Annotated in this window: 53 protein-coding genes and 1 pseudogene (2 of these 54 cut by a window edge); 30 read left to right on the plus strand and 24 right to left on the minus strand. The window is 70.2% G+C overall.

The window, feature by feature from the left end:
• From Q8A52_RS03415 to mce, 5 genes are all read right to left on the minus strand, one after another.
• Positions 1 to 720, minus strand: partial view of an ABC transporter permease gene (locus Q8A52_RS03415; protein ID WP_316748597.1) — the 5' portion only. Its footprint begins 51 nt before the window's first position; the window shows 720 of its 771 coding nt (coding positions 1-720); its start codon is at positions 718 to 720; the stop codon falls past the left edge of the window.
• Positions 721 to 723: 3 nt separating this feature from the next.
• Positions 724 to 1677, minus strand: a complete 954-nt coding sequence (locus Q8A52_RS03420; protein ID WP_316748599.1) for an ABC transporter ATP-binding protein — start codon at positions 1675 to 1677, stop codon at positions 724 to 726.
• Between the two features lie 83 nt (positions 1678 to 1760).
• A complete protein-coding gene (locus Q8A52_RS03425) occupies positions 1761 to 2696 on the minus strand; it encodes a coiled-coil domain-containing protein (RefSeq protein ID WP_316748601.1) in 936 nt (311 codons plus the stop codon).
• A 183-nt stretch (positions 2697 to 2879) separates the two neighbouring features.
• Positions 2880 to 6728 (minus strand): polarized growth protein Scy, encoded by a 3849-nt coding sequence (scy, locus tag Q8A52_RS03430; RefSeq protein ID WP_316748603.1) that lies wholly within the window; start codon positions 6726 to 6728, stop codon positions 2880 to 2882.
• A 211-nt stretch (positions 6729 to 6939) separates the two neighbouring features.
• Entirely contained in the window at positions 6940 to 7380 is a 441-nt protein-coding gene (mce, locus tag Q8A52_RS03435) for a methylmalonyl-CoA epimerase (RefSeq protein WP_316748605.1), read from the minus strand.
• Positions 7381 to 7529: 149 nt separating this feature from the next.
• Between mce and Q8A52_RS03440 the strand changes: the two genes are divergently transcribed.
• The 3 genes from Q8A52_RS03440 (at position 7530) to Q8A52_RS03450 (ending at position 11139) form a co-directional block, all read left to right on the plus strand.
• Positions 7530 to 8732, plus strand: coding sequence for an acetyl-CoA C-acetyltransferase (locus Q8A52_RS03440; RefSeq protein ID WP_316748607.1), 1203 nt, complete (start codon positions 7530 to 7532; stop codon positions 8730 to 8732).
• Positions 8733 to 8782: 50 nt separating this feature from the next.
• On the plus strand, positions 8783 to 9739 hold the full coding sequence (meaB, locus tag Q8A52_RS03445) for a methylmalonyl Co-A mutase-associated GTPase MeaB (RefSeq protein WP_316748609.1): 957 nt from the start codon (positions 8783 to 8785) through the stop codon (positions 9737 to 9739).
• A gap of 143 nt (positions 9740 to 9882) precedes the next feature.
• Complete coding sequence (locus Q8A52_RS03450; RefSeq protein ID WP_316748611.1) at positions 9883 to 11139, plus strand: MFS transporter; 1257 nt, start codon at positions 9883 to 9885, stop codon at positions 11137 to 11139.
• Positions 11140 to 11182: 43 nt separating this feature from the next.
• On the opposite strand, the gene Q8A52_RS03455 is transcribed toward Q8A52_RS03450, so the two are convergent.
• From Q8A52_RS03455 to Q8A52_RS03470, 4 genes are all read right to left on the minus strand, one after another.
• Positions 11183 to 11659, minus strand: a complete 477-nt coding sequence (locus Q8A52_RS03455; protein WP_316748613.1) for a MarR family winged helix-turn-helix transcriptional regulator — start codon at positions 11657 to 11659, stop codon at positions 11183 to 11185.
• Positions 11660 to 11751: 92 nt separating this feature from the next.
• Positions 11752 to 12507, minus strand: a complete 756-nt coding sequence (locus tag Q8A52_RS03460; RefSeq protein ID WP_316748766.1) for an AIM24 family protein — start codon at positions 12505 to 12507, stop codon at positions 11752 to 11754.
• 47 nt (positions 12508 to 12554) lie between these two features.
• Positions 12555 to 13205, minus strand: coding sequence for an AIM24 family protein (locus Q8A52_RS03465; protein WP_316748615.1), 651 nt, complete (start codon positions 13203 to 13205; stop codon positions 12555 to 12557).
• A 1-nt stretch (position 13206) separates the two neighbouring features.
• Positions 13207 to 13839 carry an AIM24 family protein gene (locus Q8A52_RS03470; protein WP_316748768.1) on the minus strand — a complete coding sequence of 211 codons (633 nt, stop codon included), beginning with the start codon at positions 13837 to 13839 and terminating at the stop codon, positions 13207 to 13209.
• A 156-nt stretch (positions 13840 to 13995) separates the two neighbouring features.
• Here Q8A52_RS03470 and Q8A52_RS03475 point away from each other — a divergent pair, with 156 nt between their 5' ends.
• The 5 genes from Q8A52_RS03475 (at position 13996) to Q8A52_RS03495 (ending at position 16871) form a co-directional block, all read left to right on the plus strand.
• Positions 13996 to 14346, plus strand: a complete 351-nt coding sequence (locus tag Q8A52_RS03475; RefSeq protein ID WP_316748616.1) for a DUF3817 domain-containing protein — start codon at positions 13996 to 13998, stop codon at positions 14344 to 14346.
• Positions 14343 to 14636 (plus strand): MTH1187 family thiamine-binding protein, encoded by a 294-nt coding sequence (locus Q8A52_RS03480; RefSeq protein ID WP_316748618.1) that lies wholly within the window; start codon positions 14343 to 14345, stop codon positions 14634 to 14636. Before Q8A52_RS03475 ends, Q8A52_RS03480 begins: the two co-directional genes overlap by 4 nt.
• Before the next feature lie 149 nt (positions 14637 to 14785).
• Positions 14786 to 15547 carry a hypothetical protein gene (locus Q8A52_RS03485; RefSeq protein WP_316748621.1) on the plus strand — a complete coding sequence of 254 codons (762 nt, stop codon included), beginning with the start codon at positions 14786 to 14788 and terminating at the stop codon, positions 15545 to 15547.
• Complete coding sequence (locus Q8A52_RS03490) at positions 15544 to 16224, plus strand: DUF4166 domain-containing protein (RefSeq protein ID WP_316748623.1); 681 nt, start codon at positions 15544 to 15546, stop codon at positions 16222 to 16224. Before Q8A52_RS03485 ends, Q8A52_RS03490 begins: the two co-directional genes overlap by 4 nt.
• Positions 16221 to 16871 (plus strand): TetR/AcrR family transcriptional regulator, encoded by a 651-nt coding sequence (locus tag Q8A52_RS03495; protein ID WP_316748625.1) that lies wholly within the window; start codon positions 16221 to 16223, stop codon positions 16869 to 16871. The genes Q8A52_RS03490 and Q8A52_RS03495 overlap by 4 nt, the downstream gene beginning before the upstream one ends.
• A gap of 19 nt (positions 16872 to 16890) precedes the next feature.
• Here Q8A52_RS03495 and Q8A52_RS03500 read toward each other — a convergent pair whose 3' ends face one another.
• On the minus strand, positions 16891 to 17871 hold the full coding sequence (locus Q8A52_RS03500; RefSeq protein WP_316748627.1) for an ArsR/SmtB family transcription factor: 981 nt from the start codon (positions 17869 to 17871) through the stop codon (positions 16891 to 16893).
• A 24-nt stretch (positions 17872 to 17895) separates the two neighbouring features.
• On the opposite strand from Q8A52_RS03500, the gene Q8A52_RS03505 reads away from it, so the two are divergent.
• The 6 genes from Q8A52_RS03505 to Q8A52_RS03530 all read left to right on the plus strand — a co-directional run bounded on the left by Q8A52_RS03505 (position 17896) and on the right by Q8A52_RS03530 (position 22824).
• A complete protein-coding gene (locus Q8A52_RS03505; protein ID WP_316748629.1) occupies positions 17896 to 18318 on the plus strand; it encodes a hypothetical protein in 423 nt (140 codons plus the stop codon).
• Positions 18319 to 18385: 67 nt separating this feature from the next.
• A complete protein-coding gene (locus tag Q8A52_RS03510; RefSeq protein WP_316748631.1) occupies positions 18386 to 19618 on the plus strand; it encodes an MFS transporter in 1233 nt (410 codons plus the stop codon).
• Positions 19619 to 19650: 32 nt separating this feature from the next.
• A complete protein-coding gene (locus tag Q8A52_RS03515; RefSeq protein ID WP_316748634.1) occupies positions 19651 to 20160 on the plus strand; it encodes a MarR family winged helix-turn-helix transcriptional regulator in 510 nt (169 codons plus the stop codon).
• A gap of 43 nt (positions 20161 to 20203) precedes the next feature.
• The gene (locus tag Q8A52_RS03520) at positions 20204 to 20542 is read left to right on the plus strand and encodes a DUF3817 domain-containing protein (protein WP_316748637.1); all 339 of its coding nucleotides are present in this window, start codon (positions 20204 to 20206) and stop codon (positions 20540 to 20542) included.
• Between the two features lie 75 nt (positions 20543 to 20617).
• Entirely contained in the window at positions 20618 to 22318 is a 1701-nt protein-coding gene (locus Q8A52_RS03525) for an acyl-CoA mutase large subunit family protein (RefSeq protein WP_316748639.1), read from the plus strand.
• 125 nt (positions 22319 to 22443) lie between these two features.
• Entirely contained in the window at positions 22444 to 22824 is a 381-nt protein-coding gene (locus Q8A52_RS03530) for a DUF6086 family protein (RefSeq protein WP_316748641.1), read from the plus strand.
• Positions 22825 to 22886: 62 nt separating this feature from the next.
• Here the strand turns inward: Q8A52_RS03530 and Q8A52_RS03535 are convergent, their stop codons facing one another.
• On the minus strand, positions 22887 to 23513 hold the full coding sequence (locus Q8A52_RS03535; protein ID WP_316748643.1) for a TetR/AcrR family transcriptional regulator: 627 nt from the start codon (positions 23511 to 23513) through the stop codon (positions 22887 to 22889).
• A 221-nt stretch (positions 23514 to 23734) separates the two neighbouring features.
• Here Q8A52_RS03535 and Q8A52_RS03540 point away from each other — a divergent pair, with 221 nt between their 5' ends.
• The 4 genes from Q8A52_RS03540 (at position 23735) to Q8A52_RS03555 (ending at position 28056) form a co-directional block, all read left to right on the plus strand.
• On the plus strand, positions 23735 to 24706 hold the full coding sequence (locus tag Q8A52_RS03540; protein WP_316748645.1) for a tetratricopeptide repeat protein: 972 nt from the start codon (positions 23735 to 23737) through the stop codon (positions 24704 to 24706).
• Between the two features lie 657 nt (positions 24707 to 25363).
• Positions 25364 to 26017 carry a DUF6230 family protein gene (locus tag Q8A52_RS03545; RefSeq protein WP_316748647.1) on the plus strand — a complete coding sequence of 218 codons (654 nt, stop codon included), beginning with the start codon at positions 25364 to 25366 and terminating at the stop codon, positions 26015 to 26017.
• A 118-nt stretch (positions 26018 to 26135) separates the two neighbouring features.
• Positions 26136 to 26711, plus strand: a complete 576-nt coding sequence (locus Q8A52_RS03550) for a DUF6114 domain-containing protein (protein WP_316748649.1) — start codon at positions 26136 to 26138, stop codon at positions 26709 to 26711.
• Positions 26701 to 28056, plus strand: a complete 1356-nt coding sequence (locus Q8A52_RS03555; RefSeq protein WP_316748651.1) for a hypothetical protein — start codon at positions 26701 to 26703, stop codon at positions 28054 to 28056. Before Q8A52_RS03550 ends, Q8A52_RS03555 begins: the two co-directional genes overlap by 11 nt.
• A 97-nt stretch (positions 28057 to 28153) precedes the next feature.
• Here Q8A52_RS03555 and pyk read toward each other — a convergent pair whose 3' ends face one another.
• The 3 genes from pyk to pta all read right to left on the minus strand — a co-directional run bounded on the left by pyk (position 28154) and on the right by pta (position 33012).
• Positions 28154 to 29584, minus strand: a complete 1431-nt coding sequence (gene pyk / locus Q8A52_RS03560) for a pyruvate kinase (RefSeq protein WP_316748652.1) — start codon at positions 29582 to 29584, stop codon at positions 28154 to 28156.
• Positions 29585 to 29716: 132 nt separating this feature from the next.
• Positions 29717 to 30925, minus strand: coding sequence for an acetate kinase (locus Q8A52_RS03565; RefSeq protein WP_316748654.1), 1209 nt, complete (start codon positions 30923 to 30925; stop codon positions 29717 to 29719).
• Positions 30922 to 33012, minus strand: a complete 2091-nt coding sequence (pta, locus tag Q8A52_RS03570; RefSeq protein WP_316748657.1) for a phosphate acetyltransferase — start codon at positions 33010 to 33012, stop codon at positions 30922 to 30924. The genes Q8A52_RS03565 and pta overlap by 4 nt, the downstream gene beginning before the upstream one ends.
• 182 nt (positions 33013 to 33194) lie before the next feature.
• Here pta and Q8A52_RS03575 point away from each other — a divergent pair, with 182 nt between their 5' ends.
• The gene (locus Q8A52_RS03575; protein ID WP_316748658.1) at positions 33195 to 34220 is read left to right on the plus strand and encodes an ATP-dependent 6-phosphofructokinase; all 1026 of its coding nucleotides are present in this window, start codon (positions 33195 to 33197) and stop codon (positions 34218 to 34220) included.
• A gap of 57 nt (positions 34221 to 34277) precedes the next feature.
• Here the strand turns inward: Q8A52_RS03575 and Q8A52_RS03580 are convergent, their stop codons facing one another.
• The 4 genes from Q8A52_RS03580 to Q8A52_RS03595 all read right to left on the minus strand — a co-directional run bounded on the left by Q8A52_RS03580 (position 34278) and on the right by Q8A52_RS03595 (position 38189).
• Positions 34278 to 35000, minus strand: coding sequence for a helix-turn-helix domain-containing protein (locus Q8A52_RS03580; protein ID WP_408649164.1), 723 nt, complete (start codon positions 34998 to 35000; stop codon positions 34278 to 34280).
• Between the two features lie 108 nt (positions 35001 to 35108).
• Positions 35109 to 35936, minus strand: coding sequence for a carbohydrate ABC transporter permease (locus Q8A52_RS03585; RefSeq protein ID WP_316748662.1), 828 nt, complete (start codon positions 35934 to 35936; stop codon positions 35109 to 35111).
• Between the two features lies 1 nt (position 35937).
• Positions 35938 to 36810, minus strand: coding sequence for a carbohydrate ABC transporter permease (locus Q8A52_RS03590; protein WP_316748664.1), 873 nt, complete (start codon positions 36808 to 36810; stop codon positions 35938 to 35940).
• Positions 36807 to 38189, minus strand: a complete 1383-nt coding sequence (locus Q8A52_RS03595; RefSeq protein ID WP_316748666.1) for an extracellular solute-binding protein — start codon at positions 38187 to 38189, stop codon at positions 36807 to 36809. Before Q8A52_RS03595 ends, Q8A52_RS03590 begins: the two co-directional genes overlap by 4 nt.
• Positions 38190 to 38513: 324 nt before the next feature.
• On the opposite strand from Q8A52_RS03595, the gene Q8A52_RS03600 reads away from it, so the two are divergent.
• Positions 38514 to 39062 carry a hypothetical protein gene (locus tag Q8A52_RS03600; RefSeq protein WP_316748668.1) on the plus strand — a complete coding sequence of 183 codons (549 nt, stop codon included), beginning with the start codon at positions 38514 to 38516 and terminating at the stop codon, positions 39060 to 39062.
• 7 nt (positions 39063 to 39069) lie between these two features.
• Here Q8A52_RS03600 and Q8A52_RS03605 read toward each other — a convergent pair whose 3' ends face one another.
• Together Q8A52_RS03605 and Q8A52_RS03610 are read right to left on the minus strand one after the other, a co-directional pair.
• The gene (locus Q8A52_RS03605; RefSeq protein ID WP_316748670.1) at positions 39070 to 39756 is read right to left on the minus strand and encodes a response regulator; all 687 of its coding nucleotides are present in this window, start codon (positions 39754 to 39756) and stop codon (positions 39070 to 39072) included.
• Positions 39753 to 41417: a sensor histidine kinase gene (locus Q8A52_RS03610; RefSeq protein ID WP_316748672.1), complete on the minus strand. Its 1665-nt coding sequence runs from the start codon at positions 41415 to 41417 to the stop codon at positions 39753 to 39755. Before Q8A52_RS03610 ends, Q8A52_RS03605 begins: the two co-directional genes overlap by 4 nt.
• Before the next feature lie 153 nt (positions 41418 to 41570).
• Between Q8A52_RS03610 and Q8A52_RS03615 the strand changes: the two genes are divergently transcribed.
• A complete protein-coding gene (locus tag Q8A52_RS03615) occupies positions 41571 to 42953 on the plus strand; it encodes a cation:dicarboxylate symporter family transporter (protein ID WP_316748674.1) in 1383 nt (460 codons plus the stop codon).
• A gap of 132 nt (positions 42954 to 43085) precedes the next feature.
• On the opposite strand, the gene Q8A52_RS03620 is transcribed toward Q8A52_RS03615, so the two are convergent.
• Positions 43086 to 43715: a TetR/AcrR family transcriptional regulator gene (locus tag Q8A52_RS03620; RefSeq protein ID WP_316748677.1), complete on the minus strand. Its 630-nt coding sequence runs from the start codon at positions 43713 to 43715 to the stop codon at positions 43086 to 43088.
• Positions 43716 to 43877: 162 nt separating this feature from the next.
• On the opposite strand from Q8A52_RS03620, the gene Q8A52_RS03625 reads away from it, so the two are divergent.
• The 3 genes and pseudogenes from Q8A52_RS03625 to Q8A52_RS03635 all read left to right on the plus strand — a co-directional run bounded on the left by Q8A52_RS03625 (position 43878) and on the right by Q8A52_RS03635 (position 47171).
• Complete coding sequence (locus Q8A52_RS03625) at positions 43878 to 45551, plus strand: MFS transporter (protein ID WP_316748679.1); 1674 nt, start codon at positions 43878 to 43880, stop codon at positions 45549 to 45551.
• A gap of 18 nt (positions 45552 to 45569) precedes the next feature.
• A pseudogene (locus Q8A52_RS03630) lies at positions 45570 to 46288 on the plus strand (RNA-guided endonuclease InsQ/TnpB family protein); the annotation flags it as partial.
• Positions 46289 to 46406: 118 nt separating this feature from the next.
• Complete coding sequence (locus tag Q8A52_RS03635; protein ID WP_316748681.1) at positions 46407 to 47171, plus strand: DUF2127 domain-containing protein; 765 nt, start codon at positions 46407 to 46409, stop codon at positions 47169 to 47171.
• Here Q8A52_RS03635 and Q8A52_RS03640 read toward each other — a convergent pair.
• Entirely contained in the window at positions 47168 to 47608 is a 441-nt protein-coding gene (locus Q8A52_RS03640; protein WP_316748683.1) for a MarR family winged helix-turn-helix transcriptional regulator, read from the minus strand. The two genes, Q8A52_RS03635 and Q8A52_RS03640, sit on opposite strands and share 4 nt — an antisense overlap.
• Before the next feature lie 92 nt (positions 47609 to 47700).
• On the opposite strand from Q8A52_RS03640, the gene Q8A52_RS03645 reads away from it, so the two are divergent.
• Positions 47701 to 48330 carry a maleylpyruvate isomerase family mycothiol-dependent enzyme gene (locus Q8A52_RS03645; RefSeq protein ID WP_316748685.1) on the plus strand — a complete coding sequence of 210 codons (630 nt, stop codon included), beginning with the start codon at positions 47701 to 47703 and terminating at the stop codon, positions 48328 to 48330.
• Between the two features lie 169 nt (positions 48331 to 48499).
• The gene (locus Q8A52_RS03650; RefSeq protein WP_316748687.1) at positions 48500 to 50026 is read left to right on the plus strand and encodes an ATP-binding protein; all 1527 of its coding nucleotides are present in this window, start codon (positions 48500 to 48502) and stop codon (positions 50024 to 50026) included.
• A gap of 29 nt (positions 50027 to 50055) precedes the next feature.
• On the opposite strand, the gene Q8A52_RS03655 is transcribed toward Q8A52_RS03650, so the two are convergent.
• Together Q8A52_RS03655 and Q8A52_RS03660 are read right to left on the minus strand one after the other, a co-directional pair.
• Positions 50056 to 50952, minus strand: a complete 897-nt coding sequence (locus tag Q8A52_RS03655; RefSeq protein WP_316748689.1) for an aldo/keto reductase — start codon at positions 50950 to 50952, stop codon at positions 50056 to 50058.
• A gap of 1 nt (position 50953) precedes the next feature.
• Positions 50954 to 51898, minus strand: coding sequence for an NAD-dependent epimerase/dehydratase family protein (locus Q8A52_RS03660; RefSeq protein WP_316748691.1), 945 nt, complete (start codon positions 51896 to 51898; stop codon positions 50954 to 50956).
• A 45-nt stretch (positions 51899 to 51943) separates the two neighbouring features.
• Here Q8A52_RS03660 and Q8A52_RS03665 point away from each other — a divergent pair, with 45 nt between their 5' ends.
• The 4 genes from Q8A52_RS03665 to Q8A52_RS03680 form a co-directional block, all read left to right on the plus strand.
• On the plus strand, positions 51944 to 52465 hold the full coding sequence (locus Q8A52_RS03665; RefSeq protein ID WP_316748694.1) for an Lrp/AsnC family transcriptional regulator: 522 nt from the start codon (positions 51944 to 51946) through the stop codon (positions 52463 to 52465).
• A gap of 29 nt (positions 52466 to 52494) precedes the next feature.
• Positions 52495 to 52923, plus strand: coding sequence for a MerR family transcriptional regulator (locus tag Q8A52_RS03670; protein WP_316748696.1), 429 nt, complete (start codon positions 52495 to 52497; stop codon positions 52921 to 52923).
• On the plus strand, positions 52920 to 53252 hold the full coding sequence (locus tag Q8A52_RS03675; protein ID WP_316748699.1) for a thioredoxin family protein: 333 nt from the start codon (positions 52920 to 52922) through the stop codon (positions 53250 to 53252). The genes Q8A52_RS03670 and Q8A52_RS03675 overlap by 4 nt, the downstream gene beginning before the upstream one ends.
• A gap of 137 nt (positions 53253 to 53389) precedes the next feature.
• On the plus strand, positions 53390 to 55522 hold the 5' portion of the coding sequence (locus tag Q8A52_RS03680; RefSeq protein ID WP_316748700.1) for a HelD family protein. It continues 174 nt past the right edge of the window; 2133 of the gene's 2307 nt are visible here — the first part of the coding sequence; its start codon is at positions 53390 to 53392; its stop codon lies beyond the right edge, outside the window.

The following is a 55522-nucleotide window of genomic DNA, read 5'->3' on the forward strand; positions in this document are numbered from 1 at the left end:
CACCCACAGCACCATGATCCCGAGACCGCCCCAGGGGCCGTAGGGGGTGTCGTCGTCGACCCGGGGGACCACCTGCATGATCCGGCTGCCGGCCTGGTCCGGCAGGAACCGGCCGATCTTCTTGGTCGCGTCGACGTTGCCGAGGATGTTGGAGATCAGGAAGAAGAACGGCATCAGGATGCCGAGCGACAGCATCGGCGAGCGCAGCATCGAGGCGACACCCATCGAGAACATCGCGATGAGGGTCATGTAGAACCCGCCGCCCAGGACCGCCCGCAGCACCCCGGGGTCGCCGAGGTCCGTCCGGTGGGAGCCGAGCATCGCCTGCCCGAGGAAGAAGGCGGCGAAGCTGGTGACCATGCCGACGGCCAGGGCGAGCCCGGTGGCCACCGCGATCTTGCTGAACAGGAAGGAGCCGCGCTGCGGTACGGCGGCCAGCGAGGTGCGGATCATGCCGGTGCTGTACTCGTTCGACACGACGAGCACCCCGAACACGATCATCGCCAGCTGCCCGAGCGTCATGCCCGCGAAGCTGACGTAGGTGGGGTCGAAGGAGAGCCGCTCCCGGACCGGCATCCTGTCGAACTGGCTCCTCGACAGCGCCGAGATCAGCATGCCGAGGGCGACGGTGACGACCACGGCGAGGGACAGCGTCCACACGGTGGACGCTACGGACCGGATCTTCGTCCACTCGGACCGGACGACCTGTGCGACCACCACGGCTCAGGCCCCCTTCCAGTCGGCGCCCCAGTCCTGCTGGACGGGGGCGGTGTCTGCGTGTGCGTGGTACTCCACCGACTCCGCCGTCAGCTGCATGAACGCCTCCTCGAGGGAGGCCTGCTGCGGGCTCAGCTCGTGCAGCACGATCCCGCCCCGCGCGCACAGCTCACCGATCTGCTCGGCCTTGCCGCCGTCCACCTCCAGCGCCCCGCTGCCGGACTCGACCACGGTGATCCCGCCCTCGTGCAGCACATCGAGCAGCCGCTCGCGCTGCGGGGTGCGGATCCGGACGTACGCCCGCGAGTTCTGCCGGATGAAGTCGGCCATGGAGGTGTCGGCGAGCAGCCGTCCCTGACCGATGACGACGAGGTGGTCGGCGGTCAGCGCCATCTCGCTCATGAGGTGGCTGGAGACGAACACCGTCCGGCCCTGCGCGGCCAGCGATTTCATCAGGTTGCGGATCCAGTGGATACCCTCGGGGTCGAGCCCGTTGACCGGCTCGTCGAACATCAGGATCCGGGGGTCGCCGAGCAGTGCCGCCGCGATGCCGAGCCGCTGTCCCATGCCCAGCGAGAACCCCTTGGCCTTCTTCCGCGCCACCGCCGTGAGCCCCACGGTGTCCAGCACCTCGTGCACCCGGCTCTTCGGGATCCCGTTGCTCTGCGCCAGGCACAGCAGATGGTTGAACGCGCTCCGCCCGCCGTGCACCCCCTTCGCCTCGAGCAGCGCCCCGATGTACGTCAGCGGGTCCTTCAGCTGGTCGTAGTGCTTGCCGTCGATATGGACGTCGCCCGCGGTGGGGTGGTCGAGTCCGAGGATCATCCGCATGGTCGTGGACTTTCCGGCGCCGTTGGGCCCGAGAAACCCCGTGACGATGCCCGGCCGCACGGCGAAGGTCAGATTGTTGACCGCGACCTTCTCGCCGTACCGCTTGGTCAGCCCCGCCAGCTCGATCATGCGGACACGCTAAGACGGGACGAAGCCCCCTGCCACCGGAGCGGCGGGGGGCCTCGTTCTGTTCTGTCGGCGCAGGCCTGGTGTTACCGGGACTGCTGGGCCGGAACACCCCGGGAGATCGGCTCGTCCTCGGCCGGGGAGCCGGCGGCGGCCACCGCGGCGCCCGTGAGCGTGGCGAGCATCTCGCGCACGTTCGTCAGCTGGGCGTTGATGGAGTCGCGGCGGTTGGTGAGAGCGGCCAGCTCGCGCTCGGATTCCGAGCGGATGCGGTCGGCCTTGGCGTTGGCGTCGGCGACGATGTCCTCGGCCTGGCGCTGGGCCGTCTCGACCGTCTGGCGGGCACGGCGCTCGGCGTCGGTGCGCAGCTTCTCCGCCTCCAGACGCAGCTGCTCGGCGCGGTGCTCGATCTCGGCGAGACGCTTCTCGGCCTTGGCCTGACGGGAGGCCAGGTCGCGCTCGGACTGCTCGCGGCGCTTGGCCAGGTTCGTCTCGAAGTCGGCGGCGGCCTGCGCGGCCTTGGCGCGGGTCTCCTCGAAGAGGGCGTCGGCCTCCTCGCGCTTCGACTGTGCGTCCTTCTGGGCCTCGGCGCGCAGCTGCGAGGCGTCACTCTTGGCCTTCTCGACGATCCGGACGCCCTCGTCCTCGGCCTTGGCCTTGCGCTCCGCGGCGAACGACTCTGCGTCATTGCGGACCTGCTGCGACGCCGACTCGGCGAGTTCGCGGTGCTGCTCGGCCGCGCGCCGGGCCTCGTCGCGCAGATCCTTGGCCTCCTCCTCGGCGAGGCGGAGGATCTTCTCGACACGCGCACCGAGACCGGCGTACGACGGCTCGGCGTCGGTCACCTGGGCCTGGGCGTTCTGTGTCTCGAGGTGGAGCTCCTCGATGCGCTTTTCCAGAGCGGTGATGCGGGCGAGAGCGCTGTCACGGTCGGAGACGAGCTTGGAGATCCGTTCGTCCACCTGAGCGCGGTCGTACCCACGCCGCACTAGCTCGAAGCCGTAGGGGGAAGTGTCGCTCATGGGGTTCCTGTCGAATGAGACCGGTGAGGTGATAGGTGGAATCCTAGGGGCCGAAGCGGTGTGTCATCGAGCGGATACGTGTTTGATCTGGAGAATGACACCTCTTTTGAGTGGTCAACCCGCGCAGCGCTTGCCAACGAGTCGGACAAAGGCCCCAGAAGGCAACGGAATCGACCGGTTTGGCTAGTCATCCGAAGACTTGCCACCCGAACGAGGCGTTCCGATGGATGCTCCCGCCTTGACGCCGCCGTCCTTGCCCGCGCCCGGCGCCTCGAATGACGTCAACGCCTCGAGCACGGTCTGGACACGGGAGATCTCCGCGTTGATGTCCTCGCGGCGGCGCACCAGGATCTCCAGCTCACGCTTGCCCTCCTCGACCGTCTTCTTGGCCTCGCGGATCGCCTCGGCCTTGAGCTCCTCGGCCTCCCGGACGAGCGTGGCCTTCTTCTGCTCGGCCTCCTTGAGCAGGGTCTCGGCCTTCTTCACGGCGGCGATCCGGACCTTGCCCGCCTCGGAGTTGGCCTCCGACACGATCTCCTTGGCCTTCGCCTGAGCCTTGGCGTGCTGCTCCTCGGCGGACTTGATCAGCGCGTCACAGCGGTCGCCGGTGGACTTCATGGTCTCGGCGGCCTCGCGGCGGGCCCGCTCGTGCAGCTTCTCGATCTCGGTGGTGATGCGGTCGCGCAGCTCCTCCGCGCGCTCCCTGATGGCGGTGGCGTCCCGGCGGGCGCCGACGAGCAGCTCGTCCGCGTCCGTACGGGCCTTCTCCACCATCCCGTTGCCCTCGACCGTCGCCTCGGAGACGAGGCGCTCCGCCTCGCTGCGGGCCGCGCCGACCATCGTGTCCGCCTGCGACTCGGCGTCCGCGGTGGTCTGCAGCGCCTGCTGCTGCGCCTCGGTGAGCAGCTTGTCGGCCTCGGCCGTGGTCTCCGTGATGAGCTTGTCGACCTGCTCGGCCGCCTCGGAGCGCCGCTTGTTGGCCTCCTTGCGGGCCTCGTCCAGCGTCCGCTGGGCCTCCTCGCGCGCGGAAGAGACCAGCCGCTCGGCCGCCGCCTCCGCGTCCGCCCTGAGCCGCTCGGACTCGCCCCGGATCCGCTCGGCGTGCTGCTGCGCGGAGCCGACCGTCTCGGCGGCCTCGGCGCGCAGCCGCTCCGCGTCCCCGGTGGCGTCCGTGATCAGCTTCTCGGCCTTGGCGATGGCCTCCGCCCGGACCCGGTCGGCCTCCGCGACCGTCTCCGTCTGGAGCCGCTCCGCCTCGGAACGCGCCTCGGTGATAAGGGTGTCCGCCTGCGTCGCCGCGTCCGAGCGGATGCGGTTGGCGTCGTCGCGGGCGTCGGCCCGGGTACGGGTCGCGTCCTGGTCCGCCTGGGCGATGGTGTCGGACGCCTCGGTCCGCACTCGCTGGGCGTGCGACGCCGCCTCCGAACGCAGCCGCTCGGACTCGGCGATGGCCTCCGCCATCGTGCGCTCGGCGAGCGCCTTGGCCGCCTCCGACTCCTCGTTCGCCTCGCGCCGGACGCGGGTCGCGTCCTCGCTGGCCCGCTCCCGCTCGGCGTAGGCGTCGGCGCGGACGCGGTCCGCCTCCTCCTCGGCCTCCCGGCGGGTACGGTCCGCCGCGTGCTCGGCGGCGGAGCGCAGGCCGGTGATCTCCTCCTGCGCCTGCTCGTGCAGCCCGGAGACGGAGTCCCGCACCTGCTGGGCGTGCTGCTCGGCCGCCGACACCATCTCGGTGGCGCGCCGGTCGGCCTCCTCGACCAGCCGGACGGCCTCGGCCTGCGCCTCCTCCACGCGGTTGCGTGCGGAGGCCAGCAGTTCCTCGCTCTGCTCGCGGGCCCGCTCGCGCTCCTGGTCGGCCTCCTGCCGGGCGGAGCCGAGGAGCTCCTCGGCCTCGCGGCGGCGCCGGACGGCTTCCTCCTGAGCGGCGGCCAGCGTCTCGGACGCCTCGGTGCCGAGGCGCTCGGCGGCGGCCTGTGCCTCCGCCCGTACCCGGTCGGCGGTGTCCTGGGCCTCCGACTTCAGCCGCTCGGCCTCGGCCGCGGCCTCCGAGCGCAGGCGCACGGCGACGTTCTCGCCCTCCGCGCGGGACGCGGACGCGTCCGCAGCCGCCTCGGTGCGCAGCCTCTCGGCCTCGGCCTCCGCCTGCTGCTGGAGCGTACGGATGCGCTCGGCGGCCTCCGCGCGCAGCCGCTCGGTCTCCTCGGCCGCCTCCCGGCGGATGCGGGCGGCCTCGTCACGGGCGTCGGACAGCGCCTGCTCGGCGGAGGTGAGCCGGTCCTCGGCCTCGGTGTGCAGCCGGGTCAGCTCGTCGGCGGCCTCCGCGCGCCGGGCGTCCACCGCGCGCTCGGTCTCCTCGCGCAGCTCGCGCGCGGCCCGCTCGGCGTCCTCCTTGAGCGCCTCGGTCTGCTCGAGGACCTCCGCGCGGTGCCGCTCGGCCTCCTTGCGGGTGCGCTCCAGTGTCTCCTCGGCCTGCCGACGCAGCGTGGTGGCGCGCTCGATGGCCTCCGTACGGACCTTCTCGCTGTCCGTCGTGGCGCTCTGCCGCAGCTCGTCCGCGTCGGCCTTCGCCTTGGCCAGCAGCTCCTCGGCGGACTTGGCCGCCTCCTCGATCTGCTGGACGGCCTCGCGCCGGGCCTCGGCACGGATGCTCTCGCCCTCGGCGACCGCGTCGGCACGCAGCTGCTCGGCCTCGCCGCGCAGCCGGCGCGCCTCCTCCTGCAGCTCGACCGTCTTGGCGCGGTACTCCTTGGTGTCGTCCTTCGCCGCGCCCTTGAGCTGCTCGGCGAGGTCGTGCGCCTCGGCGCGCAGCCGGTCCGCCTCGGCCTCCGCCTCACGACGGATCCGCTCGGCCTCCTCGCCGGCCGCCTTGGTGGTCTTCCGGGCCTCCTCCGAGGCCTTGTTGAGGACGTCCTCGGCGGTCTTCGCGGCCTTGCCCAGCTGGGAGGCGGTCTCCTCGGCGGTGACGCTGCGGGCCTTCTCGCCGGCCTCGGCGAGGATCTTCTCCGCCTCGGCGCGGGCGTCCGCGACGATCTGCTCGGCGTCCGCCTTGGTGGACTCGGCCTCCTTCGTGGCCTCGCTGACCAGCCGGGCGACCTGTTCCTTCGCCGTACGGGTGCGCTGCTCGTTCGCCGACTCGGCGGCGGTCAGCGCCTTGGCGGCGGCCTCCTTGGCCTCGGTGACCAGCTTCTCGGCCTCGGACTGTGCCTTGCGCAGCGCCTCGTCGGCCGCCGCGATGCGCTGCTCGGCGGCGCGGCTCAGCTCGGTCGCCTGGCGCCGGGCGGTGTCCGACTCCGTCGCGGTGGAGCTGCGCAGCTGCTCGGCGTGATCGGTGGCCTCCTGCGCCTGCGTGGACGCGGCGTTCAGCAGGCGCTCGGCGTCGGTCCGGGCCCGGCGCAGCAGCTGCTCGGCCTCCGCGCGCGCCGACTCGGCGTCGCTCGACAGCCGCTGCCGGGCCTCGTTGGTCAGCCGCTCGGCCTCGGCACGGGCGGCCACCATGGCCTGCTCGGCCTCGGCACGGGACTCCTCGAGCAGCCGTCGGGCCTGGGCCTCCGTACGGGCCCGCAGCTGCTCCGCCCAGGCCACGTTCTCGTTGACGTGGGACTCGACGGTCTGCCGGCGCTCGGCCAGCTCCTGGTCCAGCTGCTGGCGGCGGGACACGGCCTCGGCGTGCAGCTCGGCCTGCAGGCGGGCGGCCTGCTCGGCGTGCTCCTGGAGGATGCGCTGGGTCTGGGCGCGGGCCTGGCTCAGCTCGCGCTCGGCGTCCATGCGCAGCTGGTCGGCCTGCATCTGCGCGTTCCGCAGCAGCTGCTCGGCCTGATAGCCGATGTCACCGCCGTCGAAAGCGGGCCGGGACATGATGGTGCGCCGCGCCTCGTGCAGCTTGGCGCGCAGCACCTCGACCTGGTAGCCGAGGTCCTCGGCGTGCTGGATCGCCTTTTCCCGCTCGGTCTTCAGCCGCTTCATCTCGGCCTCGAACCGAGAGAGGTGGTCGACGTCAGCCGCCGGCTCTCGCTCCTGGCTCTCGTAGCCCCGCACTGCGCGGTCCCATCCGTCCCCTGGTAGCAGGCCTGTCCAAACGAGCTCCGTCCATCCGCCGAACGGGGCCCCCGGGGAATGGTGTCAGATCAACGGCGGAGCACGGGCTCTGCTGCCCGACGCTCGCCCCCCGAAACCCGGACCCCGGCATGCGGCCGCCCGCGTTGTGGCGACGACCGCCCCCAACCCTACCGGCCCCTATGTACGAGGGTCAGTGCTCAGGTGACTCAACAGGCGCCGAAGTGACCAGTTCTGTCAGTACACCGTGGCAATCCTTGGGATGCAGGAAGGTGATCCGCGACCCCATGGAGCCGCGCCGTGGCTCCTCGTACAGAACGCGTACGCCCTTCTCGCGGATGTCCGCGGCGTCGGCGTCGACATCCGCCGTACCGAAGGCGATGTGGTGGACACCCTCGCCGTTCTTCGCCAGCCACTTCGCGACCGTGGAGTCCTCACGGGTCGGCTCGAGCAGCTGGAGGTACGAGGCCCCGCCGTCGGACGTATCGTTGATCTTGAGCATGGCCTCGCGTACGCCCTGCTCCTCATTGACCTCGGAGTGGAAAACCTCGAAGCCGTACGTGGCCCGGTAGAACTCGACGGTTGCGTCGAGGTCATGACAGGCGATCCCGATGTGGTCGATTCGCGTCAGCATGGATTCAGTGCAGCGCTCCGGAGGTGGTTACGCAACGTGCGCGCGATCACACCGACGGCCCGATGACGGGGTGCAGTACCGCTCAGTACATTCGAAGTAAACCCTCGTTCACTCCTCAGCTTTGTGCAGCTGGAAGGGGATCGCACCTCATGTCAGGAACGAACAGCTCGACATCGGTCATCGTCGCGGGTGCCCGCACCCCGATGGGGCGGCTGCTCGGCTCGCTCAAGTCATTCAGCGGGGCCGACCTCGGCGGTTTCGCGATCAAGGCCGCCCTCGACCGTGCGGGAATCGGCGGCGACCAGGTGCAGTACGTGATCATGGGCCAGGTGCTCCAGGCCGGGGCGGGGCAGATCCCGGCGCGCCAGGCCGCGGTCAAGGCCGGCATCCCGATGAACGTCCCGGCGCTCACCGTCAACAAGGTGTGTCTGTCCGGCCTCGACGCGATCGCCCTCGCCGACCAGCTGATCCGCGCCGGTGAGTTCGACATCGTGGTCGCGGGCGGCCAGGAGTCCATGACCAACGCGCCGCACCTGCTGCCGAAGTCCCGCGAGGGCTTCAAGTACGGCGCGGTCGAGATGCTCGACGCCATGGCGTACGACGGTCTGACCGACTCCTTCGAGGGAATCGCCATGGGCGAGTCCACGGAGAAGCACAACACCCGCCTGGGTATCCAGCGCCCCGAGCAGGACGAGATCGCCGCCCTGTCCCACCAGCGTGCCGCCGCCGCCCAGAAGAACGGCATCTTCGAGGCCGAGATCACCCCGGTCGAGATCCCGCAGCGCAAGGGCGACCCGGTCCTCTTCAGCAAGGACGAGGGCATCCGCGGCGACACGACCGCGGAGTCCCTGGGCAAGCTGCGCCCGGCGTTCACCCGGGACGGCACGATCACCGCCGGCACCTCCTCGCAGATCTCGGACGGTGCGGCGGCCGTGGTCGTGATGAGCAAGGCCAAGGCCCAGGAGCTCGGCCTGGAGTGGATCGCGGAGATCGGCGCCCACGGCAATGTGGCCGGCCCGGACAACTCGCTCCAGTCCCAGCCCTCCAACGCCATCCTGCACGCCCTCAAGAAGGAGGGCCTCGAGGTCTCCGACCTGGACCTCATCGAGATCAACGAGGCGTTCGCCGCGGTCGCGGTCCAGTCAATGAAGGACCTCGGCGTTTCCACCGAAATGGTGAACGTCAATGGCGGCGCCATCGCTCTGGGCCACCCGATCGGCATGTCCGGTGCCCGTCTCGTGCTGCACCTGGCGCTGGAGCTCAAGCGCCGCGGCGGCGGGGTCGGCGCGGCCGCGCTGTGCGGTGGCGGCGGTCAGGGTGATGCGCTGATCGTCCGGGTACCCAAGGCCTGAGTCCCCGTACGACAAGCAAGCGGTACGTCTCGTAAGCGAACGGAGCTGTGATGCAGGACGTCTCCTCTCTGGTGGCCCAGGCCAGGGAAGGCCGGCCGCGGGCCGTGGCCCGGCTGATCTCCCTGGTGGAGGGGGCGTCCCCGCAGCTCAGGGAGGTCATGGCGACGCTCGCGCCGCTGACCGGCAACGCCTATGTGGTCGGTCTCACCGGCTCCCCGGGCGTCGGCAAGTCGACATCCACCTCGGCGCTGGTGACCGCGTACCGCAAACAGGGCAAACGGGTCGGCGTCCTGGCCGTCGACCCGTCGTCCCCCTTCTCGGGCGGTGCCCTGCTCGGTGACCGCGTCCGTATGTCGGAGCACGCCTCCGACCCCGGCGTCTACATCCGCTCCATGGCCACCCGCGGCCATCTGGGCGGTCTGGCCTGGGCGGCGCCGCAGGCGATCCGCGTCCTGGACGCGGCGGGCTGCGACGTGATCCTGGTCGAGACGGTCGGCGTGGGTCAGTCGGAGGTGGAGATCGCCTCCCAGGCCGACACCTCCGTGGTCCTCCTCGCCCCGGGCATGGGCGACGGCATCCAGGCGGCCAAAGCCGGAATCCTGGAGATCGGCGATGTGTACGTGGTCAACAAGGCCGACCGCGACGGCGCCGACGCCACGGCCCGCGAACTGAACCACATGCTCGGTCTGGGCGAGTCCCGCGGCCCCGGCGACTGGCGCCCGCCGATCGTCAAGACGGTCGCCGCCCGGGCCGAGGGCATCGACGAGGTCGTGGAGGCCTTGGAGAAGCACCGAGCGTGGATGGAGGAGCGGGGCGTCCTGGCCGAGCGCCGGCTGGCCCGCGCGTCCCGCGAGGTCGAGACGATCGCGGTCACGGCCCTGCGGGAGCGCATCGGCGACCTGCACGGCGACCGCCACCTCGGTGCGCTGGCGGAGCGCATCGTGGCGGGGGAGCTGGACCCGTACCGTGCGGCGGACGAACTGGTGGCAAGCCTGACGGCGGGCTGATGGTCGCCAACCCCGAGGCGCGGCTGCTAATTTGATCCGCATGTTCCTCTCCTTGGCGTAGAGCGCACACCACGCCCCGACGACCGCCGGTCGTCGAGGCGATCAGGTGTCCCCGCTACGTCTCCTCCCGAGGAACCGCACGCATGTCCGCGCCCGCTTCGCCATGCCCCGCCCCCACCTCACGGCGGCCCTCGTACGCCGCCGTCCTGCGCGTCCCGCACGCGCGCCGCACCTTCGCCGCCGCCCTGGCGGCCCGCCTCTCCTACGGCACGGTCGCGCTGTCCGTGCTGCTGTCGGTGACCCGGGCGACCGGCTCGTACGCCGCTTCCGGCGCCGTGATGGCCGTCTTCGGCGCCTCGGCCGTCCTGCTGATGCCCGTGCGGGCGGCCCTCGTCGACCGCCACGGCCCGCGCCGCGCCCTGCTGCCCATGGCTGTGGCCCACAGCGCCCTGCTCTGCGCCCTGGCGGCCCTGACCTGGCGTCCCGGAACACCCGCGGCGCCGCTCGCCGCGGTCACCGCCCTCACCGGCGCCTGCGCGCCCCCGCTCGGTCCCACCATGCGCGCGGTGTGGGCCGAACTGGTCGGTGACCGGCGGCTTCTGCAGCGCGCCTACAGCCTGGACGGCGTGGCGGAGGAACTGCTGTTCGTCTCCGGGCCGGCCCTGGTCGGCGTCCTTCTGCGCTTCGGCCCGCCGCCCATGGGGCTGCTGCTCAGCGCCGCGCTGATGGTGACCGGGACCTGCGCGTTCGTGACATCACCGGCGGTGCGCGGCACGGGGCGCCCGAAGCCGGGGGGCGTACGCCGGGGGCGCGGACTCCCACCGGGACTGCTTCAACCGGTGGCCGCGGCGGCGGGCCTCGGCCTCGCCCTGAGCGGTGTGGAGCTGCTGGTGACGGCCTTCGCGCGGCAGCGGTCGTACGACGACGCCGTGGTCCCCTGGATCCTCGGAGCCCTCTCCGCGGGCAGCGCGGCGGGCGGCCTGCTGAACGGGGCGATGGCCTGGCGGGCCCCGGCGCGGGAACGCCTGCCGTGGCTCATGGCGGGCGCGGGCGTGACCCTCTCCCTGGCGGGCCTCGCCCCAGGGCCGTGGACCCTCGCCGCGGCCATGACCTGCGCGGGCGCCTTCGTCGCCCCGACCCTGACGACGGCGTACCTCCTCGCGGAGGAGACGGCGGAGGAAGCGACCCGGACACGGGCGGGAGCGTGGGTGAACGCGGCGGTGAACGCGGGTGGTTCGACCGGCTCGGTGACGGCCGGCCTGCTGATCGGCCGAGTTCCGCTCTGGGGGTGCTTCGCGCTGGCGGGCGTGGCGGCCGTGGTGACGGCGCCGGCCTGCCGCCCAGCCGCGCCCACCCGTACCGGCGTCAACGCCGGACAGCAAACGGCAGACGGGACCTGAACCCCCCCGCCTGCCGCCGGCTGTCGCTCGGCTCGGACTGCCGTCAGGGACGCCCCCGCTGCCCCCGCAGATGCTCGGCAATCGGCTTCAGTGCCTTGTCCAGCTCCGCCAGCGCGTCCGGCGACAGCAGATCGATGAAATGTCTCCGCACGGACGCCACATGATGCGGCGCCACCTTCTGCATCGTCTCCATGCCGTGCTCGGTGAGCACCGCGTAGAGCCCGCGGCGGTCGGACTCGCAGTTCTCGCGCCGTACGAGGTTCGCGTTCTCCATGCGCGTGATCTGGTGCGAGAGACGACTCTTGGACTGGAGGGTGGCGGACGCGAGGTCGCTCATCCGCATCCGTACGTCCTCCGACTCGGACAGATTCACCAGGATCTCGTAGTCGTTCATTGTCAGGCCGAACGGCTGCAGATCCTTTTCGAGCTGGTACGTCAACAGCCTGTTGACCTCCAGGTGGGTGCGCCAGGCGCACTGCTCCGCATCGGTCAGCCAGTGCGTGGCCGTCTCGGTCTCCATGAATGAAGTCTACCTAAGAAGTTGAAAGATGAACTAGCGAGGGTGGTGTGACAGTGCGCACGCGTTCGACGTCACACTCCGCAGACTACCGCTCACAGCCCGAAGCGACGCTGGAGGTCCCCCAGCTGTCCGGGAAGGCGCGGTGTGCCCGGAGGCTGTCCGTGACCTCCGGGTACCCCGCCGCCACCGGGTACGCCGGGCTCGTGCGGAACCGCTCCCGTGACCTGCTCGGCCATGAGGGTTTCGGTCGACTGGAGCAGGACGGTACCCGCCCCCACGAACTCGAACTGGTGCTCCTCCCCGGAGGCCCCGCCGAGGCCCGTCATTGCACGTAGACCGCCCATTACGCCGGTCAGGTAACCGTGGTCGTAGTGGTGGCACGGCGAGGGGCAGTCGGCCCACCCGACCAGTGCCTGGGGGTCCACCCGGATCGGAGGTTCCATGAACACCACCGGGCCGTTAGATGCAGCCACGAACTTGCCGGTTCCGATAAGGGTCAGAAAACCCGGCACGATCGACTGTTTGAGCGCAAGACTTGGCTGAAAAGCGAGCAGGTTGCCCGAGCGAATGGTCAGGTTGCCGTCGTCCAAGTCATACGAATTCACGTCGAAGGCCCGGTCGGCGAGGAGCATCTTGCCCGATCCCTCCGCCACGACCCAGTCGCTCGCGTGCAGAGGCGAATGGAACGCCGTACGGACAAGTCGGTCGAGTCGACCGTGCCCGATGCCGTTGAACTCGATCGCCCCGTAGTAGGCGATCATCTTCCCCTTCTGCAGGAACCACTGCCCGCTCTTGAGCTCCACGCAGAACGTGTACTTGTTGACGTTGTCGTCGACGGGCAGCGTCATGGGGTCGTGGATCACGGGGCCGGCCGCCCCGCCCCCCGGATACGTGGTCACAGCTTCTCCTCCGAGGCCTGGACGTACACCGTGCCGCTTCCGCTCAGCTCCAGCTGGAACGCCTCGCCGGAGCCGCGCCCCACCATGTCGCGCCAGCCCAGCGCGGTCGACAGCTTGTTGCGCACATCGCCGTGGTGGGCGACGTAGGCCTGCGGATCGACATGTACCGGGCGCTGTGGAGTGATGGGAAGCTCGAACACGCCTCCGTGCGCCATCACGGCGACGGCCCCGTGCCCCTTGAGGGTGGTGGTGAACAGCCCCTGTCCCGTCACCTGGCCCCGGACCATCCCCATGACCCCGCCCTGCGAGCCCATGAACATCGTCCCCTGCTGGAGCGTGCCCTCGAAGGCCAGCAGCCGGTCGGCCTCGACGTAGAGGGTGTCGCCGGAGAGGTTGATGACCTGGACGTGGTGGCCGCCGTGCCCGAAGAAGACGGTGCCGCTGCCCTCGACGGTCATCAGCGGGGTGGCCTCGCCCGCCACCCGGCGGCCGAGCATCGACATGATCCCGCCCTGGCCGCCCTGGATGTTGGGGGTGAAGGAGACGTCGCCCTTGTAGGCGAGCATGGCCCCGCGCTGACTGAACAGCCGCTGGCCGGGCAGCACCGTGGCCTCGACCATTTTGGAATTGATCTCCCGAAGGGCCATCTCACACGTCCCCCGCGATCGTGTTCCGCTCGCTCGGCTGCACGTACACCAGGCCGTCCCCCTCGAACCGGATCTGGAAGGCCTCGCCGCCGCCCTCGCCGAAGAACGTGCGGAACGTCACACCGGACTGGAAGGACTGCCGCACGTTCCCCTGGTGGGCGATGTAGGCCCCCGGGTCGACGATCAGCGGGTACTGGGAACTGACCCGCAGCACGACGGCCGGCCCGTCGGAGGTGATGGCCGCCTGCCCGTGCCCCTCGACCGTGGTCGTGAACAGCCCGTTGCCCTGCGAGGCCCCCCGCGGTCCGGTGAAGGTCGTGCCGGTGCGCAGCCCGGCGTCGGTCGCGAGCAGATTGCTCGACTCCACGTACAGCTTGTCCCCCTGGAGATTCACGAGGTTGATCTCGGACGCACGGTCCGCGAACCAACAGGTCCCGTGCCCCTTCACCTCCATCACGGTCATCTGCTCACCGGTGAGCCGCCGGGTCACCATCCCCCGGAGTCCCTCACCGCCGCCGCTCAGCTTTTTGAAGGCCATCTGCCCGTCGTACGCGACCATCGAGCCGTTCTTCGCCTTCACGGCATCCCCGGTCATGTCGACGGCGAGCACCTTGCTTCCTTGAAGTCGGAACATCGCCACGCAGCGAAGGTAGCGGCGGACGGCCGATGACGGACAGACCCCTCTCCCCGGGACCGGTGGGGCGTTTGCCACAATGGGCGAACGTTTGTGCTTGCGTTCACAAACGACACCGCACGAACCGCCGACCTCCCCTCCCACCGAAGGTGATCCGTGGACATCAAGACCGCCACCGCCATCCGCCGCCTGCGACTGGTCTCCGTACCGGAGGGCATCTCCTGGATCGTGCTCGCCACCTGCACGGTCATCAAGTACACGGTGACCTCGAGCGTCGACGTCGCCCGGTGGCTCGGACCGATCCACGGTGTGCTGTTCATCCTGTACGTGATCTTCTGGCTGGACGCCTTGAAGCGCGCCAAGTGGGACCGGAAGACGGCCGCCCTCTACTTCGCGTACTCGATCATCCCCGGCGGCGGCTTCGTCGCCGAGCGCAGGCTCCGCCGCGAGGCCGAGAACGCGGTCATCGCCGCCCGCGCCCGCAAGGAAGGGATCGTGAACGCATGATCGTCGCCTTCTCCGTGACGCCCCTGGGGGTCGGCGAGGACGTGGGGGAGTACGTCGCCGACGCCGTGCGTGTCGTCCGCGAGTCGGGGCTGCCCAACCGCACGGACGCCATGTTCACCTCCGTCGAGGGGGAGTGGGACGAGGTCATGGCCGTGGTGAAGCGTGCCGTCGCCGCCGTGGAGGAGCGCGCGCCGCGCGTGTCGCTCGTCCTCAAGGCCGACATCCGTCCCGGTGTGACCGACGGCCTCACCTCCAAGGTGGAGACGGTCGAGCGTCATCTGGCCGGCTGACCCGGCCCAGTTCCAGCGGAAGAGCCCCGGTCCCGAGGGTCGGGGTTTTCTCGCACCCCCTCTTTGAGCGATCGCTCAAAGAGGTGTACCTTCCTGGTCAGATCGTTTGAGCGGTCGCTCAAAAACCCGGCTGACATGGGGGACACCGAATGGCGAGCAAGGCGCTCTATATCGAGGCGCGCATACGCGCCGACCTCGAGGAGCTGTGGGTCCGTACCCAGGACCCCGCACGGCACCAGCGCTGGGACCTCCGGTTCACCGAGATCGACCATCTCCCGCGCGCGGAGGACGAGCCGCAGCGCTTCCGGTACGCGACGCGCCTCCTGCCCTTCCTCACCGTCTCCGGCACCGGAGTCTCCGCCGGCGAGAAGGAGCGCCCCGACGGCACCCGCACCTCCGCCCTGCGCTTCACCTCCCCGCACCCGCTCTCGCTGATCGCAGAGGGCAGCGGCTACTGGCGCTACGTCCCCGACGCCGACGGCGTCCGCTTCCTCACCGGGTACGACTACCGCCCCCGCTGGGGCGCCTTCGGGGCACTCGCGGACCGGGTGCTGCTGCGTCCGCTGATGGGCTGGGCGACCGCTTGGTCCTTCGACCGGCTGCGGCTGTGGCTGGAGCGCGGGATCACTCCCGAGCGGGCGCTGCTGAACTGGCTCGCCGAACTTGCCGTCCGCGCGCTCGTGCTCACCGTCGGCTGCGCCGGCCTCGGCCTCGGCTCCCTGGTCGGCCTGCTCGGAGCGCTCGCGCCCGCCGTGGCCTTCCTGTGCCCGCTCCTCCTCCTCGTCGCGATCTCCCTGGCCCTCTTCATGGCACCCCGCTCCGGCACCCCGGCCGCCCGCCGCTGCCTGCGCACCCCGCCCTCGCGCGTGCGCGCGCCCCGACTGCTGCGCACCCTGGAGAACCCGTCATGAGCTCGATGTTCCGCACCGTCATGGGCCCCGACTTCGACCGTCTCCACCCGCAGCTGCGGCGCCGGTTCTCAGTGGGCCTGGCGAGCGGCGAGGCCTGCACCGGCCGGGGCGTGATGGACCGCATCTGGCACGGCGGGGCCTTCGTGAAGCCGTTCCTGGCCCTCGGCACCACCCGCAACATCCTGGTCCCGCGCGAGGGCAGGAACATTCCTTTCAAGATCGAGAATGTGCCCTACGCGGACACCTTCGGGCGTGAGACGGTGACGTTCGTGCGCACCTTCGACCTGCCCGGACGCTCCCGCCGCTTCGACGCCCAGATGGTGCTGAGCCCCAAGGGGGACCGCATCCTCGACTACCTGGGCACCCACCAGCACCTCGCCAGCGAGCTGCACTTCCGGGCCGAGCCCGACGGCTCCCTGGTCATCCGCTCCGGCGAGCACCGCTTCCGGGAGGGCGCGGTCGACGTCCGCGTGCCCGAACTCATCGGCGCCACGGCCGAGGTGCGGGAGTCCTACGACGACGCGGCGGGCCGCTTCCGCATCCGCGTGCGGGTGGTGAACAAGTACTTCGGCCCGCTCTTCGGCTACGAGGGTTCCTTCACGGCGTCCTACACGAACATACGGACCTGCGGCGTGCGACCCGGTCTGCGCCCGGTCCGCGAGGAGTCCCGCGCATGAGCCCGGAGACGGTGAAGTCCCAGGAGACCAAGACCAAACTCCTGGAGGGCGCGCTGCGGACGCTCACCGAACAGGGCATCGCCAAGACGTCGGCCCGTACGGTCGCCGCGGCCGCCGGAGTCAATCAGGCGCTCGTCTTCTACCACTTCGGATCCGTGGACGAACTTCTCGCCGCCGCCTGCCGCTACGGCGCAGAGAAGGCGGTGGCCCGGTACCGCAGCCGCCTCGCCGCCGTCACCTCCCTGTCCGAACTCCTCGCCGTCGGCCGCGAGATACACGAGCAGGAGCGGGCGGGGGGCCATGTGGCCCTTCTCGGCCAGCTGCTCGCCGGTGCCCAGACCCACGAGATCCTCCGCCCGGCCACCGCCGCGGGCCTCGATCTGTGGATCACCGAGATCCAGAAGGTGCTGACGCGGGTGCTCGCCGACACCCCCTTCGGCGAGTTCACCGACCCGGCGGGCCTGGCGCGTGCCCTCGCCGCCTCGTTCGTCGGCATCGAGCTGTACGAGGGCGTGGACGAGACCGGCGCCCATGCCGCCCTCGACGCCCTGGAGCAACTCGGCGCCCTCGTGGCCGCCCTGGAGGAACTGGGCCCTGTCGCCCAGCGCGCGGTCCGCCACCATCTGCGCCGCACCAGCCGCCGCTGACGGCCCCCGGTGGGGCGCCCTACTCGCCGGACGCCAGCATGATCCCCAGCGGCGTCCGCTCGTACAGCACCTGGTGCCCATAGCGCCGCGAGGTGAGAAGGCCCGAGTCCCGAAGCACCGTCAGATGCGTGGACACCGAGGACGCGGCGAGCCCCAGGCGGTGGGCGAGGGCGGTGGTGGTCGACGGTTCGTCCAGAGCCGTCAGCACGGCGGCCCGGCCACGTCCCAGCAGCCGTACCAGTGTGTCCGGGGCGCGGTCCGCGGGCTCGGACCACAGCCCGCCGATACCGCGGGCCGGATAGACCAGGGCGGGCTGCCAGGGCGGTTCGAAGCCGGTGACCACGTCCGGCCAGCTGAACACGCTCGGCATCAGCACCAGGCCCTGCCCGCCGAGGTGCCGCTCGTACTCGCCCGCCGACTCGACGGTCAGCGTTCCGGCGTGCCAGCCGAAGCGCCGGCTGAGCTCCGGCAGCAGGCCGCCCAGGCCGACCTCGGCCAGCCGCCGGGAGTGGAAGGCGACATCGGCGTCGAGCAGGGCGCGCAGCCGGGGCCAGTCCGGTTCGACGAGGACGTGCCAGGCCTGTTCCATCGCGTCCGCCAGCTCCCGCACCATCCGCTCCGGGTCGGCCAGCCAGGCCCGGCCCTGCGGCGACTCCAGCGCGCCGGGGGTGTCCGCGAGCGAGCGGGCCGTGTCCGCACGCGCCGCCTCCGGATCGGCCGTGCGCACGGCCGCGATCTCCTCCTCGAAGGTGGCCGCGGGACCGAGCGGGGGCGGCCCGAGCCAGTCGGGGGAGTGGCCGCGGCGCGGCATCAGCAGCCACAGCGGGGTCAGGTCGAGCCCGGCGGCCGCCCGGCGGATCCGGCGCAGCCAGGGCGCGTGGTAGCCGTGCCGGTCCGGGCGCTTGAGCGTGCGCACCGCGTCCTGCGTCTCCCACAGCGGTGACACCGCGAACCGGCACCTGAGGAAGTCCCCGTCCTCGAAATACAGCCGCGACGGCACGATGCACCTCCCCAGAATGGCGACATGAGAACCGAAGAGGACACCCCGCCGGCGGAACGCATTCTCCTCGTCGAGAGCCGTGCCGACGACAGAGCCCTCGCCGCCCTCGGACATGAGCTCCCCGAGCGGTCCGCCAACGAGGAAGCCCTCTTCCTCTCGTACAACTATGCGGACGTACCGGTGGGACGACGCTACGACTGCTGCTTCCGGCGTGCCGACGAGAGCGACGTCGCCTGGGTCACGGTCACCGTCGTCGCGGTGACCCAGCAGTTCGGCCGGGTGTTCGACGAGATCCCGCACGGCTGGAAGACCCTGACCCTGCTGCGGTTCGATCCGGAGATCCCGGCGCTGATCCGCGACCTGCCGGCGGCCTCCGCCTGGTTCGAGCAGCGCGTCTCGCTGTACATCTCCGACCAGGAGACCTGGCAGGTGCGGACCGGGAGCTGAGCTCTGAGGATTCGGACCACGCCGAATCTCTGGGGGCCGAGCCCTCGACGCCTGCACGCTGCCGTCCATGTCAGCCGTGCAACAGAAACCGGTGGCCCAGCCCGCCGGCTATGTCCGTGTCTTCGCCGTGCCCGAGTTCCGGGCCGTCTTCGCCGCCCACACGCTGTCCATGCTCGGCGTGATCGTCAGCGAGATCGCGCTGTCCGTGCTCGTGTACGACCTCACCGGCTCGCCGCTGATGAGCGCGCTCGCCTTCGCGCTCGGCTTTCTGCCGTACCTCGTCGGCGGCACCCTGCTCTCAGGCGTCGCCGACCGATTCCCGGCCCGGCGGGTGCTGGTGGTGTGCGACCTGGCGTGTGCGGGGTGCGTCGCGCTGATGGCGCTGCCGGGGGCGCACATCGCCGTCCTGCTCGCGCTGCGCTGCGCTCTCGCGGTCGTCTCGCCGGTGTTCGCGGGGACGCGCATGGCGACCCTCGCGGACATCCTCGGCGACGGTGACCTGTTCGTGCTGGGCCGCTCCCTGCTGCGGATCGTCGCGCAGAGCTCGCTGCTGGTCGGATACGGGCTGGGCGGGCTGCTGCTCACCGTCGTGGCGCCGCGGCACGCGCTGCTGATCACCGTGGGCACCTTTCTGGCCTCGGCCGCGCTGCTGCGCCTCGGCACCCGGCGGCGGCCCGCCCGGGCCAGGGAGGCCGGGAACCCCCGGGGCGCCCGGCAGGTGTTCGCCGACCGGCGGGTCCTGGTCCTGCTGCTCCTGTCCTGGGTGCCGCCCATGTTCTCGGTGGCGCCGGAGGCGCTGGCCGCCCCGTACGCCGATGAGCTCGGGGCGGGATCCGCCGGACTCGGCCTGCTGATGTGCGCCCTGCCCGTGGGGACGATCGCGGGCGAGGTGTTCGCGGGTTCCCGGCTGCGGCCCGTGGCCCGCGAGCGGATCGCGCTGCCGCTGGTCTGCCTGACGCTGCTGCCCTACCTCGGCTACGCCCTGCACCCCGGGCTGCCGGTCTCGCTTCTCCTGCTGCTGCTCTCCGGCGCCGGATCCGCGTACACCCTGGGCCTGGACCAGTGGTTCGTCCGGGACGTGCCACCGGAGCTGCGCGGGCGGGCCATGACGGTGCTCAGCGCGGGGCTGATGACGATCCAGGGCGTGGGCATGGCCCTGGCGGGCGCGGCGGCCGAGGCCGTCGGCGTGACCGCGACCGTCGCGGGCGCCGGAGCGCTGGGCGCGCTGTCCTGCTGTGCGCTGGCGGCCGCGGTCCGGCGTACCGGGGCTCCGGGCGACCGAAAGCCGAGACAGAGCTGAACCCGAAATGACCGGCCGGTAGGGTCGGTGCCGTGCCGAAGCCTCTCAGCCTTCCCTTCGACCCCATCGCCCGTGCCGACGATCTCTGGAAGCAGCGCTGGGGAAACGTGCCGTCGATGGCCGCGATCACCTCGATCATGCGTGCGCACCAGATCCTGCTCGGCGAGGTCGACGCGGTGGTGAAGCCGTATGGACTGACCTTCGCGCGCTACGAGGCGCTGGTGCTGCTCACCTTCTCCAAGGCCGGCGAGCTGCCGATGTCGAAGATCGGTGAGCGGCTCATGGTGCATCCCACCTCCGTGACGAACACCGTGGACCGGCTGGTGAAGTCGGGTCTGGTGGCCAAGCGGCCCAACCCCAACGACGGGCGCGGCACGCTCGCCGTCATCACGGAGAAGGGCCGCGAGGTGGTGGAGGCGGCCACCCGGGACCTGATGGCGATGGACTTCGGGCTCGGGGTGTACGACACGGAGGAGTGCGGGGAGATCTTCGCGATGCTGCGGCCGCTGCGGGTCGCGGCACACGACTTCGACGAGCAGTGACCCGGGACAAGATCTCCCGGAACGGGCGGTTACGCTCATCGGCATGAAGAAAAGCGTGCTGACCCGCTACCGCGTCCTGGCCTATGTCACCGGTGTGCTGCTCGTGCTGCTGTGCCTGAGCATGATCGCCAAGTACGGGCTGGACGTCGACGGCGCGGCGGACTTCACCCGGGTCGTGGCCATCGCCCACGGCTGGCTGTACGTCGTGTACCTCGTCTTCGCCTTCGACCTGGGCTCCAAGGCGAAGTGGCCGGTCGGCAAGCAGCTGTGGGTGCTCCTCGCGGGCACCATCCCGACCGCCGCGTTCTTCGTCGAGCGGAAGGTCAGCCGCGAGCTGGAGACCAAGGTCGCCGACCAGGTCCCGGCCGTCGCCGAAGCGTAGGCTCCACCGCCGCGCGAGTACCGCGCGGCGGTTTGCCATCGACATTTACTAGGACGTCCTAGTAAATTCGATGGTATGGACGCTGACGCCATCGATGAGGGCCGCACACGCTGGCAGGCCCGGTACGACGCCGCGCGCAAGCGCGATGCCGACTTCACCACGCTCTCCGGAGACCCCGTGGAGCCGGTCTACGGACCCCGACCCGGGGACACCTACGAGGGCTTCGAGCGGATCGGCTGGCCCGGGGAGTACCCCTTCACCCGCGGGCTGTACCCGACCGGCTACCGCGGCCGCACCTGGACCATCCGCCAGTTCGCCGGGTTCGGCAACGCCGAGCAGACCAATGAGCGGTACAAGATGATCCTGGCCGCCGGCGGCGGCGGTCTGTCCGTGGCGTTCGACATGCCCACGCTCATGGGACGCGACTCCGACGACCCGCGCTCGCTGGGCGAGGTCGGGCACTGTGGAGTGGCGATCGACTCGGCGGCGGACATGGAGGTCCTGTTCAAGGACATCCCGCTGGGTGATGTCACGACGTCGATGACGATCAGCGGACCGGCGGTCCCCGTCTTCTGCATGTACCTGGTCGCGGCCGAGCGCCAGGGCGTCGACCCGTCCGTCCTCAACGGCACGCTGCAGACCGACATCTTCAAGGAGTACATCGCCCAGAAGGAGTGGCTCTTCCAGCCCGAGCCCCATCTGCGGCTGATCGGCGACCTGATGGAGCACTGCGCGGCCGGCATCCCCGCCTACAAGCCGCTGTCCGTCTCCGGCTACCACATCCGCGAGGCCGGGGCGACGGCCGCGCAGGAGCTGGCCTACACGCTCGCCGACGGCTTCGGGTACGTGGAGCTGGGCCTCTCGCGCGGCCTGGACGTGGACGTCTTCGCGCCCGGCCTGTCCTTCTTCTTCGACGCCCACGTCGACTTCTTCGAGGAGATCGCCAAGTTCCGGGCGGCGCGCCGGATCTGGGCCCGCTGGATGCGGGACGTGTACGGGGCGAAGAGCGACAAGGCCCAGTGGCTGCGCTTCCACACCCAGACCGCCGGTGTCTCGCTGACCGCCCAGCAGCCGTACAACAACGTGGTGCGCACGGCCGTGGAGGCGCTCGCGGCGGTGCTCGGCGGGACCAACTCGCTGCACACCAACGCCCTGGACGAGACCCTCGCGCTGCCGAGCGAACAGGCCGCGGAGATCGCCCTGCGCACCCAGCAGGTGCTGATGGAGGAGACCGGGGTCGCCAACGTGGCCGACCCGCTGGGCGGTTCCTGGTACGTCGAGCAGCTGACGGACCGGATCGAGGCCGACGCGGAGAAGATCTTCGACCAGATCAAGGAGCGCGGGCTGCGCGCCCACCCCGACGGGCGGCACCCGATCGGTCCGATCACCTCCGGCATCCTGCGCGGGATCGAGGACGGCTGGTTCACCGGCGAGATCGCGGAGTCCGCGTTCCGCTACCAGCAGTCCCTGGAGAAGGGCGACAAGAAGGTCGTCGGCGTCAACGTCAACACCGGCTCCGTCACCGGGGACCTGGAGATCCTGCGGGTCAGTCACGAGGTGGAGCGGGAGCAGGTCCGGGCGCTGGGCGCGCGCAGGACCGCCCGCGACGAGGCCCGCGTCCGTACGGCCCTGGACGCGATGCTCGCCGCGGCGCGCGACGGCTCCAACATGATCGAGCCCATGCTGGACGCCGTACGCGCCGAGGCCACCCTGGGCGAGATCTGCGGGGTGCTGCGGGACGAGTGGGGGGTGTACACGGAGCCCGCGGGCTTCTGAGACACCCGAGCCGCATGGCGAACGCGCGCCGCACGCCGACTGGTGTGCGGCGCGCACCCTTGTGATGTTCACCGAGAGCGACGCCGCCGGTCGTTCGACATCGAGATCAAGCTGTGGGGGTTGTGGTGGGATACGAGTTCACCTCCCGCGAGGACGACGACGAGTGGGTGTGGTGGCCGGGCGCGATGACGGGCGAGCTGTTCATGGGAGCCGCCACCGCGCTCGGTTCGGTCCTGAAAATGCCGACCGGGCTGCAGGAAGTGCCGATCAACTGGGTCAAGGTCGACCCCGGCCCGTACGCCGCGTTCGTCGACGCGGCTGTGGACCTGAAGTGTGAGAGACCCCACGGCGAGCTGGGCTGTCTGCTGGGCGGCGTCGTCCCGCTGATGATCATGCTGGCCGACAACGTGGGGGCCCGGCTGAACGCCGCCACCCAGGAGAAGCGCTCCTACGTGGAGTGGGCCCGCAACCAGTCGTTCGGGCAGCGAGGGCTCCGCAAGACGTGATCCCTTGACGTCGGCACGTCGGGAAGCCGGTAGGCGTACAGCGTCCGGCTGCGCCCCCACCCCTAGGCGTCCTGCGACGCTCCCGTCAGGCCCAGCAGCAGTACCCGCGTGAAGCCGTGCACCCACTCCTCGTCGGCCGGCTCGGCGCTGACGAGCGTGCGGTGCACCACCGCGCCCGCCACCATGTCGAAGATGAGGTCCACCGTGCGTGCGGCGTCCTCCGGGCCTGCCTCGGGGGGCAGCTCGCCGCGCCTCTGGGCCCGTGCGCGGCCCTCCAGGACCAGGCACTTCTGGCGGTCCACGATGGAGTCGCGGATGCGCTCGCGCAGCGCGTCGTCCCGGGTCGACTCCGCGACCACCGCCATCAAGCCACTTTTCGCCTCCGGCCGGGCCAGGATCGCGGCGAACTGGAGCACCACGCCCTCGATGTCGGCCGCCAGGGAGCCCCGGTCGGGAAGGACGAGTTCGTCGAAGAGCTCGGCCACCGCGTCGACCACGAGCTCGTTCTTGCCCGACCAGCGACGGTAGAGCGTCGTCTTTGCAACCCCCGCCCGCGTGGCCACGTCTCCCAGGGTGAGCTTCGACCAGCCCAGTTCGACCAGCGCCTGCCGGGTCGCCGCCAGGATCGCGGTGTCCGCGGCGGCGCTGCGTGGGCGTCCGGTGCGGGTGGCGGGAGTGCGGCTCTGCATCCCATGACCATAACCGGCCGTTCTTGTGCAGTCGTGAGGGAGATCACCGCGGCGTGGTGTCGCGGAGACCCGCGATGGGATTACGCTACGAGTCGTAGCGAAAGCTCGCGCTGGACGTGCGCGGGCGGCGCACACGCACGACGACCCAGAGGCGTGGGGTGGGGACCCGGCGCTTTCACATCGTTTTTCACACACGCGCGGGAACGGGGGAGGATAGACGCATGCAGCCACGGAACATGTCCATGAGCGGCGTCGTCGACCTCGCCGCGGTGAAGGCGGCCCAGGAGGCCAAGGCCAAGGCGGAGCAGGCGCGCGCCGAGGCCGCCCGGCAGGGCGGGGCGGGGGCCGTCTCCCCGGCCGATCTCGTCATCGATGTCGGCGAGGCCACCTTCGAACTCGACGTTCTGCAGCGCTCCGCAGAGGTACCGGTCGTCATCGACTTCTGGGCCGAGTGGTGTCAGCCCTGCAAGCAGCTGAGCCCCGTCCTGGAGCGGCTCGCCGTCGAGTACAACGGCCGCTTTCTGCTCGCCAAGATCGACGTCGACGCCAACCAGATGCTGATGCAGCAGTTCGGGGTGCAGGGCATCCCGGCCGTCTTCGCCGTCGTCGCGGGCCAGGCGTTGCCGCTCTTCCAGGGGGCGGCCGGTGAGGAGCAGATCCGGCAGACACTCGACCAGCTGGTGCAGGTCGCCGAGCAGCGCTTCGGGCTGACCGGCCTGACCGTCGACCCCGACGCCGAGCCGGGCGGGCGTCCGGCCCCCGCGGTACCGGCCGGGCCGCACGACGCGCTCCTGGAGGCCGCCGTAGAGGCCCTGGACGCGGGCGACCTTGGCGGGGCGATCCAGGCGTACAAGAACGTGCTGAGCGAGGACCCGGGCAATCCCGAGGCCGAACTGGGTCTCGCGCAGGCCGAGTTGCTCCAGCGGGTGCAGGGCGTGGACCCGCAGCAGGTGCGGAGGGACGCCGCCGAGAAGCCGGCGGACGCACAGGCGCAGATCGCCGCCGCCGACCTGGATCTGGTCGGGGGTCATGTGGAGGACGCCTTCGGGCGGCTCATCGAGACGGTGACGCGTACGGAGGGTGACGACCGGGATGCCGTACGTCGTCGGCTGCTCGAGCTCTTCGAGCTGGTCGGTGCCGACGACCCGAGAGTGATCGGTGCCCGTCGGGCGCTGGCCCGGGCGCTGTTCTGACCGGGGTTTCGAGCGGGGTGGCGGGCCGGTTCTGACCAGTCGCTAAACGTCACGTCGTGTGATGCCCGAGTGAAAGATTTGCCGACGAGGCGTCAGTGCGGCCGCGCTTTACCAAATCTTGGTAATCGCGGCCGCTGTTACTCGGAGTAAATCCAGGGCGCAGTTCTGTCTGGTTCTGTCCAAGAGTAAACGGGTTTGCTCTGCCCCGGGATGCCACTGAGGGTGGCCTTCCGAGACCGCCGGGTCGTTCTTCGGTTATCCGGCCGTTACTAGCGAGTAACGAACCCCCTTGTGCGGGCGGCGAGAATGCACCACGATCGGCGACGCTCGGTCCATTCCCCCACCCCGACAGCCGGTCGGGTGCACGGGTTCAACTGGGTCCCCACCGAGCAGAGTCGGCGGCAGTGGCCGGCTCTTGGACAGGGGGGTCTTCGCCATCACGGCGAAGCCTGTCCAGCAGGGTTGTGCGTGATGCGTGTCAGGCGCGACCAGTGGTTGTCGCTCGGGGGTGATCGCCGGTGATTCGGGCGCGGTTCGCGCCTACGAGTTCGGGCGCTCCCCTTCCGAGGACGTAGCACTTCTCCCATCCCTGCCCGGCTGAGCCGCCGACTGGAGGCTAGTCAGGGCCAGGAGATGTACGTCCGAGAAGGAGGAAATATGGAGTCCCAGGTGCGTGGCGGGACCAGATGGAAGCGGTTCGCTGTGGTCATGGTGCCCAGCGTCGCCGCCACGGCGTGTATAGGTGTCGCCCTCGCGCAGGGCGCTCTGGCCGCGTCGTTCAGCGTTTCGGGTCAGTCGTTCAAGGTGACTGCGCAGGAGCTCCACGGCAAGGGCTTCGCGCAGTACGGGGCGATCGACCAGGGCTACACGATGTCCGGCGGCAAGACGGCTCACCCCGTCGCGGTCTCGGCCTTCAACTCGGCCACGATCCAGAAGATGTGCCAGTCGGTCGTCACCCCGGACATCCCGATCCTCGGGGACGTCACGCTGCGCCTTGAGGCGGGTGACAGCACCGAGGAGTCGAAGCAGGTCCAGGCGGACCGCCTGTACATCGACGTCGACACCCTCGACGCCGACGCCACCTTCCACGGCATCGACATCGGTGTGGCCGCCAAGGACGCCAGCAAGGGTCCGGGCATGAAGGGCAACGGTGAGCAGGCCAACCCGTTCGGCTTCGCCCAGCAGGCGGACTCGGCGGACCTGTACAACGTGAAGCAGACGGCGTGGGCGACCACCGCCGGAACCTTCAAGCTCAGCGGTCTGCACATGTCGCTGAAGCGGGGCAGCGGCCCGGGCATCGAGTGCTACTAGTCACTCGTTGACGGGCGGGGGAGCCGACGGCGCCCCCGCCCGTCGCACCTTCCAGCCGCGTCTTCACGCGCGGCACACATCACCACCACAGCAACGCCGCACCAGGGAGCTGTTTTCCATGAGCGCCGAGATTCCTGCCGTCGTACCCGGCCAGTTCACCCGCCGGAGGCTGCAGTTCCGCGCCTGGCGGGGCACTCGTCCGTTCTGGGCCGGTCTGTTTGTCCTGCTCAGCGGTCTTCCGATCATTTACTTCCCGTACTTCAATCTCCAGGTCGGACATCTGACGCTGGCGATGGCGACGACGGCCGGAGCCGGCTCCCTGATCATCGGCGTGCTGCTCATCGTGCTGGGCATCAGCCTCTGGTTCCAGAAGCACGTGCGCACTTTCGCGGGTGTCGCCGCGATCCTGCTGGGGCTGGTGTCTCTCCCCGTCGCCAACTTCGGCGGCTTCCTCCTGGGCTTCCTGCTCGCCCTCGTCGGCGGAGCGATGGCTGTGGCGTGGGCGCCGGGTGTGCCCCCGCAGCCGGAGCCGGCGCAGGAGGTCACCACGGGCGAGGGCGGCGCGCCCGATGCTGCCCCCGAGCCGGCCCCTGAGGTCGCGCTCGGCAAGGACACGGACGGCGTGGGCGAGTGGAACGACCTGTCAGGAACAAGCCCGGTGAACGGGGCGAACGGGAGGCACAGTGCCGGCTGACGAGGTGACCCACGGGACTGATGTGGACGAGTCCCGTGTGAGAACCGGGCCGCGCCATGCGGCACCCAAGAAGCCGCTGTTCACCAGGTTCCACATGCCGGCAGGCAAGGCGATAGCCACGGTGGCGATGCCGACCGCGGTCATCATGGGCATGGGGTTCACCTCGAGCCTGGCCCTCGCCGACAACAACTCCACACCGCCCACGTCGAAAAGCCTGACGGCGGACGAATACAAGGACTGCGTCAAGGCTCTGGACGCGTCGAAGGACCCCTCGGCCACGCCGACGCCCTCCGCGTCGGCGAGCGAGTCGACGGGCACCAAGGACACGGCCACGCCGACCCCCACGGCGTCCGCCGCCGCGCAGGACTCGTCCTCGGGCAAGACCTCTTCGTCGGATTCGGGTTCCGGCGGCAAGGCGACCCCCGAGCCGTCCGCCACGCCCTCGTCGGGTTCGTCGGACACGTCGTCGTCCAGTGGCAGTGACACGGCGACCGCGACCCCGTCGCCGTCGGCGACCAGCGGGAACCTGATCGACACGATCGGTGACGCGATCAAGGACGTGTTCACCGGAGGAAGCGGCGACTCGACCTCCACCGCGAGTGCGAGCCCCACGCCGTCGGCCTCCGCGTCCACGTCGTCGTCCTCGTCCTCCTCGTCGTCCTCCTCGTCTTCGTCGAGCGACAGCAAGGGTTCCGGCAGCAGTGCCACCGACACCGTCAAGGACACGGTCGGCACGGCCACCAAGACGGTCGACGACACGGTGAAGAAGACCACGGACACGGCGACCACGGCGGCCCAGGACGCCGCCGGCGCGGCCGCGACGGCCACCGCCAGTCCGAGCCCGTCGGCGAGCTCCACCACGTCCGCGGACAACTGCCCGGCCGCCACGGACGACACGAGCGGTGTCGACAACAAGGTGCCGGTGGCGGACGACCCCTGGTACCTCAACGCCAGCTCGCTGCTGCTCAAGGGCGCCGACTACCAGGGCATCGTCGAGGTGAAGACGGCCAACGGCAGCAAGAAGAAGGTGCTGAAGTACGTCATCTCCGGCGGAACCGACATCGGAGACCTGCACCAGACGGTGAAGGACAAGCAGTCGGGCAAGACCTACCACGTGCAAGCGGCCTCCGGCTCGACGTCCACGATCCGGGACGGCGACACGGTGATGTACACGGAGAGCATCTCCGGCAACCTGTTCGGCCTGATCCCCGTGACGTTCAGCCCGGACAGCCCGCCGCCGCTCAACATCCCCCTGATCTACTTCACCAACGTGAAGGTGACGCAGGCCGCTCAGTTCGGTGGAAGCCTGCACGTGCCCGGGATGCGCGTGTACACCACCGACTGACCGCCCCCACAAGCCCATTCGGGAGCCGCTCACAAGCTGAGGGCGCCCCCTTCACAGGGGGCGCCCTCAGCGCCGTACAAAGCCCTTCGGGGGGCCGTCAGTTGCCCTGGCTGCCGCCGAGGTGGTGGACCCGGACCATGTTGGTGGTGCCGGGGACACCGGGGGGCGAGCCGGCGGTGATGATGAGCGTGTCGCCCGGGTTGAAGCGGTTGAGCTTGTCCAGCTCCTGGTCGACCATGTCGACCATTTCGTCGGTGCTGTTCACGAACGGCACGACGTGCGACTCCACGCCCCAGCTGAGCGTCAGCTGGTTGCGGGTGCCCTCGTCCGTGGTGAAGGCCAGGATCGGCTGGGCCGCGCGGTAGCGGGACAGCCGACGGGCGGTGTCACCGGACTTGGTGAAGGCGATCAGGCCCTTGCCGCCCAGGAAGTCCGCGATCTCGCACGCGGCACGCGCGACCGAACCACCCTGCGTACGCGGCTTCTTGCCGGGCACGAGCGGCTGCAGGCCCTTGGAGAGCAGCTCCTCCTCGGCCGCGGTGACGATCTTCGACATCGTCTTGACCGTCTCGACCGGGTACGCGCCCACGCTCGACTCGGCCGACAGCATGACCGCGTCGGCGCCGTCCAGGATCGCGTTGGCCACGTCGGAGGCCTCGGCGCGGGTCGGGCGGGAATTGGTGATCATCGACTCCATCATCTGGGTCGCCACGATCACCGGCTTGGCGTTGCGCCGGCACAGCTCGATCAGGCGCTTCTGCACCATGGGGACCTTCTCGAGCGGGTACTCGACGGCCAGGTCGCCGCGGGCGACCATCACGCCGTCGAACGCCATCACGACGTCCTCCATGTTCTCCACCGCCTGCGGCTTCTCCACCTTGGCGATGACCGGGACGCGACGGCCCTCCTCGTCCATGATCCGGTGGACGTCGTTGACGTCCTTGGCGTCACGGACGAAGGACAGGGCGACCATGTCGCAGCCCATGCGCAGCGCGAACCGCAGGTCCTCGACGTCCTTCTCGCTCAGCGCGGGCACGTTGACGGCCGCGCCGGGCAGGTTGATGCCCTTGTGGTCGGAGACGACACCGCCCTCGATGACGATCGTCCGCACCCGCGGGCCCTCGACGTCCAGCACCTTCAGCTCGACGTTGCCGTCGTTGATCAGGACCTGGTCGCCCCGTGCGACATCACCCGTCAGGCCCTTGTAGGTCGTACCGCAGATCTGTTTGTCACCCGGCACGTCCTCGGTCGTGATGATGAACTCGTCACCACGTTCCAGTTCGACCGGACCCTCGGCGAAGGTTTCCAGACGGATCTTCGGGCCCTGCAGATCGGCGAGGACGCCGATGGCGCGGCCGGTCTCCTTGGCGGCGGCCCGGACGCGGTCGTACCGCGCCTGGTGCTCGGAGTGCGTGCCGTGGCTGAAGTTGAACCGAGCCACATTCATGCCGGCCTCGATCATGGAGACGAGCATCTCGTGGGAGTCGACCGCGGGGCCGAGAGTACAGACGATTTTCGAACGGCGCATGGGGCGATCCTATCGGTTTGTTTCGCTACGGAATATTCCGTCTGGTGGAAGATACAAATGGGCGGGAGTGCGCTCAGGCGTGTTACTGGCGTGTAATTGCTCAGCTGTTCGCTTAATTGCTCAACTGTTCGCTCAGCTGTTCTTTCCGACCAGTGCGTAGGTCTGTGTGGCGATCTCCAGTTCCTCGTCGGTGGGCACCACGGCGACGGCCACCCTCGCGTGATCGGGCGAGATCAGCCGTGGCCGGTCGGTACGTACGGCGTTCAGCTCGCCGTCCACCGCCAGGCCCAGCTCCTCCAGGCCCGCCACGGCAGCCTCTCGCACGGGACTCGCGTTTTCCCCGACTCCCGCTGTGAACGCGACCGCGTCCACCCGTCCGAGCACCGCGTAATAGGCACCTATGTACTTCTTCAGGCGGTGAATGTAGATGTCGAAGGCGAGACGCGCCTGTTCGTCGCCCTCGTCGATCCGACGGCGGATCTCCCGCATGTCGTTGTCACCGCACAGCCCGAACAGACCGCTTCTCTTGTTGAGAAGAGTGTCGATCTCGTCCATGGACATTCCGCCAACACGCTGCAAATGGAAGATGACGGCCGGATCCAGGTCGCCGGAGCGCGTCCCCATCACGAGACCCTCCAGCGGGGTGAGCCCCATCGAGGTGTCCACGCACCGGCCGCCCCGCACCGCCGAGGCGGACGCCCCGTTGCCCAGGTGCAGCACGATGACGTTGACCTCCTCCGGCGCCTTCCCGAGCAGCTTCGCGGTCGCCCGGGAGACATATGCGTGCGATGTGCCGTGGAAGCCGTAGCGCCGGATGCGGTGCCGGTCCGCGAGCTTCGGGTCGATCGCGTAGCGCGCCGCGGACTCCGGCATGGTCGTGTGGAACGCCGTGTCGAAGACGGCGACCTGGGGCAGGTCGGGGCGCAGCGCCCGGGCCGTGCGGATGCCGGTGAGGTTGGCCGGGTTGTGCAGCGGCGCGACGGGGATCAGCCGTTCGATCTCGGTGAGCACGGCGTCGCCGATGACGGTCGGCTCGGTGAAGAACATGCCGCCGTGCACCACCCGGTGCCCGATCGCGGCCAGCTCCGGCGAGTCCAGACCGAGGCCGTCCTTGGCCAGCTCCTCGGCCACGGCCTTGAGGGCGGCGTCGTGGTCGGCGATCGGCCCGTTCTGCTCACGGGTGGCGCCCGAGGTGAGGCAGGTGTGCTTCAGCCGGGAGGTCTGCTCGCCGATGCGCTCGACGAGACCCGCCGCCAGCCGGCTGCTGTCGTGCATGTCCAGGAGTTGGTACTTCACCGACGAGGAGCCTGAGTTGAGGACGAGGACACGGGTGGCTGTCACTGGGCGGTTGCCTTCTCGCTCGGGTTCTGGGCCTGGACGGCCGTGATGGCGACGGTGTTGACGATGTCCTGCACGAGGGCGCCGCGGGACAGGTCGTTGACCGGCTTGCGCAGCCCCTGCAGGACCGGGCCGACGGCGATCGCGCCGGCCGAGCGCTGCACGGCCTTGTAGGTGTTGTTGCCCGTGTTGAGGTCCGGGAAGATCAGCACACTGGCCTGTCCGGCGACCTCGGAGCCGGGCAGCTTGGTGGCCGCTACCGACGGCTCGACGGCCGCGTCGTACTGGATCGGCCCCTCGATCTTCAGGTCGGGCCGCCGCGAGCGCGCCAGCTCGGTCGCCTCGCGCACCTTGTCGACGTCGGCGCCCGAACCGGACGTACCCGTGGAGTACGACAGCATCGCGATCCGCGGCTCCACGCCGAACTGCTGCGCGGTGGCGGCCGACTGGATGGCGATGTCGGCCAGCTGCTCGGCGTTGGGGTCCGGGTTGACCGCGCAGTCGCCGTATACCAGCACCTTGTCGGCGAGGCACATGAAGAACACGGAGGAGACGATCGACGACTCCGGGGTGGTCTTGATGATCTCGAAGGCGGGGCGGATGGTGGCGGCGGTGGAGTGCACGGACCCGGAGACCATGCCGTCGGCGAGCCCCTCCTGGACCATCAGGGTGCCGAAGTAGTTCACGTCGGAGACCACGTCGTAGGCCAGCTCCACCGTCACGCCCCGGTGGGCCCGCAGCTGGGAGTACGTCTGGGCGAAGGCGTCGCGCAGCTCGGAGACGGCCGGGTCGATGAGCTGGGCGTCGCCGACGTCGATGCCGAGGTCGGCGGCCTTCTTGCGGATCAGGTCGACGGGACCGAGCAGGGTCAGATCGCACACCCCCCGGCGCAGCAGCACCTCGGCGGCGTGCAGCACACGCTCCTCGGTGCCTTCCGGGAGGACGACACGGCGCTTGTCGGAGCGGGCCTGTTCGAGCAGCTTGTGCTCGAACATCATCGGGGTGACGCGGTCGCTGCTCGGCGCGGAGACCCGCTTGATCAGATCGCCGGTGTCGACGTACCGCTCGAACAGACCGAGTGCGGTCTCCGCCTTGCGCGGGGTGCCCGCGCTCAGCTTGCCCTCCAGGGAGAACAGCTGCTCGGCGGTGGGGAAGCTGTTGCCGGGCACGGAGACGACCGGGGTGCCCGGGGCGAGCCGGGCGGCGAGGGTGAGGACCTCCTCGGTGGGCCGCTCGTTCAGGGTGAGCAGCAGGCCGGCTATCGGCGGGGTCCCGGCGCTGTGCGCGGCGAGCGAGCCGATGACCAGGTCGGCGCGGTCGCCCGGGGTCACCACCAGGCAGCCGGGGGTCAGGGCGCCCAGGAAGTTCGGCAGCATGGCCCCGCCGAAGACGAAGCCGAGCGCGTCCCGGGCCAGCCCCGAGTCGTCCCCGAGCAGCACCGTGCCGCCCAGGGTCTGGGTGATCTGGGAGACCGTCGGCGCGGACAGGGCGGGTTCGTCGGGCAGCACGTAGCAGGGGACCGGCAGCCGGTTGGTGAGCCGCTCGGCGATCTCGTCGCGGTCCTCGCGGGCCACCCGGTTGGCGACCATGGCGAGGACGTCGCAGCCGAGACCGTCGTACGCCCGGAACGCGTTGCGCGTCTCGGCCCGCACGGCCTCGGCGGTCTGCCGCCGGCCGCCCACGACCGGGATCACGGACGCGCCGAACTCATTGGCGAGGCGGGCGTTCAGGGACAGCTCGTCCGGGAGCTGGGTGTCGGCGAAGTCGGTGCCGAGGACCAGGACGACGTCGTAGTCCCGGGCGACCAGGTGGAACCGGTCGACGAGTGTGGACACCAGCTCGTCGGTTCCCTGCTCGGCCTGCAGCGCGGACGCCTCGTGGTAGTCCATGCCGTAGACGGTCGCCGGGTCCTGGGACAGCCGGTACCGGGTGCGCAGTAGCTCGAACAGGCGATCGGGACTGTGGTGGACGAGCGGCCGGAACACCCCCACCCGGTCCACCTGCCGGGTCAGCAGCTCCATGACTCCCAGCTCGACGACCTGGCGTCCGTCGCCGCGGTCGATCCCGGTCACGTACACGCTGCGCGTCACGTGGGCACTCCGTTTCGTCTGTCACGTCTCCGGCATAAAAATCGCCCACCAAGGTGAGCAGAACCCTCTTGACAATACCCCTGGCGCTATATATGGCGCCCGCCAGAGCATCGGCCCCCTGACGGACGTGAAACAATCGGACTTGCTCACCGGTATCAAACGCGACCAGGAGACACAGCACGATGCGCATCGGAGTTCTCACCGCAGGCGGCGACTGCCCCGGCCTGAACGCAGTGATCCGGTCTGTCGTGCACCGGGCGGTGACGCAGTACGGCGACGAGGTCATCGGCTTCGAGGACGGATACCGGGGACTGCTCGACGGCCACTACCGCACCCTCGACCTGGACGCGGTCGGCGGCATCCTGGCCCGCGGCGGCACCATCCTCGGCTCCTCCCGGCTGGAGCGCGACCGGCTGCGCGAGGCCTGTGAGCGGGCCACCGACATGGTCGGCGAGTTCGGCATCGACGCGCTGATCCCGATCGGCGGCGAGGGCACACTGACCGCCGCCCGGATGCTCTCCGACGCCGGGCTGCCGGTCGTGGGCGTGCCGAAGACCATCGACAACGACATCTCCTCCACGGACCGCACCTTCGGCTTCGACACCGCGGTCGGCGTGGCCACGGAGGCCATGGACCGCCTCAAGACCACCGCCGAGTCCCACCAGCGCGTGATGGTCGTCGAGGTCATGGGCCGTCACGCGGGCTGGATCGCCCTGGAGTCCGGCATGGCCGGCGGCGCCCACGGCATCTGCCTGCCCGAGCGCCCCTTCGACCCCGCCGACCTGGTCAAGATGGTCGAGGAGCGCTTCGCCCGCGGCAAGAAGTTCGCCGTCGTCTGCGTCGCCGAGGGCGCCCACCCGGCCGAGGGCACGATGGACTACAGCAAGGGCGAGATCGACCAGTTCGGACACGAGCGCTTCCAGGGCATCGGCACGGCACTGGCTTACGAGCTGGAGCGGCGGCTCGGCAAGGAGGCCAAGCCCGTCATCCTCGGCCACGTCCAGCGCGGCGGCACCCCGACCGCGTACGACCGTGTCCTCGCCACCCGCTTCGGCTGGCACGCGGTGGAGGCCGCGCACCGCGGCGAGTTCGGCCGGATGACCGCGCTGCGCGGCACCGACATCGTGATGGTGCCGCTCGCGGAGGCGGTCACCGAGCTGAAGACGGTCCCGAAGGACCGGATGGACGAGACGGAGTCGGTCTTCTAGGCCCGTCCGGGCTCTGCCGGCAGGCCCGTCCAGGCCTGCTGCCAGATCCTCCTGTGCTCAGGCCGTACCGGCCTCCACCCTCGACCAGAAGTGCTCCACGATCCGGTCGAGGAAGTCACGGCCGTTGCCGCTCGAGTCCGCCGCGGCACTGGTGCCGCCCCAGCTCAGCGTGGCCACCATCTGCCCCTGGTAGTCCTGGTGCAACTCCTGGAGGGTGCCCTCCAGGAGCCGGCGGTCCAGCGGCACCATACGGCCCACCGGTCGCACATAGGCCTGCCAGCGCGTGGTGACCGCACTGCGCAGCAATTCGGCCAGCTTCCCGTCGCGGCCGCTGACGGTCACGAAGTCGGGCAGGGACAGCTCGAGCAGCTCGGCGAGGGCGGCGGACTGCCGCTCGGTGCCGCGCCACTCGTCGTGCTCCTCCATCCGCAGATAGGCGAGGAGTTCCAGCCCGACGGCGAGGGCGACGTCCTCCGCCGCGAGTCCACGGGCGATGCGGTGCTCGCGCAGACTGCGCGGTCGCCCGATCAGCTCACCCGGCGAACACCACAACACCCCGGCAAGGGCGGTGAGTTCAGGGCTGCTGGGCGTCGCGGTGCCCCGCTCCCAGGCGACGACCAGGTCAGGGGTGACGTACGGCAACCCGTACGAGGCACGCATCCCGTAGGCGACGTGCTCGGGTCCCATGCCGAGAGCGGCACGGAGTTTGCGGGCGGCGGGGGCGTTGAACGGGGGACCTGGCTGGTTCCGGGGATCTGGCGGTCGGCGCACAGCGGACAACGTAGAGGTGCAGGGCGGTGATGACTACGGTCTGTTCAGCCAGGATCACGGATTGTAGGAACGTACGGATTCGGCCGGTCGGGATGGTCGGCGGGTCCGGCGCACGGCTCATCCCTTGACCGCGCCGCCCAGTGCGAAACCACCGCCCAGCCGCCGCGCGACCAGCACGTACAGCAGGATCACCGGCGTCGAGTAGATCACCGAGAACGCGGCGAGCTGCCCGTACACCACCATGCCCCGGTTCCCGAAGAACTCGTTGATGCTCACGGAGGCGGGCATCTGATCGGGTGTCAGCAGGAGCATGAACGGGACGAAGAAGTTGCCCCACATCATCACAAAGGAGAAGACGGTCACCACCGCCACCCCCGGGCCCATCAGCGGCAGCACGATCCGTACCAGCGACTGAACCGTTCCCGCTCCGTCCGTCCAGGCGGCCTCCTCCAGTTCCCTCGGCACGCCGTCCATGAAGTTCTTCATCAGCCAGATCCCGAACGGGAGTTGTGACGCGGCGAAGAAGAAGATCGTGCCCTGGGTGGTGTCGATGAGGTTCACCCGCACGAACAGCGCGTACACCGGCACCATGATCGCCGTGATCGGCAGACAGGTGGCGAAGAGGATCGTCAGCAGGAAGGGGCGGTTCAGCCGGGACCGGAACCGCGACAGCGGGTACGCCGCGAGCGCCGCGCACACCACCGTCAGCAGTGTTCCGCCGCCGCACAGGATCAGGCTGTTGAGCAGGGGCGTGAGGGTGATGTCCGGCGTCAGTACGGCGTCGAAGTTGTCCAGGGTCACCCCGTCGGGGGCCTTCACCCGTAGATCCGCGTGGACGTCCAGCGAGGACAGGATCACCCAGGCCAGGGGGAGTGCGAAGGCGGCGGCCGCGACCAGGAGGCCCGCGTCAGCGGCCAGGCGGCGCACGGTCCGGCGGCGCGGCATGTCAGACCTCCGTCCGCAGCAGTCGCAGGTATACGACCGAGAAGAGGGAGCCGACGACCAGGAGCAGGAGGGCCACCGCCGTGCCGTAACCGATCATGCTCTTCTGGAACGCCTGCTCGTACATGAACAGCGGGAGGGTCTGGCTCCGGTCCCCCGGTCCGCCCCTCGTCATCACCCAGATCAGCCCGAAGACCGAGAGGGTCTGGAGGGTGTTGAGCATGAGGTTGGTGCCGATGGAACGGCGGATCATCGGCAGCGTGATGTGCCACATCCGACGCCAGCCGCCGGCTCCGTCCACCTCCGCCGCCTCGGTGATCTCCTTCGGTATCTCGTTCAGCGCCGCCGAGTACACCAGCATCGAGAAGGCCGTGCCGCGCCAGACGTTCGCGAACGACACGGCCAGGATCGGCAGGGTGAACAGCCAGTTCTGGGTGGGGAGATGGAGTCGGTCGAGGAGGGCGTTGAGCGTGCCTTCCCTGCGGAAGAAGGCGTACAGCAAGAACCCCGCCACCACCTCCGGCAGCACCCATGCGGTGATGACGATCCCGCCGGTGAGCGTCCGCACCGGCCTCGACGCACGCTGCATCAGCGCGGCCAGGGCCAGGCCCAGGGTGTTCTGGCCGACGAGCGACGACAGGACCGTGAAGACGAGGGTCAGCCATACGGCGTTCAGGAACCGGTCGTCCCCGAACGCCGTACGGAAGTTGTCGAATCCGACGAAAGAGGAGTGCGCCTGGCCGGTGAGCTGTAGGTCGGTGAAGGCGATCCAGGCGCAGTAGGCGATGGGTCCGGCGAGGAAGAGGAGCAGCAGGGTGACGGCGGGGGTGAGGGGGAGGACGCGGGCGAGGGTCCGCCGGGCCGCCCGGGGGGTCACTTCCGGACCACTTGGTCGTCGGTGGCCTGCTTGAGCTCCTCGTCGTAGCGGCTCGCGGCCTTGTCCACCGATGTGTCGCCGGTCGTCACGCCCTCCATGGCCTCCTGGATGGCGGTGGAGACCTTCGGGTAGGCGGGGTAGGCCGGGCGGTAGTGCGTGCTGGCGACCAGGTCGGTGAAGAACTTCAGGCCGGGCTGGGCGGTCGCGTACGCAGGGTCGCTCGCCACGTCCTTGCGCACCGCGATGCCCGAGTTGGCGATGTACCACTTCTGGGCGTTCGGCTTCGTCTGCATCGTCCTGATGAAGTCGAAGGCGAGGTCGGGATGGGCCGCCTTGGCCGGGATCGACCAGGTCCAGCCGCCGGACATGCTCACCTTGCCGGGGGCCTGGCCGTGCTGGGTGGGCATATGGGCGAGGCCGAGCTGCTTCGACCAGTCCGCCCACTCGTGGCCGCTGCCCGGCAGCCAGTCCTGGGGGAGCCAGGAGCCGTCGAGGTCGATGCCGAGTTTGCCCTGGGGGAGGAGCTCGCCGCGGACGCTGGTGCCGAAGTTGGGGTCGAGGGCGTCGGAGACGTCGGGGCCGAGCTTCTCCTGGTAGACGGTCTCGACGAAGCCGAGGGCGTCCTTGAAGCCCTGGCCCGCGGCGACCCACTTCTTGGTCGCGCTGTCGTACAGGGGGTCGGACGTGCCGTCGTCGGCGCCGTACAGGAGCATCTCGAAGCCCTGCATGGTCGCGGCCTCGCCCGCCGGTTTGCCGGTGTAGACGTTGAGGGGGGTGACGCCGGGGACCTTCCGCTTGATGGTGCGGGCCGCGGCGAGGATGTCGTCCCAGGTCTTCGGCTGCCAGTCGGCCGGGAGCCCGGCCTTCGCGAACACCCGCTTGTCGAACCAGAGTCCGCGGGTGTCGGTGCCGTCCGGGACGCCGTACGTCTTCCCGTCCTGTCCCTTCGCCGCCGACTTCGCCGTGTCGATGAACCGACTCCAGTCCGGCCACTTGGCGAGGTAGGGATCCAGTGGCTTCAAATACCCGCTCGTGATGTCGGAGTTGATGAGAAAGGTGTCCTCATAGACCAGGTCCGGGGCCGTCTTGGGGGACCGGAGCATCTGCTGCAGCTTGGTGTAGTACTCCGAGTCCGGGGCCTTGATGGGGACGAACTCCACCTTCTTGCCGGGGTACTTCTTCTCGAACTGCTTCTTGATGCCGGCGAGGTAGGTGTCCATCACCTTGATGGAGTTGTCCGTCGACTGTTTGAAGGAGACCTTCAGCGTGTTCGGATCACTGCCGGAACCATTGCCGCAGGCAGTGAGGGACGCCGCGGCAAGGGCGGCGGCGAGAACCGCGGCGAGCGCGGTGGGAGCGGCGGTGGGGCGCACGGGCATGACCTCCTGCGGACGCACTGTGGGGGTGGCCGGGGTGGTTGCCGTGTGAAGGTAGGTGGAGTGGTCTAGTCAGGTCAATGCGTGTGTGCGGATTGGGCGTTGACGACTCGTCCGGGAGCGGATCGGGTGAACCGCCCTACTGCTGTTCGGTCCGCAACGCGCGGCCTCCACCAGGGCGATTGCCGGGGTGGACGAGATCCAGCCAGTCCCCGACGTGGCGCCGACGGCGGAGTACTCCAGCGCGAGTGCGAGTGCGGTCAGGACCACAACGGTGGGCTGTGTCTCCGGCACACTCGTAAGGTACTGCCGGGGGAAGGGGTCGTAGTGCCGGAACCAGACGTCACCGTGGGGCAGTTGCTGCTCGTCGAGTACCAGACCGTCAAGGACGAGCAGAGGACGCGGATCGGGTTCCGGGACAATCTCCTCTACGTCACGCTCACCGTCGTCGCCGCCGTCATCGCCGCGTCCGCACAGGCCGAGCAGCCCGCCATGCTGCTCGCGCTCCCGCCGGTGTGTGTGGTCCTCGGCTGGACCTATCTCGTCAACGACCAGAAGATCTCGGCGATCGGCCGGTACATACGCGAGGATCTGGGGCCCCGGCTCGCCCGGCTCGCCCGGACCGGAGAGGCCGAGGAGGTCTTCGGCTGGGAGCGCGCTCATCGCGGTGACCGGCGTCGCAGGTCGCGCAAGGCCGTGCAGTGCGTCATCGACCTGCTCGCCTTCTGCCTCGTGCCGCTCGCCGGGCTCACCGTCTACTGGACCGGCGGTCAGGACAGTGGCGGTCTCCTCGTGGTGTCCGTCGTGGAAGCCCTGGCCGTGGTCGGTCTCGGCGCTCAGGTCGTGTCGTACGCCGGCGTGAACGCCTCCGGGTGACGAGCGCTCACTGCCCCTTGACCCACCGGTAGTGCAACTCCGGCCGCCCCACGGTCCCGTACTGCGGACTGCGGGCCGCCCGCCCCGCGTCCACCAGGTGCTCCAGATAGCGGCGGGCCGTGATGCGGGAGATGCCGACCACCTCGGCGACGCCGGCGGCCGTGAGGCCCTGCGTGCTGTCCCGCAGGGTCACCGTGACCCGCTCCAGCGTCGGCCCGCTCAACCCCTTCGGCAGCGCGGCGGGCCCGGGCGCCCGGAGCGAGGCCAGCGCCCGGTCCACCTCGTCCTGACCGCTCGCCTCGCCCACCGCCGCACGGAACTCGGCGTACCGCACCAGCCGGTCGCGCAACGTCGCGAAGGTGAACGGCTTCAGGACGTACTGCACGACCCCGAGCGAGACCCCTTCCCGGACCACGGTCAGATCCCGTGCGGAGGTCACCGCGATGACATCGGCGTGATGCCCGGCCGCCCGCAGGGAGCGCGCGAACTGCAGACCGTGCACATCCGGCAGATGCAGATCGAGCAGGAGCAGGTCCACCGGCGTACGGTCCAGAAGGCGCCGCGCCTCCGCCCCCGTGTGCGCCCTGCCCACGGCGACGAACCCCGGCACCCGGCCGACGTACATCACATGCGCGTCAGCCGCCACCGGGTCGTCCTCCACCACCAGCACGCGGATGGACTGCTCGTTCGTCATACGTCGCCTCCAGACACCGGGGACGGCCCCACCGTCGTGTGCAACGGCAACCGCACCTCGAACTCCGCCCCACCACCGTCGGCCTCCGCCACCGTCAGCGTCCCCTGCTGACGGTGCACGGCCTGCCGGACCAGGGCCAGGCCGAGCCCGCGCCCGTCCGGTCCCGCCGGCTTGGTGGTGAATCCCCGCTGGAATACCAGTTCGGCATGGGCCGGATCCACACCGCTGCCGGTGTCAGCCACCCGAAGGACCAGTTCCCCGCCTGCCCCGCCTGCCCCGCCTGCCCCGCCTTCTGCGTAGGCCGTCACCGTCACCCTCGCCCCGACGCTGCCCTGCGCCGCGTCCACCGCGTTGTCGATCAGGTTGCCGAGGATGGTCACCAGGTCGCGGGCCGGCAGGCCGGGCGGGAGGACCCCGTCGTCCAGGCGGCTGTCCTCGGAGACCACCAGCTCCACGCCGCGCTCGTTCGCCTGCGCCGTCTTGCCGAGCAGCAGGGCGGCCAGGACAGGCTCGCTCACCGCCGCCACCACCTGGTCCGTCAGCGCCTGCGCCAGTTCCAGTTCCGCCGTGGCGAAGTCGACCGCCTCCTCCGCGCGGCCCAGTTCGATCAGGGAGACGACCGTGTGCAGACGGTTCGCCGCCTCGTGCGCCTGGGAGCGCAGCGCCTGCGTGAAACCGCGCTCGGAGTCCAACTCGCCCATCAGAGACTGGAGTTCGGTCACGTCCCGGAGTGTCACGACCGTTCCGCGGCGCTCGCCGCCCGAGACTGGTGACGTGTTCACCACCAGCACCCGGTCCGCCGTCAGATGCACCTCGTCCACCCGGGGTTCGGAGGCGAGCAGGGCACCCGTCAGCGGGGCCGGCAGCCCGAGGCCCGCCACCGACGTGCCGATCACGTCCGCCTCGGCCGGCACGCCCAGCAGCTCCCGGCCGCCGTCGTTGATCAGTGCCACACGGTACTGGCCGTCCAGCATCAGCAGCCCCTCGCGCACCGCGTGCAGCGTGGCCTCGTGATAGTCGTGCACTTGGCTGAGCTCGGTCGCGTTCATGCCGTGGGTGTGGCGGCGCAGCCGGGCGTTGACGACGTACGTGCCGACCGCGCCCAGCAGCAGGGCGCCGCCGGCCACCGCGAGCAGCGCCGTGACCTGGCCCTGCACCCGTTTGCTGATCGCCTCGACCTTGATGCCGGCGCTGACCAGGCCGATGACGCGGCCGTTCTCCTCCACGGGTGTGACCGCGCGGACGGAGGGGCCGAGGGTGCCGGTGTACGTCTCGGTGAAGGTGTGGCCGTGCTGGGCGGGGCCGATGCGGCCGAGGAAGTGCTTGCCGATCTGCTTTTCCTCGGGGTGCGTCCAGCGGATGCCGGACGGGTTCATGATCGTCACGAAGTCGACGTCCGCGTCCCGCATCACCTGGAGCGCGTAGGGCTGCAGCCGGAGAGTGGGGTCGGCGGTGTGGATGGCCGAGCGGACCGAGGGAGAGTCCGCGATCGAGCGGGCCACGGCCGTGGCGTGACGGGCCGCAGCGTCCTCGGCCTGGCGCTGGTCGTTGACGTAGGTGAACAGCGCGTACCCGGCCACGACCACCGCTATCAGCACGGCCTGCATGGCGAAGAGCTGGCCGGCCAGGCTGCGGGGACGGGGGACGGAGGGGAGGCGCATGTCGTCAGTGTGCCTCCGCGGTTAAGCATGAACTAAATGAACGGAAGGGTGACCGCCCTCACAGACCAGGAGATAGTCACGGCATTCCCCATAACCCCCGGACGTGAGCCGCACGCCGGTGTGTTGCCGACGAAGACGTCAAGGAGGGCAGCCGTGGCCGCCAGTACCCCCGATACGGCACCAGCCGCACCCGCCGTGAAGCGGGATCGCACCCACTACCTGTACATCGCCGTCATCGCGGCGGTGGCGCTCGGTATCGCCGTGGGACTCATCTGGCCCGACCTCGGGGTCGAGCTCAAGCCCCTCGGTACGGGCTTTGTGAACCTGATCAAGATGATGATCTCGCCGATCATCTTCTGCACGATCGTGCTCGGGATCGGCTCCGTCCGTAAGGCCGCCAAGGTCGGCGCCGTCGGCGGCATCGCGCTCGGCTACTTCCTCGTCATGTCGCTGGTGGCGCTGAGCATCGGGCTCGTCGTCGGCAACGTCCTGCACCCGGGCGACGGGCTGCATCTGACCAACGCGCTCAAGGCGACCGGGCACGACCAGGTGTCCGCGGACGCGCTGCCACCCGTCGAGTTCGTGCTGTCGATCATCCCGATGACCTTCGTCTCCGCGTTCACCGAGGGACAGGTCCTGCAGACCCTGCTCGTGGCGCTGCTCACCGGGTTCGCGCTGCAGGCGATGGGGCCGGTCGGCCGGCCCGTGCTGCGCGGCATCGAGCACATCCAGCGGCTCGTGTTCCGCATCCTCGCCATGGTGATGTGGGCCGCCCCGATCGGTGCCTTCGGTGCCATCGCGGCCGTGGTCGGCTCCGCCGGTCTGGACGCGCTGAAGAGCCTCGCCGTGCTGATGCTCGGCTTCTACGTGACCTGCTTCCTGTTCGTCTTCATCGTGCTCGCCGCGCTGCTGCGCATCGTCTCCGGGCTGAACATCTTCTCGCTGTTCAAGTACCTGGGCCGGGAGTTCCTGCTGATCCTGTCCACCTCCTCCTCCGAGTCCGCGCTGCCGCGGCTCATCGCGAAGATGGAGCACCTGGGCGTCAGCAAGGCCGTCGTCGGCATCACCGTGCCGACCGGCTACTCCTTCAACCTCGACGGCACCATGATCTACATGACCATGGCGTCGCTCTACATCGCCGACGCGCTCGGTACGCCGATGTCGATCGGCGAGCAGATCCCGCTGCTGCTCTTCCTGCTCCTCGCCTCCAAGGGCGCGGCGGGCGTCAGCGGCGCCGGTCTGGCGACCCTGGCCGGTGGTCTGCAGTCGCACAAGCCCGCGCTGGTCGACGGCGTCGGCCTGATCGTCGGCATCGACCGCTTCATGAGCGAGGCCCGCGCCCTGACGAACTTCGCGGGCAACTCCGTCGCGACGGTGCTGATCGGCACTTGGACCAAGGAGATCGACAAGGACCGCGTCCGGCAGGTGCTCGCCGGTGAGCTGCCGTTCGACGAGACGACCCTGCTGGACGAGGGCGAGGCCACCGTGGCCCCCGAGCCGACCGAGGACGGCGAGAAGGAACTCGCGAAGGCCTGATCGGGGCCCCTTCCGACCGCCGGGCGCCCGGCCCTGCCTGAACCCGGGCCGGGCGCCCGGTCCACCGCCCCGGGCGGCTGAGTCTCCCCCCGTAGCTCAGCCGCCCGGCTTCTGTCTGCGGCGTCCACTCGCTCATTGCGACGTCGGTTCGCTCAGCTTCGCCACCAGCGCGGTGGCCAGGGAGGCGGGCACGCCCGACGCGGTCAGTACGGTGACCGCGGCGGAGCGGCCCGCCTCCTGCGCTGCCAGCAGGTCGTCGTTCACCGCCTCCATCAGCGCGAACAGCATCTGTTCATGCACGTACGCCAGCGCCGGCGCCGGCAGCGGCGAGCTGAAGGTCCCCCGCTCCAGGCCCTGCCGCAGCACCTCGGCGCAGGCTTCGCGGACCGGTGTCAAGCGCTCGCGGATACCCTGCACGGTGACCGTGCGCTGGGCCAGCGCGACCAGCAGCCGGTAGCGGTCGGCGATCTCCCAGACCGCGAGCACCGACCGGGCCACCGCCTCCGCCGGGTCGTCGACCCCCTCGCGTCCCGCCGTGTGCGCGGCCGCCAGCGCCTCCACCGCCCCGTCGACCAGTGTGCTGATCAACGCCTCGCGGCTGGGGAAGTGCCCGTACACCGTCCGCCGTACTACCCCCGCGGCGCGCGCGATCTGGTCCATGGAAGCGTCGGGGTCGCGCAGCAGCTCGGCGAGGGCGACGTCGAGGATGCGGCGCCGGTTGGCGTCGGCGCGAGAGCTGTTACCCGTGGTCATGGCTGCCATTCTGCCTGCCCCGCGGAGGGCCTCACGGTCCTTCCGCCGAGGGCTTCACCTCCTCTATTTGCACAATGCTGTGCAGTAGCCGTACATTGCACATCGTTGTGCAATTGCACGCTGCTGTGCAAGCCCCGTCGTGTGCATCTGTGAGGAAGGCGACCCCTGACCATGCGACTCGTCATGAACGAACCGGTCGAAAGGACGGACCGCCCCTACGCCCGGCGCTGGTGGGCGCTGCTGGTGCTCTGCCTGAGCCTGCTGATCATCGTGATGGCCAACACCGCCCTCACGGTCGCGGCCCCCGACATGACCGAGGACCTCGGTCTGTCCAGCGCCGACCTGCAGTGGGTGATCGACGGCTACACGGTCCCGTACGCCGCGCTGATGCTGCTGCTCGGCGCGATCGGCGACAAGTACAGCAGGCGCGGCGCGCTGGTCCTGGGCCTTGTGGTCTTCGCGGGCGGGGCAGTCTCCGGCTACCTGGCCGACAGCTCCACGGCTGTCATCGCGGCCCGTGCCGTGATGGGCGTCGGCGCCGCGCTGATCATGCCCGCCACGCTCTCCCTGCTCGCCGCGACCTTCCCGCGCGCCGAGCGGGCCAAGGCCATCACCCTGTGGACGGCGACCGCGGGACTCGCCATCGCGGCCGGTCCGGTCGTCGCGGGCGCGCTGCTGCGCGACCACGGCTGGTCGTCGACCTTCCTGATCAACGTACCCGTCGCAGCCGTCGCGATCGTCGGTGCCTTCGTCCTCGTGCCGCCGTCCAAGGCCGGTCACCACGACCGCATCGACTACGTCGGCGGGCTGCTGTCGGTGCTCTGGGTCGGCTCGCTGGTCTACATGATCATCGAGGGGCCGCACTTCGGCTGGGGCGTGAAGGCCGTGAGCGCCGCCGTCGTCGCGGGCGTCGGCCTGGTGGCCTTCGTCCTGTGGGAGCTGCGCCACCCGCGTCCGGTGCTGGATGTGCGCCGCTTCGCGGACCGCCGGTTCGCGGGCTCCAACCTCGCGGTCGCCCTCTTCTTCCTGGCCGTGTTCGGAGCTTTCTACTACCTCACCCAGCACCTCCAGTTCGTGCTCGGCTACGACGCGCTCGGCACCGGTCTGCGCATGCTCCCGCTCGCGGGCGCCGTCTTCGTCGGCTCGGCGCTCACCGGCTGGCTCACCCCGCGCGTCGGTATGAAGTGGACGGTCACCGCCGGCATGGTCGGCGGCACGACCGCGCTGGCCCTGCTGACCCGGGTGGACGCGGCATCGTCGTACGGCGATTTCGTCGCCCCGCTCATCGTCCTCGGCCTGGCCATCGGCCTCGCCCTCTCGCCCTGCACGGACGCGATCATGGGTGCCTTCCCGGAGTCCGAGCTGGGCGTCGGCGGCGCGGTGAACGACACCTCGCTGGAGCTCGGCGGCTCGCTCGGCATCGCGATCCTCGGCTCGCTGCTGTCGACGTCGTACGGCAACCACCTCACGGACGCCACCGCGGGCAGCAAGCTCCCGGCGGACGCCCTGGCCACCGCCCAGGACTCGGTCGGCGCGGGCTACGCGGTCGCGCAGGGCATCGGGGACAAGGCGCGGCAGCTCGGGGCACAGGCGGCGCGGACGACCGATCCGCAGCAGGCCGCCAAACTCAAGGAGCAGGCGGCCCAACTGGGCACCGGAGCCCGGCAGATGGCCGACGCGGTCGGATCCGCCTTCTCCGACGCGGTGGCCCACACCAGCCTGGTCGGCGCGGTGGTCCTGGGTGTCGGCACGCTTCTGGTGGCAGTCCTGCTCCCCCGCCGCGAGTCGGCTGCTCCGGAGGTACGGGAAGAGGAGCGGGAACTGGTGGACAGCGCGGCCGGTTGACCCGCGCACCCGCTGCGCGGGCGGCTCCACCTGGCAGGCGGGATCGTGCTGAGGGTGGTGTGGTCGCGGGAGTTGCCTGCCGAGCCCTCGTCTGTGCGGGTGTTTCGGGACAGGGTTGGTGACTGTGGGGCGTGAAGGAGATCGCGACCACCACGTCCGAGACCCACGATCAGCCCCACCCCGAGCACGGCAAGAAGGCAAACGTGAAGCTGTCGCGATATGACCGGATGATGGCCCGCCGCAGGCCGAAGAACGGGCGGGCCGCGTCGAAGGGTTATCGGGAGGCGAAGAAGTGGCGGGCGAAGACCTACCAGAAGATTGCCCGCCAACGGCAGGACGGGGCACGCAAGTGGGCGAAGGACGTGGTGCGGGACCATGACTCGATCGCGGTGGAGGACTTCAAGCCGAAGTTCCTTGCGAAGACGTCAATGGCGCGCAAGGCGGCGGATGCTGCGATCGGCGTGACGAGGAAGGCCCTGTTGGACATGGGCCGCAAGCACGGGCGGGACGTGCGTCTGGCGCATCCCGCGCACACCACCATGGACTGCGGACGGTGCGGAGCGAGAACCAAGCACGTACTTCCGCTGTCGGAACGCACCTACACTTGCACCGCGTGCGGAGCCGTCTCTCCAAGGGACAAGAACTCCGCGCGTGTGATGCTGGTCCGGGCTGGTCTGGCCCCGGCTGGTGTGGATGGCGTAAGGCCTCTTGGAGCGCTGCTCCAAGAGGCGGCCTGAGCCAGGAATCCCCTCCCCCCGGGAGGGGAGCAGTCAATAACGTGCCGTGCCGGACCAGCCGGAGCGGCACGTTCATGTTTTGTGTGTTCGTTTGCTTGTATGTACGGAGGCGCGGGGGATGAAGATCGACTGGGACCGGCGGCACTGCGCTCGCAAGGGACACGTGACCTATGCGCCGGACGACCCCCGGCTGCGGGTGCGGCTGCACACCCAGACCGCCCTCGGGGACGCGTGGCGCTGTCTGCGTTGCGGCGACTTCGTACTGGGCGAGCCGCACGGCTCGGGGCCGGCCGACGACGCGCCGCTGGTGCCGCGCGGGAAGGTGCTGCGGGATCTGTTCATCCTGCGGTTCCTGGCGGTCGAGCGGGCCGTGCGCGGTGTGTTCATCGTGCTGGTCGCGGTGGCGGTGTGGAAGTTCAGCAACAGCCAGGACGCGGTGCGGCGGCTCTTCAACGAGTACCTGGACGTCTTCCGCCCGGTCTTCCGGCACTTCCACTACGACCTCGACCACTCGCCGGTCGTCGGCTCCATCCAGAAGGCGTTCGGCTACAAGCACTCCACGCTGATGCTGGTGGCGGCCCTGCTGCTGGCCTACGCGGTGATCGAACTCGTCGAGGCGGTCGGCCTCTGGTACGCCAAGCGCTGGGCGGAGTACCTGACGGTGGTCGCCACCGCCGCGTTCCTCCCGCTGGAGGTCTACGAACTCACCGAGCACATCAGCTGGTTGAAGATCGCGACCCTCGTCCTCAACATCCTTGCGGTCCTCTACATCGCCGTCACCAAGCGCCTGTTCGGCCTGCGGGGCGGCCGCAAGGCCTTTGACGAGGAGCGCCACAGCGCCTCGCTGATGGAGGTGGAGGAGTCGGCGGGAGTGGCCGTCTAGGCCCAGGGGTCGGTGACCGCCCGCAGCAGGGTGAGCGCCTCGCGCAGCTGCTTCATGCGGCGCTTGCCGAGGTGCTCCTCCCATTCCTTCTCGACCTCGGCGACCACACCGTCGGCGATCTCCTTGGCGGCCCACGCCCGCTCCGCCAGGCACACCAGCCGGGCCCGCTTGTCGGTCGGGTCCGGCGCCCGGCGTACGTAGCCCGCCTTCTCCAGCTGGTCGACCAGGAAACCCGCGGTCTGCTTGGTGATCTGGGCCTGCTCCGCCAGCTCCGTCAGCCGTGTGCCGTCCGGGCCGACGCGCTGGAGCACCCGGGCCTGGGCGGGTGTGAAATCGTCGAAGCCGGCCTCGGCGAGCACACCGAAGATACGGTTCTCCAGGGCCCGGTACGGGATGAACAGGAGCAGCCCCGTGTTGAGTTCGCTCTCCGCCGCCATCGTCGGCACCCCCTCCGCATGCCTTGACTTTGGTCAGAGCATCTGACTACTTTGGTCAGAGAAGCTTACCACTTGAGTGGGTGGTGATCCGCATGGGCATGGCGTTGGGCGCGGACGAGCTCTGGCAGTTCGTCGACCGCGAGCGGGCGGGCCTGGCCGACCTGCTGGCGGGCCTGAGCCCCGAGGAGTGGGAGACGCGGACGCGGTGCGGTGACTGGCGGGTGCGGGACGTCGCCGCGCATCTGACCATGGGGGCGCGCTTCACCCACCGGCGGGTGCTGGGCGAACTCGTCCGGGCCCGCGGCAACCTCGACCGGATGATCCACGACGCCTCGGTCCGCGAGGGACAGGCGCCGGTCGAGGAGATCGTCGCCCACCTGCGCTCCATCGTCGGCTCCCGCCGCCCGGCACCGCTCACCACGCCCCGCGAGTCCCTCCTCGACGTTCTCGTCCACGGCCAGGACATCGCCCTCGCTCTCGGCCGGACTCGCGAGATGCCCCGCGCGGCCGCCCGCGACGCCGCCGACCGGGTGTGGACCATGCGCGTCCCGCCCCGTCCATGGCCCCTTCCGCGCGCCCGGCTCGTCGCCACGGACATCGCATGGACGCGCGGCGAGGGCGAGGAGATCCGCGGCCCGATCGCGGCCCTGCTCCTGCTGCTCACCGGGCGCCCGGAAGCGGCGCGCGAGTGGTTCGAGGGGGTCGCCGTACCGGAGCAGTGAGACACCCGGGGACCACGGGGGAGCGAAGCGGCGGGTCCGTGACCGGGCCCGCCGCTTCGCGGTGTCGTGGTGAACGGCTCGGCGAACCTCGCCCCAAATGCTTTGACCCGCCCACCGGTTCGGCCCACGCTTGAAGGCCTTGACGCGCACACGAGCCACGGAGGCGGACATGGGGGAACCGGACGGAGTGGAGATCGTCAGCTCGCAGGAGTACCGGGCCCGATACGGACCGGAGAGGGAAGCGTCACCCCTCTCGCTGGAACAGGTCAACGAGTTGTTCTACGAGTTCCTCACGGCGGTCGCCCGCCCGAAGCGCACGGACGCCGACGGCAGACGCGACCTCGCCAGGCGGCTGCGCGACCACCTGGGGTCGGCGCCGACGGACCGCCCGGTGGTGAAGGCCGCCTACGCGTCCTTCGACCTGCCCAACGTCCATCTCGCCCTGGAGCGCTGGTTCGCCGCGGACGGCCGCTCCCACGAGCTGATCGGTATGCGCGGCGCCCAGCACCACGGCGACCTCACCCTCGGCGACATCATCGACGCCGCCGACCGCTACGACCGCTTCGTGGTCGGCGCCGTCGACTACGCCCATCTGCCGATCTCACCCGACGAGGAACTGGCCTGCGTCTCCTGCGGTTTCTACCTCGGTGCGGAGGGCGACGAGCGGTTCGCCGTACTCCTGCGCGGCCCGCAGGACGAGTACGGGCGCAACAAGGTCGAGGTCGAAGTCCTCGCCGGGGCCAAGGAGTTCGCGGACCGGCTGCTCGCCGACATCGACGCGCTCGTGCGCGAGCACAACGTCTTCCGCGGACAGGTACTTTCCTTCGAGGGCTCGGAGTTCGGGCACGGTCTCGGCCCGTTCCGCTTCCACCGCCGCCCCGGCCTGACCAGCGACGACGTCGTGCTGCCGGCCGGGCTCCTGGAGCGGGTGGAACGGCAGGTGGTGGGCGTGGCCCGGCGCCGTGAGCAACTGCGCGCGGCGGGCCAGCACCTGCGCCGGGGCCTCCTGCTGTACGGCCCGCCCGGCACCGGCAAGACCCACACGATCCGCTATCTCCTCTCCCACCTCCCGCAGTTCACGGCCGTGATTCTGTCCGGCGAGAGCATTCGGGCCATCGGCCCGGCCTGCGCCCTGGCCCGGATGCTCCAGCCCGCGCTCGTCGTCCTGGAGGACTGCGACCTGATCGCCGAGTCCCGCGACTACGGCGGCGGCGAACAGCCCCTGCTCTTCCAGGTGCTGAATGAGATGGACGGCCTCGGCGACGACGCCGACGTCGCCTTCCTGCTCACCACCAACCGCGCCGACCTGCTGGAGCCGGCCCTCGTGCAGCGCCCCGGCCGCGTCGACCTCGCGGTGGAGATCCCCCTGCCGGACGCGGAGGGCCGCGCGGCCCTGCTCGCCCTGTACGGCGCTGGACTCGGCCTCGGCAAGGACATCGCCGACGAGGTGGTGGCCCGTACGGAGGGCACGACGGCCTCCTTCACCAAGGAGCTGGTACGGCGGTCCGTGCTGATCGCGGCGGAGCGCGAGTCGCCCGGTACCGAGCCGGAGCACGTCCGCGAGGCCCTCGACGAGCTTCTCTCCGACCGCGACCGGTTGACCCGCCGGCTGCTGGGGGTGCGGGACGGCAACGAGGACGACGAGTGGCCGGCGCGGGAGGACAAGGAAGATGAGGAAGGGGACGAGGAACGCTGACCGGCGGTCACGACGGCTCGCCGGACCCCTCAGCGGGCCGTCGTGACCGATGCGTCCAGCCGGGTCAGCTCGGTTGCGTCGAGCAGCAGGTCCGCGGCGGCTGCCGAGTCCCGGATCGTGTCCGGGCGGCTCGCTCCCGGGATCGGGACGACGGTCGGCGCCTTGGCCGAGAGCCAGGCCAGGCAGACCTGCTGGGGGCTCACCCCGCGCTCCTCGGCCACCGCGTGGAAGGCGCCGAAGCGCACCTCGCCGGTCGTCCTCGACGGCCCGTCCAGGGAGCTGCGGGAGATGCCGCCGAGCGGGCTCCAGGGGAGGAACGCCAGCCCAAGCTCCGCGCACAGCCGCAGCTCGGCCTCGCTGTCCCGGACGGCGGGCGAGTACTGGTTCTGCACCGAGACCAGACGGTCACCGAGGATCCGGCGGGCGGCGCGGATCTGCTCCACGTCCGTGTTGGAGACGCCGGCCAGCCGGATCTTGCCCTCGTCGAGCAGCTCGCGCAGCGCGCCGACCGACTCCTCGAACGGGACCGCCGGATCCGGCTTGTGCAGCTGGTAGAGCCCGATCGCCGCCACCCCGAGTCGCTTCAGCGAGGCCTCCGCGGCCGCCCTGAGATGGCGCGGCGAGCCGGTCACCGTCCAGCTGCCGTCGGCCGGTCTGCCGCGGCCGCCCTTCGTCGCCACCAGCACGTCTTCCTTGTCGCCGCCGTAGGTCGCGAGCGCGCGGGCGACGAGGAGTTCGTTGTGGCCGGGCTCGTCTCCGGGCAGATGGTACGAGTCCGCCGTGTCCAGCAGGGTCACGCCCGCGTCGAGCGCCGCGTGCACGGTGGCCACCGCGCGCGCCTCGTCCGGGCGGCCCTCGATGGACAGGGGCATGGCGCCGAGTCCGACCGCGCTCACCCGCAGGTCGCCAAGGGTGCGGTAGCGCATGTCAGGCGTCCTTTCCCAGCGTCTCGGCCACGGCCCGCGGAAGCCATCGGCGCGCCTTGTCGAAGCCGAAACCGAGCCGCGCGGCACGGGAGTTGTCCATCCCGTAGGAGCGGAAGAAGGAGAAGGGGGAGACCTCACCGACCTCCACCTCCCGGAAGACGGTCCGGCCGCCGGGCAGATGCGCGGCCACCGCCTCGCACAGCTCCTCGGTCGTCAGCGTCCCGTGGGAGGCGGCGTTGACCGGCCCCGTGAAGTCCTCGCCCGCCGCCCAGAACAGGAAGTCGGCGATCTCCTCGACGTGGATGTAGGTCGCCGGGTGGTTCACGACGGGTACGAGGACCGGCTCGCCGGTGCGGATGCGGTCCGCGTAGTGCTGGAGGCGTCCCGTGAAGTCGTCGTTCCCGCCCAGCACATGGGCCACCCGGACGGAGACGAAGGGGAAGGCCGGCTCCGTCGCGAACACCGCCTCCGCCTGCCGCTTGCCCTCGCCGTAGTGCGCGTCCAGGAACTCCGGCTCGTCCCAGGGCAGTTCTGGGTCGACGGAGACGGTGAGCGGATCGACGTCCGTCTCGTGCACCGGTGCGACCGAGTCCTCGTACTCGTACACCTCTACCGTCGAGGTCATCACGTAGCGACGGGTGCGCCCCGTGAAGACCCGGCGGGCGATCGCCGCCTGGCGCGGGGTGTAGCAGACCTGGTCGACGACCACGTCGAAGGTGCGGGAGCCCAGCGCCTCGGTCAGCGACTTCTCGTCATTCCGGTCCGCGACCAGGTGGGTCGCACCGGCAGGCGGGGCGGAGGAGCCTCGGTTGAGGACCGTGACCCGGTCTCCGGCCGCCAGCAGACGCGCGATCAGCCGCTTGCCGAAATAGCGGTTGCCGCCGATGACCAATACCTCGCGCTCCCGCGCCTCTCGTGCCACTCGTACCTCTCGGTCATTTCCCATGGCCATAATTCTCCTGTTGCACCAGGGAAGCCTGAAGGGGGAGACATGGGAGTTCCGGCCGCGACACCGAAAGAACCACGGCATCTGCGCCCCGCCGCCGACGAAACATCGGTAGCCTTCGATGTGCTGGACCGGCAGATCCTCGAACTGCTCCAGACCGACGGCCGTATCAAGCTGAGCGAGCTGGGCCGCCGGGTCCGGCTCAGCCCGGCGGCGGTCACCGAGCGGGTACGGCGGCTGGAAGCGGCCGGCGCGATCACGGGGTATGGCGCCCAGGTCGCCCCGGCCCGCCTCGGCTACGGCATCCAGGCCTTCATCCGGGTCGATCCACACGGCGGTTACACCCTGAAACACCCCCGCACCCTGGAACTGCTCGACCGCCCCGAGGTCATCGAGGTCCACCACGTGGTCGGCGAGGACTGCTGGATCCTCAAGGTGGCCGTGACGGACACCGTCCACCTGGAGGACGTCCTGGAACAGACCTCGGCGCTGGGCCGTACCACCACGTCGATCGTGCTGTCCTCCCCGGTGCCGCGCAAACCGCTGCTCCCGCCGGCCTTGCCCTGACGCCGACGTCAACCCCTACGGTCGTACCCATGCGAATCGGCGAGCTGGCCGCACGGGCCGGGACCACCACGCGGGCGCTGCGGTACTACGAGTCGCGGGGGCTGCTGCCCGCGCGGCGCGACGACAAGGGGTACCGGTCGTACGACGAGGCGGACCTCCGGCTGCTCACCCAGATACGGACCCTGCAGGACTTCGGGTTCGACCTGGAGGAGACGCGGCCGTTCGTGGAGTGTCTGCGGGCCGGGCACCCGGAGGGCGACTCGTGCCCCGCCTCGCTCGTGGTCTACCGGCGCAAGCTGGACGAGCTCGACGCGCTCATCGGGGAGCTGCGGGCGGTGCGGGAGAAGGTCGCCGGGCAGTTGGACCGGGCCGAGCAGGCGCGGGGCAGGCTGGCCGCCGAAGCGCTGGTTCCGGGAGGTCCGGAGCCCCTGTGCGAACTGGGAGGGCAGGAGCGTTGATCAAGGCGGACGGTGTGACCGAGGTGACGGACGCGGACTTCGCGGCGGAGGTGCTCGGCTCGGATCTGCCCGTACTGGTGGAGTTCACCGCGGACTGGTGCCCGCCGTGCCGGCAGATGGGGCCGGTGCTCAAGGCCATCGCCTTCGAGGAGGGCGACCGGCTGAAGGTCGTGCAGCTGGACGTGGACACCAACCCGTTGACCACCAACGCGTACAAGGTGCTGTCGATGCCGACGTTCATGGTGTTCCGCGCCGGTGAACCCGTGAAGGCGATGGTCGGAGCGCGTCCCCGGCGCAGGCTCCTGGAGGAGCTCTCCGACGTACTGTAAAGCGCCGGGCCCGCAAAAAATCCCCCGAGTAATTGCGCTCGGGGGATTTCTGTGCGTATATTCAATGGTTCGCGACTTCAAGTGAATTGAGGCGCGGTGAAGTTCAGTGAGCACAGTATATCCGGGCGGGAGTGGAATTGTCAAACACCGAATTTCCGGACGATGAATTGCGGCGCGAGCAGGAATTCATCGACGGACTGTACGCGCGCGTCGACGCCCTGCGCGGCGACACCGAGGTCTCCGTCGCGGACGCCCTCGCGCAGGGTGACAAGCCCATGCAGGCCCGGCTGGAGCGGGACATCCTGGTCGCCGAGCGGTCCGGGCTGCTCGCCGCGCTGAACGCCGTGGACGGCTCGCTCTGCTTCGGCCGCATCGACCTGTCCCCCAAGCTCTCAACTTCGTTCGAGCAGGGGGGACCCCCATCCGGTACCAGCCACCACATCGGCCGTATCGGCCTGCGCACCGACGACGCCGAGCGCACACCGGTCCTCATCGACTGGCGGGCCGACGTCGCCCGCCCCTTCTATCTGGCCACCGGACACACCCCGCTGGGGCTGCGCCGGCGCCGGCACATCGCCACCGACGGGCGCCGGGTCACCTCCCTGCACGATGAGATCCTCGACCTCGGCGACGTCACCCGCACCGGTCACGAGGACCCCTCCGGGGACGCCGTGCTCCTGGCCGCGCTCAACTCCGCGCGCACCGGCCGGATGAACGACATCGTGCAGACCATCCAGGCCGAGCAGGACGAGATCATCCGGGCGCCGCACCGCGGGGTCCTGGTGGTGGAGGGCGGACCCGGCACCGGCAAGACGGCGGTGGCGCTGCACCGCGCCGCGTATCTCCTCTACGAGCACCGGGAGCTGCTCGCCAAGCGGGCCGTCCTGATCGTCGGCCCCAACCCCGCCTTCCTCGGCTACATCGGCGAGGTGCTGCCTTCACTGGGTGAGACGGGCGTACTCCTCGCGACGGTCGGGGAACTGTTCCCCGGCGTGAAGGCGACGGCGACCGACAGCCGCGCGGCGGCCGCGATCAAGGGCCGTGCCGACATGGCGGACGTGCTCGCCGAGGTCGTACGGGACTGGCAGTCGCTGCCCGACCCGGTGATCGCGATCGAGCACGACCGCGAGATCCTGATGCTCGACGACGGCCTGGTGAAGGTGGCCCGTGAGCGCACCCGTGCCGCCCGGCTGCCGCACAACGTCGCCCGCGAGCACTTCGAGGGTCACATCCTCAACACCCTCACCGACATGGTGGCCGAACGCATCGGCACCGACCCGTACGACGGAACGAACCTCCTCGACCCCAGCGACATCACCCAGATCCGCGACGAGCTCGCCGAGAATCCCGAAGTGTGGGCCGCCATCGACCAGTTGTGGCCGCGCCTGACGCCGCAGCGGCTGCTCGCGGACTTCCTCGCCGACCCCGTGGGATACCTCTCGGACGAGGACGCGGCCACGATCCGCCGCCCGACCACACGGGCGTGGACGGTGGCGGACGTACCGCTGCTCGACGAGGCGGCCGAACTGCTCGGTGTCGACGAACGGTTGGCGCGGGCGCGGGCGGAGCGAGAGCGGGAGACCCAGGTGGCCTATGCCCAGGGCGTCCTCGACGTCTCGTACGCCTCGCGGACGTACGAGTTCGAGGACAAGGAGGACGGTGATCCCGACGGCTCGGAGGTCCTGTCCGCGCACGACATCATCGACGCCGAGCGGTTCGCCGAGCGCCACGAGGAGGAAGACCACCGCAGCGCCGCCGAGCGCGCGGCGGCCGACCGGACCTGGGCGTTCGGGCACATCATCGTCGACGAGGCGCAGGAGCTGTCGCCGATGGCGTGGCGGCTGCTGATGCGGCGCAGCCCGACCCGCTCGATGACCCTGGTCGGCGACCCGGTGCAGACCGCGGAGGCGGCGGGCGTCGGCTCCTGGCAGAAGATCCTCGAACCCTACGTCGAGGACCGCTGGGAGCACACCCGCCTGGGCGTCAACTACCGGACCCCGGCAGAGATCATGGAGGTCGCGGCGGCCGTGGTGCGCGCCGAGGACCCCGGGTTCGAGCCGCCGAGTTCGGTGCGGTCGACGGGCGTACGGCCGTGGGTGCGCGCGACCGACGACCTGCCGGGCGCCGTGGCCGAGGCGGTGAAGGAACTGACCCCCGACGAGGGCCGGCTCGCCGTCATCGCCCCGCGTCACCTGCACCGGAAGCTGGCCGCACGGCTGGACGGGGTGACGGCGGGCGCCGAGCCCGACCTGACGCGGACCGTCGTGCTT

The sequence above is a fragment of the Streptomyces herbicida genome, from assembly GCF_032656585.1.
In the GTDB taxonomy this organism is placed as follows: domain Bacteria; phylum Actinomycetota; class Actinomycetes; order Streptomycetales; family Streptomycetaceae; genus Streptomyces; species Streptomyces herbicida.

Coding starts and splice junctions, on each gene's coding strand:
- Q8A52_RS03420 (WP_316748599.1), bottom strand. CDS start 1,677: ATGATCGAGCTGGCGGGGCTGACCAAGCGGTACGGCGAGAAGGTCGCG.
- Q8A52_RS03425 (WP_316748601.1), bottom strand. CDS start 2,696: ATGAGCGACACTTCCCCCTACGGCTTCGAGCTAGTGCGGCGTGGGTAC.
- mce (WP_316748605.1), bottom strand. CDS start 7,380: ATGCTGACGCGAATCGACCACATCGGGATCGCCTGTCATGACCTCGAC.
- Q8A52_RS03440 (WP_316748607.1), top strand. CDS start 7,530: ATGTCAGGAACGAACAGCTCGACATCGGTCATCGTCGCGGGTGCCCGC.
- meaB (WP_316748609.1), top strand. CDS start 8,783: ATGCAGGACGTCTCCTCTCTGGTGGCCCAGGCCAGGGAAGGCCGGCCG.
- Q8A52_RS03450 (WP_316748611.1), top strand. CDS start 9,883: ATGTCCGCGCCCGCTTCGCCATGCCCCGCCCCCACCTCACGGCGGCCC.
- Q8A52_RS03455 (WP_316748613.1), bottom strand. CDS start 11,659: ATGGAGACCGAGACGGCCACGCACTGGCTGACCGATGCGGAGCAGTGC.
- Q8A52_RS03460 (WP_316748766.1), bottom strand. CDS start 12,507: ATGACGCTGCCCGTCGACGACAACGTCAACAAGTACACGTTCTGCGTG.
- Q8A52_RS03465 (WP_316748615.1), bottom strand. CDS start 13,205: ATGGCCCTTCGGGAGATCAATTCCAAAATGGTCGAGGCCACGGTGCTG.
- Q8A52_RS03470 (WP_316748768.1), bottom strand. CDS start 13,839: ATGTTCCGACTTCAAGGAAGCAAGGTGCTCGCCGTCGACATGACCGGG.
- Q8A52_RS03480 (WP_316748618.1), top strand. CDS start 14,343: ATGATCGTCGCCTTCTCCGTGACGCCCCTGGGGGTCGGCGAGGACGTG.
- Q8A52_RS03485 (WP_316748621.1), top strand. CDS start 14,786: ATGGCGAGCAAGGCGCTCTATATCGAGGCGCGCATACGCGCCGACCTC.
- Q8A52_RS03490 (WP_316748623.1), top strand. CDS start 15,544: ATGAGCTCGATGTTCCGCACCGTCATGGGCCCCGACTTCGACCGTCTC.
- Q8A52_RS03495 (WP_316748625.1), top strand. CDS start 16,221: ATGAGCCCGGAGACGGTGAAGTCCCAGGAGACCAAGACCAAACTCCTG.
- Q8A52_RS03505 (WP_316748629.1), top strand. CDS start 17,896: ATGAGAACCGAAGAGGACACCCCGCCGGCGGAACGCATTCTCCTCGTC.
- Q8A52_RS03510 (WP_316748631.1), top strand. CDS start 18,386: ATGTCAGCCGTGCAACAGAAACCGGTGGCCCAGCCCGCCGGCTATGTC.
- Q8A52_RS03520 (WP_316748637.1), top strand. CDS start 20,204: ATGAAGAAAAGCGTGCTGACCCGCTACCGCGTCCTGGCCTATGTCACC.
- Q8A52_RS03525 (WP_316748639.1), top strand. CDS start 20,618: ATGGACGCTGACGCCATCGATGAGGGCCGCACACGCTGGCAGGCCCGG.
- Q8A52_RS03535 (WP_316748643.1), bottom strand. CDS start 23,513: ATGCAGAGCCGCACTCCCGCCACCCGCACCGGACGCCCACGCAGCGCC.
- Q8A52_RS03540 (WP_316748645.1), top strand. CDS start 23,735: ATGCAGCCACGGAACATGTCCATGAGCGGCGTCGTCGACCTCGCCGCG.
- Q8A52_RS03545 (WP_316748647.1), top strand. CDS start 25,364: ATGGAGTCCCAGGTGCGTGGCGGGACCAGATGGAAGCGGTTCGCTGTG.
- Q8A52_RS03550 (WP_316748649.1), top strand. CDS start 26,136: ATGAGCGCCGAGATTCCTGCCGTCGTACCCGGCCAGTTCACCCGCCGG.
- pyk (WP_316748652.1), bottom strand. CDS start 29,584: ATGCGCCGTTCGAAAATCGTCTGTACTCTCGGCCCCGCGGTCGACTCC.
- Q8A52_RS03575 (WP_316748658.1), top strand. CDS start 33,195: ATGCGCATCGGAGTTCTCACCGCAGGCGGCGACTGCCCCGGCCTGAAC.
- Q8A52_RS03585 (WP_316748662.1), bottom strand. CDS start 35,936: ATGCCGCGCCGCCGGACCGTGCGCCGCCTGGCCGCTGACGCGGGCCTC.
- Q8A52_RS03595 (WP_316748666.1), bottom strand. CDS start 38,189: ATGCCCGTGCGCCCCACCGCCGCTCCCACCGCGCTCGCCGCGGTTCTC.
- Q8A52_RS03605 (WP_316748670.1), bottom strand. CDS start 39,756: ATGACGAACGAGCAGTCCATCCGCGTGCTGGTGGTGGAGGACGACCCG.
- Q8A52_RS03610 (WP_316748672.1), bottom strand. CDS start 41,417: ATGCGCCTCCCCTCCGTCCCCCGTCCCCGCAGCCTGGCCGGCCAGCTC.
- Q8A52_RS03620 (WP_316748677.1), bottom strand. CDS start 43,715: ATGGCAGCCATGACCACGGGTAACAGCTCTCGCGCCGACGCCAACCGG.
- Q8A52_RS03625 (WP_316748679.1), top strand. CDS start 43,878: ATGCGACTCGTCATGAACGAACCGGTCGAAAGGACGGACCGCCCCTAC.
- Q8A52_RS03635 (WP_316748681.1), top strand. CDS start 46,407: ATGAAGATCGACTGGGACCGGCGGCACTGCGCTCGCAAGGGACACGTG.
- Q8A52_RS03640 (WP_316748683.1), bottom strand. CDS start 47,608: ATGGCGGCGGAGAGCGAACTCAACACGGGGCTGCTCCTGTTCATCCCG.
- Q8A52_RS03645 (WP_316748685.1), top strand. CDS start 47,701: ATGGGCATGGCGTTGGGCGCGGACGAGCTCTGGCAGTTCGTCGACCGC.
- Q8A52_RS03650 (WP_316748687.1), top strand. CDS start 48,500: ATGGGGGAACCGGACGGAGTGGAGATCGTCAGCTCGCAGGAGTACCGG.
- Q8A52_RS03655 (WP_316748689.1), bottom strand. CDS start 50,952: ATGCGCTACCGCACCCTTGGCGACCTGCGGGTGAGCGCGGTCGGACTC.
- Q8A52_RS03660 (WP_316748691.1), bottom strand. CDS start 51,898: ATGGGAAATGACCGAGAGGTACGAGTGGCACGAGAGGCGCGGGAGCGC.
- Q8A52_RS03665 (WP_316748694.1), top strand. CDS start 51,944: ATGGGAGTTCCGGCCGCGACACCGAAAGAACCACGGCATCTGCGCCCC.
- Q8A52_RS03670 (WP_316748696.1), top strand. CDS start 52,495: ATGCGAATCGGCGAGCTGGCCGCACGGGCCGGGACCACCACGCGGGCG.